The sequence below is a fragment of the Amycolatopsis sp. NPDC059657 genome (assembly GCF_042734395.1).
Lineage (GTDB): Bacteria > Actinomycetota > Actinomycetes > Mycobacteriales > Pseudonocardiaceae > Amycolatopsis.
In genome coordinates, this window is sequence record NZ_JBHWEB010000003.1 from 1 (window position 1) to 56944 (window position 56944).

Genomic DNA, 56944 nt, shown 5'->3' on the forward strand with positions numbered 1-56944 from the left:
CGCGCGCCCCCGTTGGGGGGGTGCGTGGTGGGGGGGTTTTAACGCGCCCCCAACGCTCACGAGCCGTTAACCCACGGGGACCGAGGCGACACCCGGAGCGAGGAACGGCTTGCCGTTGACCTTCTCCGAGACGCCGGCGCGGTCCAGGTACGGCGTGATGCCGCCGAGCCAGAACGGCCAGCCGGCGCCGAGGATCAGGCACAGGTCGATGTCCTGTGCCTCGGCGACCACGCCCTCGTCGAGCATGATCCGGATCTCCTCGGCGATCGCCGCGAGCGCGCGTGCCCGTACCTCGTCCTCAGTGGACGGTGCGTCGCCGCGCTGCCACAACGCGTCGACCTCGGGGTCGACCGTCGCGTTGCCGGCGGCGTCCCACTGCCAGACGCCGGACTTGCCCGCCTTGACGAACCTGGCGAGGTTTTCGCTGACCTTGAAGCGGTCCGGGAACGCCTCGTGCAGTGTCTCGCCGACGTGCAGCGCGATCGCCGGGCCGACCAGCTGCATCAGCACCAGCGGGGTCATCGGCAGGCCGAGCGGCTCCAGCGCCTTGTCGGCGACCTCGAACGGCGTGCCCTCGTCGACGGCGATCAGCACCTCGCCGAGGAAGCGCAGCAGCAGCCGGTTGACGACGAAAGCGCTTGCGTCCTTCACCAATACGCTCGACTTCTTGAGCGACTTGCCCACCGCGAACGCGGTCGCGAGCGTCGCGTCGTCGGTCTTCTCGGCGCGGACGATCTCCAGCAGCGGCATCACGGCGACCGGGTTGAAGAAGTGGAAGCCCACCACCCGCTCCGGGTGCTTCAGCTGCGACGCCATCGCGGTGATCGACAGCGACGAGGTGTTCGTCGCCAGGATCGCCTCCGGCTTGATGTACTGCTCCAAGTCCGCGAAGACCTTCTGCTTGACACCGAGTTCCTCGAACACGGCCTCGATCACGAAGTCGGCGTCGGCGAACGCGGCCTTGTCGAGTGAACCGGAGACGAGCGCCTTCAGCCGGTTCGCGCCATCCTGGGAGACACGCTTCTTGGCCAGCAGCTTGTCGATCTCGCCGTGCACATAGGACACACCCTTGTCCACCCGCGCCTGGTCGACGTCGGTCAGCACGACCGGCACCTTGAGACGGCGGACGAACAGCAGCGCCATCTGGCTCGCCATGAGCCCGGCGCCGACGATGCCGACCTTGTTCACCTTGCGCGCCAGATTCCGGTCCGGTGCGCCCGCCGGCCGCTTGGCCCGCTTGTTGACCAGGTTGAACGAGTACAGCCCGGCACGCAGGACGTCGCTCATCAGCAGTTCGGTGAGCCCGTCGGTCTCGGCAGCGTAGCCGCGGTCGAGGTCGTTCTCCCGCGCCAGCTCCAGCAGCTCGACGGCCTTGGTCGCGCCGGGCGACGCGCCGTGCGTGCGACCGTCCACAATGGCCTTCGCGCGCGCGAGTGCCGCGTCCCACTCCGCGCCGCGGTCGATCTCACGGCGGGCAGGGGTGACCTCGCCACGGACCACTTTGGACAACCAGAGCAGCGACTGCTCCAGGTAGTCGGCCGACCCGAACACGGCGTCGACGATGCCCAGCTCGGCGGCCTGCTTGACGCTCAGCATCTTGTTCTGCGCCAGCGCGTTCTCGATGATCACGGTCACCGCGGCGTCCGGCCCGATCAGGTTCGGCAGCAGCTGCGTGCCACCCCAGCCGGGGAACAGGCCGAGGAACACCTCGGGGAACGCGATCGCCGCTGCGTTCTCCGACAGCGTCCGGTAGTGGCATGACAGCGCGAGTTCGAGCCCGCCGCCCATCACCGCGCCGTTGATGAACCCGAATGTCGGGACCTCGGTCTCGGTGAGCCTGCGGAACACGTCGTGCCCGGTCTGCGCGATCTGGCGGGCGAGCGCCGGGTCGGACACCGACTCCACCCCGGACAGATCCGCGCCGACGGCGAAGATGAACGGCTTGCCGGTGACCGCGATCGCGGCGGGCTCGGCGGCGAACGCCACGTCCAGCGCGGCGTTCAGGCTCACCAGGCCCTGCGGCCCGAAGGTCGACGGCCTGGTGTGGTCGAGCCCGTTGTCCAAGGTGATCAGTGCGACCGGCTTGTCCAGCCCCGGCACCTTCACGAGCCGGGTGACGGCCTTCGTCACGACCTCGTCGGGGAAGGCCTTCTGCGCCTCTTCAGCGGTGAAAGTCATTACTTCTTCCCCTCGAAAGCCGGGTTCTCCCAGATCACGGTGCCGCCCATGCCGATGCCGATGCACATGGTGGTCAGGCCGTAGCGCACGTCGGGGCGCTCGGCGAACTGACGCGAAAGCTGCGTCATCAGCCGGACGCCGGAGGACGCGAGCGGGTGACCGCAAGCGATCGCGCCACCCCACTGGTTCACGCGCGGGTCGTCGTCGGCGATGCCGTAGTGGTCGAGGAACGCGAGCACCTGCACCGCGAACGCCTCGTTGATCTCGAACAGCCCGATGTCCTCAATGGACAGACCGGTCCGCTTGAGCAGCTTCTCCGTGGCCGGCACCGGCCCGATGCCCATCACCTCGGGCTCGACACCGGCGAACGAGTAGCCGACGAGCTTCATGCCGATCGGCAGGCCCAGTTCCAGCGCCGTCGCCTCGTCGGCGAGCAGCGCGGCGGTGGCGCCGTCGTTGAGCCCGGCCGCGTTGCCCGCGGTGATCCGGCCGAACGGGCGGAACGGGGTCTTGAGTCCGGCGAGCTGCTCCAGCGTGGTGCCGGGGCGCGGCGGCTCGTCCTCGGTCGCGAGGCCCCAGCCGAGTTCAGCCGATCGGGTGGCGACGGGCACGAGCTCCGGCCCGATCTTGCCGGTCTTGACGGCCTCGGCGTACTTCTCCTGGCTGCGCGCCGCGTAGGCGTCGGTGCGCGCCTTGGTGAGGTGCGGGAACCGGTCGTGCAGGTTCTCCGCGGTCTGGCCCATCACCAGCGCGGTCGGGTCGACCAGCTTGTCGGCGATGATGCGCGGGTTCGGGTCGACGCCCTCGCCCATCGGGTGGCGGCCCATGTGCTCGACGCCGCCCGCGATCACGATGTCGTACGCGCCGAAGCCGATCCCGGCGGCGGTCGTGGTGACGGCGGTCATCGCGCCGGCGCACATCCGGTCGAGCGCGAAACCCGGCACCGACTTGGGCAGCCCGGCGAGGATCGCGGCGGTCCGGCCGATGGTCAGGCCCTGGTCGCCGATCTGCGTGGTGGCGGCGATGGCCACCTCGTCCACCCGCTCCGGCGGCAGCTCGGGGTGCCTGCGCAGCAGTTCGCGGATGGTGTTGACGACCAGGTCATCGGCTCGGGTGCCGGCATAGATGCCCTTGTCGCCCGCCTTGCCGAACGGGGTCCGTACCCCCTCGACGAAGGCCACGGTGCGCACCGCGCGCGCGTCCGGCGCGAGCGGGGTTCCTGGTGCGGCCACGAATGCTCCTTGCGATTGGGAATTCTGCCGGAACCATAGCCCTTGTTACCGGCGGGTAACCAGGCTTGTGCCCCGGTCGAGTGGGCGAAAGCACACTCGGGGGCCGCACCGAGCGTGCCACGCGCGTTTCCGGCTGTCCCTACTCACGCACCCCTAGTGCCCCCAGACTCGGGTCGTGTGTGCTCGCGAAGGCACCTGGCCTGCGCAGGGTCCGTGGTGACGGTTGCGGGCGAGGGGCTTCCCCTCGTTCAGGCGTGGGCGAGTGGTAACTCTGCTCCGTTGGATGCAGCAGAGTTACCACTCATGACCCAACCAGAGCCCCATCGTGAAGCGAGGGTGCCCCCGAGTGCGTACTACGCACCCAACGGCCCCCACACGCAAGCCGAGTCCACGAGCACGCCACCCTTGCGTTTCCCCTCAATAACCGTCGGGAACACTCACGACCCGACTTTGCCGAGTACGGCCAGCGGAGTGCCCTGCGCGACCTCGGCACCGGGGGAAACGAGGATCTCCAGCACCTCGTACTCGGCGGGCGACGGGATCACGGTCTCGGTCTTCATCGCTTCGAGGGTGACCAGCGCGTCGGCGGCGTTCACGAGGTCACCAGGGCGCGCGTCGACGCGCCACACCGTCGCCGCGAACGGCGCCTCGACGACGTGGCCGCCCGGTGGCGCCTGCACGTTCGCCGGTGCGGCGGCCGAGACCGGCTCCGGCTTCGGGTCGAACTCGCCCGCCGCCGCCCAGGCTTGGCGCTCGGCCTCGAAGGCCGTCGTCTGCCTGGTACGGAAGGCCGCGATGTCGTCGGCGTTGTCGGCCAGGAACCGCTGGTAGTCCGCGAGCGCGAACTCGCCTTCGGTGATGTCGAGCTCGAGCTCGCCGGCCGCGCTGGCGGCACGCAGGTCCAGCAACTCGTCCGCGTCGACCGGGTACCAGGAGATGCGGTCGAAGAAGCGCAGCAGCCACGGCGAACCCGGTTCGAACGAGCCACGCTGCCGCCAGCCGCTCCACACCTGCACGGTCCGCCCGACGAACTGGTAGCCGCCGGGTCCCTCCATGCCGTAGATGCACAGGTAGGAGCCGCCGATGCCGACCGAGTTCTCCGCCGTCCAGGTCCGCGCCGGGTTGTACTTGGTGGTGACCAGCCGGTGGCGCGGGTCGAGCGGGGTGGCCACCGGCGCGCCGAGGTAGACGTCGCCGAGACCCAGCACCATGTACTGGGCGTCGAACACCGTGCGGTACACGTCGTCCACACTGGACAGTCCGTTGACGCGCCTGATGAACTCGATGTTCCACGGGCACCACGGCGCGTCGTCGCGGACACCGGTCATGTAGCGCTCGATCGCCTCGCGTGTCGCCGGATCGTCCCAGGACAGCGGCAGCCGGACGGTCCGGCTGGGCACCACGAGGTCTTTGGTGGCCGGTAGCTCGGTCTCGATCTCCTTGGCCAGCCCGAGGATCTTGTGCACGGGCAGTGTTTCCGGGTCGACGTGCACCTGGAGCGAGCGGATGCCCGGCGTGATGTCGATGATGCCGGGCACGTTCTCGGCCTGGAGCCGCTCGGCGAGCGCGTGCACCCGCATCCGCAGCGCGAAGTCGAGCTGCATCGGGCCGTACTCGACGAGCAGGTTGTCGTCGCCGTTGCGCCGGTACGTGACATCGTCGACCTGCCCGAGGATGCCGCCGTCCCTGATCGGCTTGCGGCTCGCCGGGACCGTCCCGTTAGGACGCAGGCGCAGGCCCGACGCGTGCGAGTCGCTGACCGGGACGAACCGCACGGTGTCGCCGGGACGCAGCTGCCCCAGCTTCCAGCGCTGCGCGGTCGCCACCGTCGCCGGGCAGACGAACCCGCCGAGGCTGGGGCCGTCCGGGCCGAGCAGGATCGGCAGGTCACCGGTGTAGTCGACGGCGCCGACGGAGTACGGCGTGTCGTGGATGTTCGACGGGTGCAGCCCGGCCTCGCCGCCGTCCTCGCGCGCCCAGGCCGGCCGGGGGCCGACCAGCCGGACACCGGTGCGCGCCGAGTTGAAGTGCACGCGCCACGCGGTCCGGTAGAAGGTGTCGATGTCGTCCGGCGTGAAGAACTCGGGCGCCGCGTGCGGGCCTTCGAGCGCGCCGATCTCCCAGTGCTCGGTGAAGACCGGGCGCTCGGCTTCCGGCACCGCGCGCATCAGGTCGCTGACCGGCTCGCCGGGGCGCAGCACATCGCCCGCCTTGAGTGTCCGGCCGCCATGGCCGCCGAACTTGCCCAGTGTGAAAGTCGCTTTGCTGCCAAGGAAATCGGGCACGTCCAGACCGCCGCGTACCAGGATGTAGGTCCTCAGTCCCGCGGCGCTCGGGCCGATGTCCAAGGTGGATCCGGCGGGTATCCTCACCGGGGTCCATTGTGGAACAGACTTGCCGTCCAGGGTGATCTCAGCTGGAGCGCCGGTGACGCAGACCGTTGCCGCTTCGCCGAACCGCAGTTCGGGACCGTCCACAGTGCATTCGAGACCGGCAGCGCCTTCCGGGTTGCCCAGCGCGCGGTTGCCCAGGCGGAACGACAGGTCGTCCATCGGCCCGCTCGGTGGCACGCCGACGTGCCAATACCCGGTCCGGCCCGGCCACTCCTGCACGGTCGTCGACGTGCCCGCCCGGAGCACGTCGATGCGCGGCGCCGGGTCGGCGATGCCGTCGAGCGTGGCGGTGTCGTGGTCCGCGCTGAGGAAACGCTCGTCGGCGAGTGCGGCTGCGACGTGGCTGAGATTGGTCCGCACGCCGTCGATGCGCGTCGCCTCGACGGCGGCGAGCAGCTTGGCGACGGCCTCGTCACGACTCTCGCCGTGACAGATCACCTTGCCCAGCAACGGATCGTAGTTCGTGGTGACCGTCGTGCCGTCTTCCACCCAGGTGTCGACCCTGACGTCCGGCGGGAACGTGACGCCGGTCAGCAGGCCCGCGCTGGGACGGTGCCCGAGCGCGGGATCCTCGGCGTAAATCCGCGCCTCGACGGCATGCCCGCGTGGGACCGGGGGAGTGGTGAACATCCCGCGGTCACCTTGGGCGAGCGTGAGCATCCACGCGACGAGGTCGATCCCGTAGACCGCCTCGGTGACCGGGTGCTCGACCTGAAGCCGGGTGTTGACCTCGAGAAAGGCCGCTTCCTCGCGCACCGGGTCGTAGACGAACTCGACGGTGCCCGCGGAGCGGTAACGCACCGAAGAACACAACCGGACGGCCGCTTCGGACAGTCGCTTGTGGACTTCCTCGGACAAGTCCGGCGCCGGGCATTCCTCGACGACCTTCTGGTTCCGCCGCTGCAGAGTGCAGTCGCGCGTGCCGAGCGCGAGCACTTCACCGTGGCCGTCGCCGAACACCTGAACCTCGACATGTCTGGCCTGGGTCACCAGGCGTTCGAGGAACACCCCCGAGTTCGAGAAGCTTTTGGCCGCGATGCTCTGCACGGACTCCCAAGCCGCCCGCAGTTCGGCTTCCGTGTGACAGGCGCGCATGCCGATGCCGCCACCGCCGCCGGTGGCCTTGAGCATCACCGGGTAGCCGATCTCGTCGGCATTCGCGAGCGCTTCGTCCACATCGGGCAGCAAGCCGGTGCCCGCCAGCAGCGGAACCCCGGCTTCGATGGCCTTCTCGCGCGCGGTGTGCTTGCTGCCGAACACTTCCAGGTGCTCGGGTGCCGGGCCGACGAACGCGATCCCGGCCGCCTCGGCGGCACGGGCGAACGCCGCGTCCTCGGAGAGAAAGCCATATCCGGGATGGATGGCCGTCGCGCCGGTCTTGAGTGCCGCCTCGATGATCAGGTCGCCGCGGAGGTAGCTGTCGCGCGCGATCGCGGGCCCGAGCCGGACGGCCTCGTCCGCGAGACGGACGTGCGCCGAGGTCCGGTCGGCATCGGAATACACCGCCACACAAGGGATTCCGAGTTCATGAGCTGATCTGATGATGCGGACGGCGATCTCGCCGCGGTTGGCGATCAGCAGCTTCATCCGGTGACCACCATGCGGACGGAGGTCGGGTCGAACCCGTTGCAGGGGTTGTTGATCTGCGGGCAGTTCGAGACCAGCACGAGCACGTCGGTCTCCGCGCGCAGCTGGACTTCCAACCCCGGCGAAGAAATCCCGTCCACGATGCCGAGCGTGCCGTCCTTCTCGACCGGGACGTTCATGTACCAGTTGACATTGCTCACCAGGTCACGCTTGCCGAGTCCCCATTTCGCGCCCTCGATGAGGAAGTTCTCGACACAGGCGTGCTGGTGACGGGTGTGCTGGCCATAGCGCAAGGTGTTGGACTCCTTGCTGCACGCGCCCCCGATGGTGTCGTGGCGGCCGCAGGTGTCCTTGACGACCGTCATCAGCGGCTTGCTCTCGGCGGTGCGCAGCACGCTGCCCGTGGTCAGGAAGATGTTGCGCTGCGCGGCGATCGTCGCGGCGGCGCTGTAGCGCTGCGCGGTGTCTTCGGCGTCGTAGACCAGGAAGTCGACGGCCTGGTTGCCGTGCAGGTCGATGATCGCCAGTGTCTGTCCCTTGCGGACAATGGTGGAGAACGGCGCCATGGCGGGCACTTCGGTGTCCAGGATGACGCTCACGCCAGCCCCCTCGCGGTCAGATAGTCGGCGGTGTTCTCGAAGGCGCGCCGGGCCTCCGGCGTCGCGTTCCACTCCGGACTGTCCGGTGTGGAGGGTTTCGCTTTCCAGGCCAGCACTCGCAGATTCGAGACCTGGCCACGGGAATCGAGTGGATGGGCCGAGTTCGCGATGAGCACGACGACGGGAAGCTCGACGCGCAATGTCACCGAACGGCCGGCTTCGGCGGAACCCTCGAATTCCAGGCCGCCGTCATCGTCGACGCGGACGCCTTGGAACAGCGAGAGGCTCGGTGGTAGATCGCGAGGCGTCAAGCCGTGTTTCGCCGCCGCCACCGTGAACGAGGCCAGCGCTTTCGGCGACGGCCCGCACAGCGTGTCGTGGCGCCCGGAGTCGTCCGAGACGATCGTGGCGAGCACCCTGGCCTGGTCGGAGAGCAGTGCGACCGACTTGCCGAGGTAGGCGTTCCACTGCACCTTGACGGTGTCGGCGACGTTCAGACGTTCCCATGGCTGGTCGGCGTGGAAGAGGAGCAGGTGGGCGCAGGCATCGCCGTCGAGGTCGGTCAGCCGGAGTTCGGTGCCGCGCGCGAGCACCTTGTGCGTGTAACCGTCGCCCGCGACCGTTTCGGCCCAGACGAGGTCTTCCTGCTTGACGCCAGGCGGTGGTTCTGGCCAGTTCGTCGCCGGGATCGTCGGCATCGTTTCGACGATCGTGCCGTCCTGGGCTCGGGCGTGGTCGCGGGCTCCGTAAGTGGTCGCGGTGCTCATTTGAAGACCTTTCAGTGGCGCGAAGCGCCTCCGTTGAGGGTGGCGGTGGGCGACGGGAGGGTCTTTCAGGACACTGCGGGGACGGGTTCGAGTGCGGCGTTGCTGGCTGGTTTCAAACGAAGCCAGCATAGCCAACCGATCAGCACCGTGGCTGCCACGAATTCGAGTGGGAAGAGCAACATCCAGGGCGACCCGGTGCCCGCCAGGTCGTAGATCTCGGGGCGGGGCCAGGCGATGTTGACGATCATGGCGAGCCCGTAGAGCACGGCGAGCGCGTTGACCAGCACGCCCCAGCGCCCGAGCGCGAACCAGCCCGGCTGGGCCGCCGGCATCGTGCCGCGCAGGCGCTTGACGAGCAGTGGGCCGGTGACCAGCAGATATGCCAGGTAGACGACCACGACCGAGGTCGCGGTGAGGGTGCTGAACAGCGTCGGGTTGCCGACGTTGAGCAGCAGCAGGCCGATGGCGAGCGACCCCGAGAGGAGCGCGGGCGCGAGCGGCGTGCCGGTGCGGGCGTTGACCTTGGCGAGCCCGCGTGAGCCGGGGAGCGCGCCGTCGCGGGCCATCGCGTAGATCAGCCGGATCGTGCCGGTCTGGATGGTCAGGGTGCAGACGACCACGGCGACCGCGACGTCGGTGAGGAAGAGGGGGCCGAGCGTGTCACCGAAGACGGCCTTGATGACGTACGGCAGGCCCTGGCCGGCGAGTTGCCCGTCGGTCAGGCTCGGCGCGGCCATCAGCGCGAACAGGACGAGCGCCAGGCCGCCGATCCCGGACACGAGCAGCGCGCGCAGCACCGCGCGAGGCGCCGACTTGCGCGCGTTCTTCGTCTCCTCGGCGACCGACGCGGCGGTGTCGAAGCCGTAGAGCACGTACGCGGCCATCAGCGCCGAGGCGAGCACACCGCCGACGCCCGCTTCACCGGTCCCGTGTGTGACGACCTGCGGCCCGCGCACGGCGAACAGTCCCAGTCCGGCCAGCAGCACGACGACGCCGAGCAGTTCGGCCGCCACGCCGATGTCGTTGATCCGCGCCATCACGCGCACGCCCGCCGCGTTGACGGCCGTGGTGAACACGATCAGCAGCGCGCCGAGCAGCACGGCGTTGGTCGCGCCGGTCGGCGACGTCACCGAGGAGTCGCCCCCGACGAGCTGGAAACCGCTCCACACCGATGGAAGCACGACCTGCAGCGCGATCGCGGCCGAGGCCAGCGCGACGACACAGCCGATCAGCATCATCCAGCCGGCGACCCAGCCGCCGAAGCCGCGGCTGAGCTGTTTCGCCCACTGGTACACACTTCCGGCGAGCGGGAAACGCGCGGCGAGTTCGGCGAAGTTGAGCGCGACCATGAGCTGACCGGCGATGACGATCGGCCAGGTCCAGAAGAACAGCGTTCCGCCGAACGAGAAGCCGAACCCGAAGAGCTGGAACACCGTGGTCAGGATCGAGACGAAGGAGAACCCGGCCGCGAAGGCCGAGAATCCCCCGAGTGAGCGTCGAAGCTCTTGTTTGTAGCCGAATTCTGCGAGTTCGGACACCGGCTGCTCCCTGGAAGTGGTTTCGATCGGCTGATCGAAATTAAGCCCGGTCGGGGACGAACCCGTCTCAGCCAGGTTAGCGGTGTGTAAATTGCAGGCTGTTTCACTAACGCGTAGCGGTCCGGGCCGGTAAGCGGGCAAGATCTCGAAGATGAGCACCGGAGTCGGCAGACCAAGAGCGAGTGGAGCGGCAGCGAGCAGACAGGACGCCCGGCAAGCCGTGATGGACGCGGCGGCGGAGCTGTTCACCGGCGCCGGCTACGCGGCGACGACCACCCGAGCCATCGCCGAACGTGCCGGTCTACGCCAGGCCTCGCTCTACTACCACTTCCCGGCCAAGGAAGACCTGCTCGCGGCTTTGCTCGCCCAGACCGTCCGGCCCTCGCTGGATGTCGCCCGCGCGCTGCTGAAGGTCGACGCCCCGGCCCCGACGCGCCTCTGGGCGTTGAGCTACTCGGACATCCACCTGCTCGGCGGCGGCCCGCACAACCTGGGCGCGCTCTACCTCCTGCCCGAGATCAGCGCGCCGGGCCTGGCGGACTTCCGCGCGGAGCGCTCGGAGCTCAAGGACGCCTACCGCGCTTTGATCGAGGGACCGGCGGCACTGACCGACCTGGTCTTCGGCCTGGTCGAAAGCACGGCACTGGTCCGCCGCGACACGCCGACGGTCGACATCGAGGCCCACGCCCGCCACGGCGCCGACGCGGTCTTGCGCATCACGGGCAGCGAGCCGGGCGCCATGCTGCACGCGGCCGCGTTGCGCCTGCTCAAAGACTCGTGAGTGGTACGGCCGGTTCTAACCGGCGAAAACACTCACGACCCTAAGCGCTGGGTGCCTTGGACAGCAGGGTCTTGGCCAGCTCGGGTGCGGTCAGTGCGACCTGCCACGGCCGGGCGCCGCCCTCGCGCAGGGTGTCCGCGATCGAGGCTTCGCTGAGGTCCGCGGGCGGACGCCAGCAGGTGCGCCGGACGAGGTCCGGCAGCAGAAGGTTCTCCACCGGGAGCCGGTGGTGCTCCGCGAGCGCGATCAGCGCCGCACGGGAAGCCGAAAGCCTGGCCGCCGCGTCCGGGTCCTTGTCCGCCCAGCGGTTGGGCGGGGGCGGGCCGTCGTTCGGCTGGGCCGGGTTGGGCAGCTCCGAGGCGGGCAACTGCTTCGCGGCCTGGAGGTGCCGGAGCCAGGAGGCGGTGTACTTCCGCTGGACGCGCCCGCCGAACACGGGCAACGCCTGGAGTTCGGCGACGGTCTTGGGGTCGACGGTGACCGCGTTGATGATCGCGCTGTCCGGCAGCACCCGGCTGGGCGCGCGGTCGCGTTTGCGGGCGAGTTCGTCGCGGGCCTGCCAGAGCGCGCGCACGGCGGCGAGGCCGCGGGCGCTGCGGATCTTGTGGACGCCCGAGGTGCGGCGCCAGGGTTCGGCCTTGGGTGCGGGCGGCGGCGCCGTCCGGACGGCCTCGAATTCCTGCTGGGCCCATTCGAGCTTGCCTTGGGCGTCGAGCTCGGCCTCGAGCTTCTCGCGAAGCTGGACGAGCAGTTCGACGTCGAGTGCTGCGTAGTTCAGCCAGTCGACGGGTAGTGGCCGCTTGGACCAGTCCGCCGCGCTGTGGCCTTTCTCAAGCGTGTAGCCGAGCAGCTTCTCGACCAGCGTGCCGAGAGCGACCCTGTCGTAGCCCGCCAGCCGTCCGGCCAGCTCGGTGTCGAACAGGCTCGCCGGGTGGAGGTCGAGCTCCGCCAGGCATGGCAGATCCTGGGATGCCGCGTGCAGTACCCACTCGAGTCCGTTGAGCACCTCGGCGAGCGGTGCGAGCTCGCCTTCCAGAGCGATGGGATCGACCAGGAAGGTGCCCGCGCCGTCACGCCGGAGCTGCACCAGGTACGCCTTCGGCCAGTAGCGATAGCCGGAGGCGCGCTCGGTGTCGACCGCTATCGCGCCCGTGCCCGCAGCCAGCTTCGAGCAGGCTTCAGCGAGCTGGGTGGAATCGACGATCACCGGCGGAGTGCCGTCGACCGGCTCCTTCAGGAGTATCGGTTCTGGCGGTTCCATGGCGTCGTCGAATCCCTGGTCTGCGGTTTGCACAACTGACGACCCTACGGGACGGGCGTACCGCGCCTGGTCAGCCCGCCCCGTAGAGTTGATGTCTCAGTCAGCGAATAACGCCTGCGCGCATCGCCAACGCCACCATCTGAGCCCTGTCGCCGGTCCCGAGCTTGCGCCCGATGCGGGACAGGTGCGACTTCACCGTGAGAGCGGAGAGGCTGAGTTCCTCACCGATCTCCTTGTTGGACTGGCCGTCGGCGACGAGCTGCAGCACCTCGACCTCGCGCGCGGAAAGCTCGCGCGGGGTGTTGTCGGTGCCGGCAACACGCGTGCCGGTGGCCAGGACCGGAGCCACGCTCGGGTCCGCGTACACGCCGCCCTCGAGCACCCTGCGCACGCCGTCGGTGACAACCACCGGCGACGCGGATTTCAGCAGGTATGCCTGAGCTCCGGCTTGGAACGCCGACCTGACCGCGTACGGGTCGTCGGATGATGCGAGCACTACTACGCGAGGCCAGCCCTGGCTACGGAGTTCCGTAACCAGCTCAATGCCGCTGCCATCGGGTAGGCCCAGGTCAAGGATCGCGAGGTCGCACGGCCCAGTGGCCGTTGCCCTCGCCCTTGCCTCGGCCACCGTGGCGGCCTCGTGAACAGTGCCCGCACCCATTTGTGCGAGTCTTGCGGCTATTGCCTCCCTCAGCAGCGGGTGGTCATCGACCACCAGCACGGAAAAAAGCTCTTCCCGCGGGTGCGGAACCATGCTCGCCGGCAAAGCACCGGCTGGCGTGGATCGGACGGCCTGATTCAAGCCGACGGTAGCCACGTCACTACCTCCCTGGAGTCGGTCGTGCCCCCCGACCGGCACCGGGACCTTCGGCCGTTTAGCCGCGCCAGCTTTAGACCGAAAGTGGTGTCGTCGAAGGCACTGTAGCTGTCTGAGGGGCTTTTCGGGGGGATCGAACGGGTATCTATCTGGAACTAGTAGTTACTCAGCGGGTTCGTTGTCACACGATCGGGCTAGTGAACAGCCCGTGGCTAACGGATCGCCCTGAGAACACGATGAAATCCAATTACCGGTTGCGGAGCGATCGTGCATATGGCCCGTGCAACCGCCTCGGTCGCCTTTCATCCGCATGGAAAACGCCGTTTTTGATGATTTCGGTGCGACACGCCGAGCGACTCGCGGAAGACGGCGTTCGCGCCGTGAACGGTGTTCACCAAAACATGAAGAGAAGTTGATCTTGTTGCGGTGAGTGACACGCCCGGGTTCACGATAGTGAACGCCCGCTGGCAAGCCGCCAGACGGGCGAGCGGCCCTCGGTGAACATCCGTACACCCCCGGGACGTGAAAACCGCTCACATCGGCACTGAGGGCGCGCGAATGGCCCAACGCGGCTTTCGACGGCGTGCGCGCCCCCGCCCCCGGCCGCCTCACCCTCGACTCGCGCCCGCACACCGCTCGCGCCCATGCCCGCCGCCGCTACTTGCGCTCAAGCCCGCGCACCGCTCGCGCCCTCGCTCCCGTGCACACGCCACCGACGCGTTCCGAACGCTCAGCCCCGACGCCTGCCGCGCAGGGGGTGTCGAAGTATTGCCGACGGTTCGATTGGGCGGGAAGGTCAAAGGTGGCGTGCTCGTGCACTCCACGGCTTGAGTGAGGGCCTCCCTTACCCAGCTGCCCTGGGGCACGCCACCTTTGGCCTTCCCCTCAAATAGCCGTCGGGAACGCCCACGACCCTGGCCCGCGGCAGGCCTCGGGCACGCCCAGGCGGCTCGCGCCCAGGCCCGCGAGGTGCCTGAGTGGTCGACACGGGGCGCTCGAGTGGTCGGCACGGCGCCCGGGACATGGAGGTTCCCCGAGGATTTGGGGGTCGTGAGGGGTATGGCCGGTTCTAACCGGCCGAAACACTCACGAGCCTTGGCGCTGGCCGAACATGGTCACGCCGACCGGCGGCAGGCCGACCACGCTCGACATCACCTGGCAGAACGCCTCGCCGTGCGGCCGCAGCTGGGCGTCCGTCGGGGTCCAGGAGGCGCGAAGCTCCAGGTCGTCGGTGCGCGGCGGGCCCGAGATGTCGCCGAAGCGGGCGGACGAGGTCTCCGTCACCGTCCCGCCCAGGGCCGTCCAGGTCGCGCCGGTCGTCTCGAGCGCGTCGGTCAGCCATGACCAGCCGACTGCCGGGAGGAACGGGTCCGTCGCCAGCTCGCGGTCGAGCTCCGCGCGTACATATAGGACAAGCCTGAGCACGCCGTCCCAGCCGTCCTGGCCGTCGGGGTCGTGGAGCAACACCAGCCGCCCGGTGGCGAGAACGTCCGCCGGACCTGTGCTTTCGCAGCTGATCGCGTACGACCACGGCGCCAGGCGCTGGGGTGCGCGCAGCGTTTCGAGCTCGAGTTCGCGGCGGGGCACCACAGAGCGCAGTGCGGCCACGGCTTCACGGAACAGCTCGGGCGCTTGCGTCATCGCGGTCACGAATCCGACTGTAAGGCGGGAGCGGGCCGATGCCGAGGTAGACGCGCCGAGAAGCGGCTGAGCCGAGAGCCATACGATGTAAACGATGTCTCCTACACTCCAGACGCGGCGCCGCGCACTGCCCGACGCCCCCTTCCTCGTGGCGGCGAACGGCGGCAAGCCTTCGCGGCTCCCCGTGTGGTTCATGCGCCAGGCCGGCCGCTCGCTGCCCGAGTACCGCGCGCTCCGTGAGGGCACCGCGATGCTCGACGCCTGCTTCGACCCGGAAATGCTCGCCGAGATCACCCTGCAGCCGATCCGGCGGCACGGGGTGGACGCGGCGATCCTGTTCAGCGACATCGTCGTGCCGCTCAAGGCCGCGGGCGTCGACATCGACATCGTGCCCGGCACCGGCCCGGTGGTCGCGTCGCCGGTTCGCGACAAAGCCGCTGTTCAGGCGCTTCCGGTGCTCGAGGCCGACCAGGTGGCCAAGGTCGCCGAGGGTGTCGGGCTGCTGGTCTCCAAGCTCGGCGAGACGCCGCTGATCGGCTTCGCGGGCGCGCCGTTCACGCTCGCCTCCTACCTCATCGAGGGCGGGCCGAGCCGCAACCACGAGCACACCAAGGCGCTCATGCACTCCGAGCCAGAGGTCTGGCACGCGCTCGCCGACCGGCTCGCCGACGTCGCGCTGACCTTCCTCCGCGCGCAGCTCGACGCCGGTGTCGACGCGATCCAGCTGTTCGACTCCTGGGCGGGCGCGCTGTCGGAGCGGGACTACCGCGAGTTCGTGCTGCCGCATTCGGCCAAGGTGCTGGCCGGGGTCGCCGAGTACGGCGTGCCGAGGATCCACTTCGGCGTCGGCACCGGCGAGCTGCTGGTCGCCATGCGCGACGCGGGCGCGGACGTCGTCGGCGTCGACTGGCGCATCCCGCTCGACGAGGCCGTCCGGCGGCTCGGCGGCGACGCCGTCGTCCAGGGCAACCTCGACCCGGCGCTGCTGCACGCGTCGTGGCCGGTGCTCGAAGCCGAGGTCCGGCGGATCGCCGACGAGGGCCGCGCGGCGACCGGGCACATCTTCAACCTCGGCCACGGGGTGCTGCCCGGTGTCCAGCCCGAGGTGCTGACCAAGGTCGTCGAGCTGGTCCACTCGCTGTGAAGACGGTCGCGGTCGTCGGCGGTGGCATCTCCGGGATGACCGCCGCGTACCGGCTGCGGCAGTCGCTCGGCGACGGGGCCGGGATCGTCGTCTTCGAATCGGCGAAAACGCTCGGCGGCAAACTGCGCACGGTCGAACTCGCCGGCCGGTCTTACGACGTCGGCGCGGAGGCCTTCCTCGCGCGCCGTCCCGAGATGCTCGCGCTCGTCAGCGAGATCGGCTTGGACGGTCAGCTCACGCACCCGACAGGCGCGCGGGCGACCATCCGGGCGGGCGGAACCTCGCGCGGCCTCCCGCCGGGCACGGTCATGGGCGTGCCCGCGTCGGCCGACGCCGTCGCCGGGCTTTTGTCGGAAACCGGCCGGAAAGCCGTCGCCGCCGAGGCGACCATGCCGCTGTCGCTCCCGGCTCAGGACGTGCCGCTCGGCAAGCTGCTCCGTGACCGGTTCGGCGGCGAATTGGTCGATCGGCTGGTCGACCCGCTGCTCGGCGGCGTGTACGCCGGGGGAGCAGACGGCCTCGGCCTGCGGGCGACCATGCCGGGCCTGGCCGCCGCGGTGGCCAATGGCGCCGAGTCGCTGACCGCCGCCGCGGCCGCGCAGTTGCCGAAATCTCGCTCGACCGCACCGGTGTTCGGCACCACGACCGGCGGCCTCAGTGCCGTCATCGATCGGCTCGCCGAGCTGGCCAAGGCCGATATCCGGCTCGGCCTCCCGGTGCGCTCGCTCCAGAAGACCGCCGACGGCTGGCGCCTGGAGATCGGCTCGACGACGTCCACAGAGGTCATGGACTTCGACGCGGTCGTGCTCGCCGTCCCCGCGCCGTCCGCGCGCAAGCTGCTCGACGGGGTCGTGCCCGCCGCGTCGTCGGCGTTCGGCGAGATCGAGCTGGCGTCCATGGCCGTGGTCGCGATGGCGTTGCCGCCCGAAACCGAGCTGCCCGACATTTCCGGCATCCTGATCGGTGCCGGCGAGCGGGACGCGCACGGACAGCCGTACGCGGCGAAGGCGTTCACCTTCTCGACGCGCAAATGGGCCCACTACGGCGGCGGGCCGGTGCTGGTCCGCGGCTCCGTCGGCCGGTTCGGCGAGGAACGGGTCCTGCAGGTCGACGACTCGGACCTCATCGCAGCCGTCCGGCGTGATCTCGCCGAGCTGACCGGCGTCACCGCCGAGCCGGTCGAGACGATCGTCACCCGCTGGGGTGGCGGATTGCCGCAATACGGCGCCGGACATCTGGACCGCGTCGAGCGCATCGAGCGGGCCATCGGCGAAATCCCAGGCCTGGCGGTCGCGGGCGCGACACTGCACGGTGTGGGACTACCCGCTTGTGTGGCCACGGCGACAACAGCGGTCAAGTGGCTTCTGACAAGATGAATGGCATGGCGCGGCTGAACTACAACGAACTCAACGACACGATCCGCTACACCGCTTGGTCGGTCTTCCGGGCCGAGCCCGGCAAACTGGGTGAGGATCGCGGGGACGCCGCGCGGGAGACCGCCGAGTACCTCGACGCGCTCGAGGGCAAGGGCGTGGTCGTGCGCGGGGTGTACGACCTCGCGGGCATGCGTGCCGACGCCGACTTCATGATCTGGTGGCACGCCGAAGAGGTCGAGCAGGTGCAGGCCGCGTACAGCGGGTTCCGCCGCACGCCGCTCGGCCGCGCGTCGACCCCGGTGTGGAGCCAGATGGCGCTGCACCGGCCCGCCGAGTTCAACAAGAGCCACATCCCGGCGTTCCTCGCCGGTGAGGACGCGCGCAAGTACATCTGCGTTTATCCGTTCGTGCGCTCCTACGACTGGTACCTGCTGCCCGACGACGAGCGCCGCAAGATGCTCGCCGACCACGGCAAGGCCGCCCGCGGCTACCCGGACGTCCGGGCGAACACGGTCTCGTCGTTCGCGCTCGGCGACTACGAATGGATCCTCGCCTTCGAGGCCGACGAACTGCACCGCATCGTCGACCTGATGCGTGACCTGCGCGCCACCGAGGCCCGCCGTCACGTCCGGGAAGAGATCCCGTTCTACACCGGCCCGCGCGTGCCGCCCGCCGAGCTCATCGCGAACCTGCCGTAGTGATCACCGGCAGCGAATCGGTTCTGCCCGGCCCGTTCCGGGTCGCGCGCGCGGCCGCGCTGAGCATCGAGGCCGCCACCGACGCCGCGGGCGAACTCCTGCGGCTGCGCGGGATCGCACCGGGTGAGGTCACTGTGGACACTCGCCACGCGGCGGCGGCGTTCCACAGCGAGGCCTACCTGCTCAAGGCGTTCTCGCCCGACGGCGGCGACATCTGGGCGCCGCTTTCGGGCAACTACCAGGCACGCGACGGCTGGGTGCGGCTGCACTGCAACCATCCGCAGCACGCCGACGCCGTCTGCTGGGCACTCGGTGTGCCGCCGACCGTCCAGGCCGTCACGGCCGCGGTCGCGAAACGGTCCGCGCACGACGTGCAGGAAGCGGTGATCGCGGCGGGTGGCGCGGCCGCGCTGATGCGGTCGGCCGAGGAGTGGGCCGCTCATCCGCAAGGCCAAGCGGTCAGCGAACTTCCGTTGACAGGGAACGACGTCATCGGCGACGGGCCGAAGCGCGAGTTGTGGGAGTCGGACCGGCCGCTCGGCGGGATCCGGGTGCTGGACCTGACCCACGTCATCGCGGGCCCCGTCGCGGGCCGGGTGCTCGCCGCGCACGGCGCGAACGTGCTGCACCTCGGCGCCGCGCATCTGCCGGCCGTGGCACCGCTGGTGATGGACACCGGCATGGGCAAGAAGTCCGCCTACTTGAACCTCACCACCGAGGCGGGCCGGGCCAAACTGTGGAAGATGATCGGGCGCGCGGACGTGCTCCTGCAGTCGTTCCGGCCAGGTGCGTTGCCGCGCTTGGGTTTCACGCCGGAGAAGCTGGCCGCGGTCAGGCCAGGCCTGATCATCGCCGACCTCAGCGCGTACGGCTGGACGGGACCGTGGGCCCGCCGCCGCGGGTTCGACAGTCTCGTGCAGCTGGCGACGGGCATCGCGGCCGAGCAGGGGATGGACGAGCCTCGGCCGTTGCCGGTGCAGGCACTCGACCATGCCACGGGCTGGCTCGCCGCCGCAGGGATCATGGAAGCGGTGCGCGCGCAGGTCGCCGAGGGCGGCACGCGGCACGTCAGGGTCGCGCTGGCGCGGACCGCGTCGTGGCTGGACTCGTTGGGCCGCAAGGATCCCGCGGGGGAGATGCCGGACGTGTCCGACCTGCTGGAGAAGGTCGACAGCCAGTTCGGCGAGCTGACCAGGGTCAAGATGCCGGGTGAGCTGCCCGGCGGGAATCCTTTTTGGACACACGCGTCGCACCTACCCGGCAGTGATCCGCTTTCCTGGTAGCCAGCGCCGTTTCGGCTTCTTGAGCTCGCCGCGCTCGATGAGCCACTTCGCGAACCGTTCCGCGTCGTCGCGTGCCCGTGTTCCTTCGAACTTCGGGTACTCGGCGGCGTAGACCTCGAACAGCTCCGCGAACCGCGCGCCGAGTTCCTCGGGAATGTCCGGCCGGAGATAGCCGACGACGCGCCTTCGCTTGTTACGCAGCACGATCACTTCGGCGCGCACGCGGTCATGGTCGAACCCGGCGGGTGGAACGCCGCCCGCGAGCAGTGCGCGCAGTAGCTCCCCCTGCTGCGCCGCAAGCCGCTCGCGGGCGGACGTCATCGGGTGACCGCCTTCCTGATGGCAGCGAGTTCCGACGTGAGTTCGGCGTCGGACGGATAGTCGTCGTCGCGTTCGAGCAGCACGCCAGGAGGGTCCACTCTGGACCGGAGCTCGCCGAGAAGTTCCAGCACCTGCGGGAAAATCGGGTGGGCGTGCGTGTCGTGGTAGATGCCGTCGCGCTCGACGCCGCCCGCCATGTGCACGTACGCCAGCTGCTCCCACGGGATGTCGTCGAGGAAGGCGACCGGGTCGGTGCCCAGGTTGCGGGCGGTCGCGTAGAGGTTCGCGACGTCGATGATCAGCAGGCAGCCGGTGCGTTCGGTCAGTTCGCGCAGGAACCGGGCTTCGGTCAGCTCGGCGTCCGGCCACTCGAAGACGGCGGCGATGTTCTCCATGGCGAAGGGAACGCCCACAATGGACTGAGTCAGTTTGACATTGTCCACCAATACATCCAGGGCGTCACGAGTACGCGGGACCGGGATCAGGTGGCCGGCGTCGAGCCCGCCCGCGCGCACGAAACACACGTGATCGCTGGCCATCGGCGCGCCGAGTTCCTCGGTGACCGCGGCGAGATGCTCGATCCGCGTGGTGTCGACCGGCTCCGCCCCGCCCAGTGAAAGCGAGACCGCGTGCGGGAGGACGGGGAGCCCGAGCCCCGTGAGGGACTCGGGCAGGTGCTCGGTGTGGAGGTTCTCGGCGACGACCTCGACCCAGTCGACACCCGGGATCCGGGCGATCGAGAGGTCGATCTCCGGCCGCCAGCCGATCCCCACTCCGAGCTTCCCCCGTGTGTCAGCCACCGCAGCCCCCGCCGCCACCACAGGAACTGCCACCACCACAAGAACTTCCGCTGCTGCACGAACTCCCGCTGCTGCAGGACGACGAGCCCGAGTAGCTGCTGCCGCCCCAGCCGCCGCCGGACGAGATCGGCGGCATCAGCACCGCGCTGAGCGCCGGGTCCGGGTACATCGTCAGGCCGCCGACGGCGACGAGCCCTGCCGCGCCCGCCAGCACCGCGTTGTGCTGTGCCGTACGGCTTTTCTCCTTGCTGAGCTCGCTCTGCCCCTTGGTGGTCGGCTTGACCTTGACCGGCTTCTTGGCCACCGTGCGGGCGATCAGCGTGGCCACCAGCGCGACGATCACGAGCGCGGTGAGCCAGCCGACCGGGCGGCCCAGCGAAAGCCCGTTCACCCAGCGGGCGAAACCGACGGCCAAAACCGCTAGGTAGAGCCAGAAAACGACCTTCCGGATGGCGCGCGTCTTGGTTCCTGGCACGACCAGCCCGCGCCGTTCGAGGTCGGTGGCGAGTGCCTTGAGCTCGGCGGAACTGCGCATCCGGACCATGATGCTCAAGGTCGACTTGCCGGTCGCCGTCTTGACCACCGCGGCTTCCAGCGGATCGCCGGGAATCGCGCCGGTCGCCCGGATCTTGCGGTCACTGCTGACCCGCAGCAGTCCCCGCTCGACCAGTGCGGCGATGATCGTCTCGATCACGCGGTTTTGGCCGCCTGCCAGGTAAGCGTATTCGTAAACGGTGAGTGGGCGGCCGGTGTCGATCGCGGCCGTCGGCCTGGCGATCTTCGCACCGATGCCCAGGATGACCCGTACCACCAGCGGCGCTAGCAACAGTCCGATGTAGATCTGGATGAACGCCGGTCCCGAGATTCCCCAAGGGTTTTCCATCGCGCTTCCCCTCCCATCCGGGTGTCGGTCCACCGTAATGGCCGAGTGAGGAGAGCGTAGGGCTTGTATCCCGGTTCGAGAACTCGACTTAAGGCAAGCTTGAGGAGCAATTTCACTTCGAGGTGGCTTGCAAGGCCTTGGCCAGCTTCGGGTCGGGGTACCGCCGCAGCCCGCCGACGGCGACCAGGCCGGCGGCGCCGTCGACCGCGGACCGGTCCCCACGTGCTGTTTCGTAGGATTTCAGCCCCGCGAGCGTGGGCCTCGGCTGGGTGCGTTCCTTGGCCAGCAGCGCCGCTCCCGCCATCGCCGCGGCGACCAGCGGCAGCAGTAAAGGCCATTTCCAGCCGGCGATGCCGAGTGCCAGAACAATGGCGTACACGGCGCAGACGGCCCACCACACTCGGCGACGCAGCCGTTCCGGAGTGACCAGTCCGAGTGCTTCGAGTTCGGCGGAAATTGCCCGCATCGGCGCCGAATTCGCCAGTAACAAGCGAATTCCCGCCGCCGTGACACCTTTCGGGGAAACTGTCGCGGCGACTACCGCGTGCTCCAGTGGATGGACCACGGCGACGGGCGTGCAGAACAGCCGTCCGGTATCACTGACCCGGAGCTGTTCGCGTTCGATCATCGCGGCGACGACCGTCTCGGCGACACGGGCCGTGCCGCCGGCGAGATAGGCGAAGTGGTACAGCGTGGGCAGGCGGCAGGCGTGCTTGGCGCCGAGCAGCAGTACACAGCCCGCGCCTGCGAGCGCGGGCAGGATCAGCAACGCCAGATACGTCCACCCCGCCATGTCTCCTCCAGCAAACAGGACGCGGAGGAGCGGCGGGAGGTTCGCTACTCCTTGGGGACCAGTTTCAGCGAGATCGAGTTGATGCAGTAGCGCTGGTCCGTCGGGGTGTCGTAGCCCTCGCCCTCGAAGACGTGCCCGAGGTGGCTGTGGCACGAGTTGCAGAGCACCTCGATGCGCTTCATGCCCATCGTGCGGTCTTCGCGCAGCAGTACCGCGTCGGAGTCCGCGGGGTCGAAGAACGACGGCCAGCCGCAGTGACTCGGGAACTTCGTGTCGCTGCGGAACAGTTCGGCACCGCAGGCGCGGCACTCGTAGGAACCGGTCGTCTCGGTGTCGGTGTACTCGCCGACGTAGGGACGTTCCGTCCCCGCCTGGCGGAGGACCGCGTACTCCTCCGGGGACAGCTGCTCACGCCATTCCTGCTCGGACTTGACCACACGCGGAGTGGCCCCGACCACGGGTTTCATGCCTTTCACGGTTACGACGTTACTCCGCGAGCCACAGCAAAGCCCGCTCGACGATGTCCCAAGCGGCGACTATCACGCCCGCGATGATGAGGGTCGCCAGGAACGCGGCGATCCACCAGCGCAGGCCACCCAGGCGGTTGCTCGAATCGGCGAAGTCGGCGACGCCGTCGATCGACGCCTCGACGGTGAAGTTGGGCCCGCAGCGTTCCATCCGGTCCAGATGCTCGGCGAACGCGCGTGCTTCGGGGTCGTGCGGATCGAGCCCGACCAGATCCTCGTGGAAGCGAGGATGCTGGCCCGGTCCGGTGGGTCCGGTCTCGGCCATACCCCCACGGTATGCCACGGACACCGTTCGACGCACTCATCCGGCGGCGCGTCCCACCGCTACTGCTTGAGCCTGGTGTCCGAGTCGATCTTGGCCGCGCCGCCGAGTGTGACGATCCGCCAGCCGTAGCGGGGCGCGCTGTTGATGTTGATGTTCATGGTCAACGAGCTGTCGGGGTTCGCCTTGCCGGTGTCCGCGTTGACCTTGCCCCAGACACCGATCTTCTGCTCCGGCGCCTTCCAGTACGCCGCGAACTGCTCCTTCGAGCCGTAGACCTTCTGCGCGGCGGGGGTCAGCACGTTCCATGCCGCGTCACTGCCCCGGGTGGCCTCCTCGATGAAGGTCAGCATCGTGGCGGTCGCGGCGTTGAAGTCGACCTTGCCCTCGGACGGGGTGGAGTCCGGGCTGCCCGGCGCCGCCGAGCTCGCCGACGTCTTGGGGCTGCTCTTGCCGGGCTGCTGTGACGAGCTGGAGCCGGGACCGGCGGCCGTGCCGCCCGAGTCGTTGTCCTTACCTCCGGAGTTCAACGCCAGGAAGACGATCACCGCGATGACCACGACCGCCGCACCGGCGCCCGCGAACAGCATGGTCTTGCGCTTCGAGTCGGCGTTCGACGGCTGGGGCGCGCGCATCGGCGCGGCCGCCGACGGTACGGGCCTCGGCGGGGTCTGCGGCGGCATCGCCTGGGTCGGGCGAGGAGGTGTCATCGGCGGCGCGTAGGCCGCCGTCGGGGTACGCGGCGGAGTCGGCGGTCCCTGCGGGGCGTTGCGCTGCCAGGGCGGCGGCGCGCCGTTCTCGGCCGCGACCGGTCTCCGGCCGCCCGCGCCACCACTGGGCAGCGTCGGCGAGACGGTGATGCCGGGAAGCTGTTCGGTGCTCCTCGAGGCGAGCCTGCGGAGCTGGTCGGCGGCCTCGGCCATGCTCGGCCGCTCATCCGGCTCGGGCCGCAGCAGGCTCATCACCAGCGCGGTCGCCGGCCCGGCCTGCTTCGGCGGGACGATGTTGCCGTTCGCCGCCGCGTAGAGCAGCGCGAGCTGGTTGGAGGTGTCGCCGTAGGGCGTCAGCCCCTCCAGCGCCTGGTAGAGCGTCGCGCCGAGCGCGAAGACGTCCGAGCTGGGGACCGGGTCGGCGCCCCTGGCCAGTTCCGGCGCCAGATAGGCGGGCGTGCCGCCGATCAGGCCGGTCTGGGTGAGCGCCATGTCGCCCGCGGCCCGCGAGATGCCGAAGTCGGTGAGCTTGGCGACGCCGTTGCCGTCGATCAGGATGTTGCCCGGTTTGACGTCGCGGTGGACGATCCCGGCCCGGTGCGCGGCCACGAGCGCCGACGCGACCTGCTCGCCGATGCGCGCGACCTGGCCGACCGGCAGCGTCGGGTTCTGCGCCAGCACGGCCGACAGGCTGGGCCCGTCGACGAACTCCATCACCAGGCACGGGTCGCCGCTGTGCTCGGCGATGTCGAACACGACGATGGCGTTCGGATGCTGGAAGCGAGCCGCGTTCTTCGCCTCGCGCATGGCGCGCTGGCGCATGTTGTCGCGCTCGGCCTCGGACACACCCGGCTGGGCGAGGATCTGCTTGACGGCCACGGAGCGTTCGAGGCGCACGTCGATGGCGCGCCAGACGACCCCCATGGCACCGCTGCCGATGTGCTCGACCAGGCGATAGTGCCCTGCGATCAGTTGCCCGGTGTCGATGGCGCCTGCTCCTCGGAAATCTCCGCGATAATGGCTGTTGGTCAGCGCGAACCCCGCCTCGCGCACCCGATCGAGTGTAGCGGGCTGACGTTCGCGATCTGCGTCAGCCAGCCGTAGAACTCGTCACGTACTCCGGCTCGGCGACCGGCGGTACCCGGCGCTTGAAGGTCCTGACCAGGCCGATCGCGCCCACGGCGGCGAATCCGGCATAGCAGGCGAGCAGCGCGGGCGGCGTGTTGCCGGTCAGCGCGTCGCCGAGCACGACCACCGCGATCGTGCCTGGGAGGCTACCCAGCGCTGTACCCAGCAGATATGGCGTCAGCCGGACGGATGAAACGCCACAGCAGTAGCTCATCGGCGCGAACGGGACCACTGGGATCAGCCGCAGCGAGGTGATCGCCAGCACACCGCCGTCGGAGAGGTGCTCATTGACCACGCGCACCGACTTGCGGTGCAGATGCCGGGCCACCAGCTCGCGGCCGAGCAGCCGCGCGAGCCCGAACGACAGCCCGGACGCGATCGTGGTCGCGAGGATGCCGATCAGGATGCCCGCGGTCGCGCCCAGCAGCAGCCCGCCGGCCAGGTTGAAGACCGTTCGCGGGATCGGGGCGACCGTGAGGACCGTGTAGGTGAGGAAGAACAGCCATGGCGTCGCCGGGCCGAGCTCGGCGGCCCAGACGCGCAGTTCGGCGGGAGAGGGGATCGGCAGCAGTAGCGCGGCCGCCACGAGCGTGGCGAGCAGCGCGAGCGCCACGGCCAGTTTGGTTCTCCCCGACATGGCACCCACGGTACCGATCCGGGATTACCGTGGGTGCCATGCCCAAGAACGGCGATCCGATCGAGTACCAGGTAGGCGAGCGCACGGTCAGGGTGACCAGCCCCGACAAGCCGTACTTCCCCGAGCGGGGGTTCACGAAGCGGCAGGTGGTGGAGTACTACATCGCCGTCGGCGAGCCGCTGCTGCGGGCGATCGGCGAGCGGCCGACCACGCTCAAGCGCTACCTCGAAGGCGTCACGGGGGACTGGTTCTACGCCAAACGGGTGCCGAAGGGCGCACCCGAGTGGGTGGAGACCGCCAAGATCACCTTCCCCTCCGGCCGGACCGCCGAGGAGGTCTGCCCGACCGAGCCCGCCGTGTTCGCCTGGGCGGCGAATCTCGGCACCTTCGACTTCCACCCCTGGCCGGTGCGCCGCCCCGACGTCGACCACCCCGACGAGCTCCGCATCGACGTCGACCCGCCGGACAACGCCGGTTTCGAGGACGCGGTCGCCGTCGCGGGCTGCGTGCGCGAGGTGCTGGCCGACGCCGGGCTGACCGGCTACCCGAAGACCTCGGGCGGGCGCGGGGTGCACGTGCTGGTCCGGATCCGGCCGGAGTGGGACTTCATCGACGTCCGGCACGCGGTGATCGCGCTCGGCCGCGAGGTGCAGCGGCGGATGCCGGACAAGGCGACCATCTCGTGGTGGAAGGAGGAGCGCGGCGGCCGCGTGTTCCTCGACTACAACCAGGCCGCGCGCGACCGGACCGTCGCGTCCAGCTGGTCCGTCCGGGGGACGCCGAGGGCGACCGTGTCGACTCCGGTCACCTGGGACGAGCTCACCGAGGTGCACCCGGACGACTTCGACATCTTGTCCGTACCGGTCCGCCTCGCCGAGGTCGGTGATCCGCACGCCGAGCTGGACTCGGTCACGCACGGTATCGAAACGTTGCTCGAGTGGTACGCACGTGATGAACGTGACTTGGGGGTCGCCGAACTGCCTTATCCGCCGGATTACCCGAAAATGCCTGGTGAGCCCAAGCGAGTTCAGCCGAGTAAAGCGCGATCCGATACTTAAGTTGTTTCGGCCGAACGGGTAACGTCGTAGGGCGCAGTCGCGACTATGCGCAATACATGTAGCTCGGCCGAAACCCAGGAGGATTGCCGGCATGGACGATCTGGTCGCCTTCCTCAAGGCCAGGGTGACCGAGCGGCAGTCGTTGATCATGCGCGCCGTCAAGAAGACCAAATCGGGCGAGCGGCTCGACCGCGGCGAGTCGAAGGTCGTGATCGAGAAGCGGATCCGCGCGCTGACCGAACTCGAGCTCGACGTGGTCAACCAGATGGTCCAGGAATCCGAGACGGTGCGCCGGATACTGGCGACGCACCGCACGGCGGTCAACGACCAGGTGCCCGGTTTCCCGCTCTACGGCAGGGACTACTGGTGTGAGACGTGTCATGTCCCCTCGGACGAGGCTGGCTCGAACTGGTGCATGACGCTGCGGCTTCTCGCGCTGCCCTACGCGGACCACAAGGAGTACAACGACGCCTGGAAGCCGTAGCCGGGAATGATCTCCGGCCGGCGGCGTTGCTCTTTGTGTGCTGCCGTCCCGATTTTCCGTGCTGGATCGTTCACCCGTTCGCGCCAACGGGTCGCCGGGCGAGGCCCTGCGTGAGACCGTCGCGTTCGCGCGCGAGATCGAAGCGCTGGGGTTCCACAGGTTCTGGGTTTCCGAGCATCACAGCGTTCCCGGCATCGCGGGCGCGGCTCCGCTGGTGCTCGCCTCGGCCGTGGCGGCGGCGACGTCGACCATCCGCGTCGGCACCGGCGGGGTGATGCTGCCGAACCATCAGCCACTGGTGGTCGCGGAACAGTTCGGGGTGCTGGAATCGCTGTTTCCCGGCCGGATCGACATGGGTTTGGGCCGATCCGTCGGGTTCACCGGCGGAATCCGCCGTGCGCTGGGGCACGGCAAGGACGACGCCGACCGCTTCGGCGAGCAGCTTTCCGAGCTGCTGGGCTATTTCGACGGGACGCAGGATCGGCATCCCGGCGTGCACGCGGTCGCCGCCGAGGGCACGCGGGTGCCCGCCTTCCTCCTCGCGACCGGCGCGGGCGCGGACCTCGCGGCCGAACTCGGGCTGCCACTCGTGATCGCCGCCATTCGCGGGGAAAAGGCGATGATCGACGCGATAGACCGCTATCGAGACAATTTCCGACAATCATCCTTCGGTCCCGCGTATGTGATCGTTTCCACCGCTGTTTCGGTGGCCGGTAATTCTGCGGCCGCCCGGAAACTCCTGCTTCCGGAGGCGTGGTCGACGACCTATTCGCGGACCCGCGGCGAGTTCCCGCCGCTGCTCACACCGGACCAGGTGCTCGCGTTGCCGATCACCGACCGTGAGCGCGCCCGGCTCGAGCAGTCCCTCTCCGGGCAGATCTTCGGCACCGGGCCCGAGGTACTGGACCGTCTCGAAGGACTCGCCGGGCGCGCCGGCGCCGACGAGTTCCTGATCACCACCGCGAGCCACGACCGCGGCGAACTGCTCGAGTCGTATCGCCAACTCGCTGGCCTGGTGAACCGTCAGGTTGCTACTGTCGCCGGGTGACTGCCGGGTCGGCCTTGAGCCATGAGCAGACGGGGTGCCCGGCCAGGGCTTGACCGCCCGTGGCCCGCCGCCTTCCGTGCGTTCCCTGTAGAGGAAACGTGCACGGGAAGGAGGTGAAAAGCATGTCTCCCACACAGATTCCACTGCCGGTCTGGCAGGACTTCGTCGCACGCCACAGCGCTGGCGGGGTGCTCGACGGGCTCGTGACGCAGGTGCTGCCGTTCGGGGCGTTCGTCGAGGTCGCCGACGGCGTCCAAGGCCTGCTGCCGAGGGTCGCCACCGAACGCGGCGCCCGCATCGCGGTGAAGATCGACCGGATCGACGTCGAGAACCGCCGCTTCAGCCTGGTAGAGGCGTAGCGGAGGACGGTGGGGGCCGAGGCGGGCCCCCACCGTGTCACGCCACGCGTTCGAAGACGGCGGCGAGCCCTTGGCCCCCGCCGATGCACATGGTTTCGAGGCCGTAGCGGGCGCCGCGCCGCTGCATCTCGCGCACGAGCGTGGTCAATATTCGGACGCCGGTCGCGCCGACCGGATGACCGAGTGAGATGCCGGAGCCGTTGACGTTCAGCCGCTCGGCGAAGTCCCGCTCGGTCAGCTTCCACTCGCGGGTGCAGGCCAGCACCTGGGCGGCGAACGCCTCGTTCAGCTCGATGAGGTCGATGTCGCCAAGGCTGAGCCCAGCGCGCTCGAGTGCCTTGGCCGTGGCGGGCACCGGGCCGATCCCCATCGTGCGCGGCGGTACTCCGGCGACCGCCCAGGAGACCAGGCGGGCCAGCGGCCGCAACCCCAGTTCGGCGGCTTTGGCGGCGCTGGCGACCACGCACACGGCGGCCCCGTCGTTCTGCCCGCTCGCGTTGCCCGCGGTGACAGTGGCTTCGGGGTCCTGGCGCAGCATGACCGGCTTGAGCGCGGCGAGTGACTCGGCGGTCGTGTCCGCGCGCGGGTGCTCGTCGGTGTCGATGACGACATCCGGTTTGCCACGCTTGCCGGGAATCGTGACGGGCACGATCTCCTCGGCGAAGACCTCGCGTGCCGCGACCGCGCGCTGGTGCGACGTCACCGCGAGGGCGTCCTGCTCTTCACGCGGGATGCGGTACTCGCGCCGGAGGTTCTCGGCCGTTTCGAGCATGCCGCCCGGCACGGGGAAGTTGGCGCCTCCCGCGGTCAGCCGCGCCCGCGCGAGACGGTCGTGCAGCTCGACGCCGGATCCCTTGACGCCCCAGCGCATCGCGTCGCTGTAGAACTCGACCTGGCTCATGCTCTCGGCGCCGCCGGCGAGCACCAGGTCGGCGACCCCGGTCTGCACGCGCATGGCCGCGTCGAGCACGGCCTGGAGCCCGGACCCGCAACGCCGGTCGACCTGCAGGCCGGGCACCTCGACCGGCAGCCCGGCGTCCAGCGCGGCGACCCGGCCGATCGCGGGCGCCTCGCCGTTGGGGTTGCACTGGCCGAAGATCACGTCGTCGACCGCGGTGACCGGGATCCCGGTGCGGCGCAGCACTTCGCGGATGACGGTCGCGGCCAGTTCGGTCACGGGAACGTCCTGGTAGACGCCCCCGAAACGCCCGACGGCGGTGCGGACGGGTTCGCAGATCAGCACTTCTTCGGTCACGCCGTCATAGTGCCACCCGCGGGTTCAGAGCCAGCCGTCGAGCGAGCCCATGAACCCTTCGTGGTCGGCGTAGTGCAACGTGTGATCGGGATGCGCCACCTCTCGCACCTCGAACCCGCGCTCGGCCAGTTCGGCCGCGAAAGCGGTGGACAGCACCCGGCTCGGCTTCGCGAGCTGGATCATCGACGGCACCACGGCTGGCGGCGCGAGATCCCGCCCGGCCAGCCGGTGCAGGAACCCGACCGAGGTGTCGAGGTCCCACGCCGCGATCGTCTCGGCCTCGACCTCCTTCGCCTCGTCGTTCCACTGTGGACGTTCCGCGAACAGCTGCTCGACACTGAGTGCCTTGGTGCGAGCCATATCCCGGGTGATGAACGCCTCCAGCACATCGAGCCGCGGCACCCGGAACAGCGGCTCCGAGTAGATCGCCCGCTCCGGCAGCAGCCGCTCGACGGCCAGCGCCAGCGTCATTCCACCCATCGAGTGACCCAGCGCCAGCGCGGGCTTGGCGGGCACGGTCGCCAGCAACGCTTCGGCGAACTCCGCGGGCTCGGCATCCGGCGCCGGCGCCGAACCGCCATGCCCCGGCAGGTCGACGGCGATCACCCGGTACCCGCGCCCGGCCAGCTCCGGCCCGACCCGCCACCACGCGCGCGAGCTCGCGCCCATCCCGTGCACCAGCACGGCGACCTGGTCGCCGGAACCCCACTCACGCGTGTGCAGCCTCATGCGACCTTTTTACCGAACTCCGGGTCCCTTCTGCCGCCTTGACCAGGGGCGGCCTTCACGATGGTGTCCTGTGCCCACCGTTCGCTGAAGCCCGCGAGGAACGCGAGACCCCAGAAGAACGAACTGGCATCCGCCGTTTGCTCGGGTTTGAAGGGGAGCAGCCCGCCGTGAGCCAGCACGTAGAACGCGAGACCGAACAGCGCGCCGGCGAGCGGCCGGAGCGCACCCGCGAAAACGGTCAGCCGGGGTCGTCGTTCGATGGCCACGTCGAGCCGGTTCCGATGGGTGATCCTGGCCATCACGCTCACCACGGCGCCGATTCCGCCCGCCACGAGGCACCCGGCGAAGAGCGCGGGCACGCTGACGAGTTCGATCAGCCCCCAGACGATGATCCCCGAAGTGGCCGCGCCCGCCATCAGTCCTACCAGGTACCAGGAAAGGGCCGCGTTCTTGGCGGCGTCGATCGCGAATTCCTTCGCATGGCGGACGTCTTCCTCCGCGGCCGCGCTCTCCTTGTTCAGCCGCTCTTCGATTTGTTCGGCTGTCAGATTCTTCTTGGTCCTCGCCTTGGTGACGAGATCCAGGACGCCGAGCAGGTGGACGATCACGGCGTAGATCATCTGAGAGAAAATCTCCTGCGGGCGCCCGCGCAGGAAAGCGGAGAACTTTCGTTCTTCGCGTCGCGCGGATCGTAACGCCAAAGAGAGATTCGGGTTGGCTTCCGTGCTGTTGTAGCAAGTCAGGATGCGATGGAGCCGACCCTTCTTGACCAGTACGACGAGGGCTTCGGCGAACCGGAAGTAATCCTCCTCGACGATCTCGCCACGGTACTTTTCGAATCTTCTTCGGATTTCGTCCAGGTTGCGCTGGCCGTCGCTGAGTATTTCCGCTCGCAGCTGGAGCAGCGACGGTCTTTCCGGCATGCCGGTGGTGTCGGACACGGTGACCCCCCTCGGGTTCGTGCTGAGCCATCCATCATGTCCGAATATTCGCGAGTGGATGTGTCAGGTGACGCAAACGTTTCTACTTCTTCGCCAAGCGGAGTTGCAGTTGCGTCAGGATGCGTTGCGCGGAGTCCGCGAGGTCGATTCCCGAGATCTCCTCGGCGCGCCGGACGCGATACCGGACCGTGTTCGGGTGGATGTTCAACTCGCCGGCGGCTTTGCGCACGTCGCCGAAAGCGTCCAGATACGCCAGCAGCGCGGGCACGAGTATCCCGCCGTGCTCGGCGTCGTGCGTCACCAATTCCGTCAACCGGGGATCGCGAATCCGAGGCTGGTCGCCCAGATATGCGAGCACTTCGGACAACAGGACCTCGGCGCGCACGTCCGCCAGTGAGGCGACGTCGGCATTCCAATGGCCACGCGCCATTGTCGCGAGCACACGGTCCGCGTCGGCACGCGAAAGGACGCTTTCGGCCAGGCGCGGCACCACGCCGCCCAGCGCGGCACGGACGGGGACGTCGAGATGCCGGGCCGCGGCGGCGACGATCTCCTTGGCCAGTGCGAGTACCCGGGTTTCGCCGCGTTCCGGTAAATCCGGCAGCAACGCGTACACGCGGCCGCCGATGACGCTCACCATCGCGCTGCGCCGGTACGCCGCCGTGTGCACCGAGATCAGGTTGACGAGCTCGGCGCGCCGGAGCTGGCGGCCGGTGCTCGCGCCCTCGCGGTGCAGCGCGAAAACGACCACCATCGCCGGGCGCGCGGGGTCCGCGCCGATGTCGTCGGCGACCGACTCTGCGTCGACGCGGCCGTCGAGCAAACTGACCAAAAGGTCTTCGCGCAGGCGGTTTTCGGGGCTCGGCAGGGTCCGGTGCCGGATCAGCTGGGGCGCGAGTGTCCGGCTGGCGCCCAGCAGCGCGGACTCGGCCTGGTCGTTGAGCGGCTGTGAACCTTCCTGCACCCAAATGGTGCCCAATGGCTGCGAGCCCGCGTGGATGCCTGCCGCGATGCGCCTGCGGATGCCGAGATCCGGCCGCTCGTCGATGCGGACGATGCCTTCGCCCGCACGCAGCCGTTGATAAACGCCCCACTCGCGCAGCATCGCGAGATAGCGTTCCGGCCCCTGTCGTCCCAAAATCGACAACCGCCGCAGCTCGTCGACCTCGTCGCCCGCCCGCGAATACGCGAGGACGCGGCTCGCCGTGTCCTCGATGCTGACCAGACCGCCGGTCAAGGTCGCGATCGTTTGCGCCAGCGAGAACAGGTCGCCCAGCACCTCGCCCGTCTCGGCCTCGCCGCCCGCCCGCGCCGCGTCGATGACCGCTCGCGTCAACGCCTCGACCTGCTCCCAGCGGGCCTCCGGCCGGACCTCCAGCAGGGTGACGCCCGCGTCGGCCGCGACGCTCGCCAGTCCCGTCGCGCCCTTGACGGCGACGGCGGCCGCCCCGCTCTTGCCGGCGACACGGATCGCGGGCGCCGCGGACCGGCCGCGGGCGCCGATGACCAGCACGAGGTCGCCGGCGTGTGCCTCCGGCGGGTCCTCGGGGTCGAGGATGACCACGTCGTCGACCCGCACGCCCAGGCCCTGCGGCGCGGTCACGACCTCGACCAGCGGGTCGCCCAGCGTGGCCAGGATATGGCGCAGTGAAGTGCTCAAGATTTCATCCGATCGAACAAACCAGTACTACCTATCTTAGCGAGTCGGACAAACACCTGGCACGCTTCGGGGCATACCGTTTTCGGGTACCCCACGAAGGTGAATGTCGTCAGGAGTGCTGCTGTGGATGCCGTGACCCAGACCCCCGCCCCCAAGAACGAGCCGGTGCTGAACTACGCGCCCGGCAGCGCCGAGCGCGCTGAGCTCGAGGGCGCGCTCAAGCAGCTGGGCGGAGCCGAGCCGATCGACCTGACGCTGACCATCGGCGGCAAGCAGCGTGCCGGTGGCGGCGACAAGATCGACGTCGTCCAGCCGCACAACCACGGCCACGTGCTCGGCACCATCCGCGGCGCCACCGCGCAGGACACCACCGACGCGATCGCCGCCGCCAACGCCGCGGCCCCCGAGTGGCGCGCGCTCAGCTTCGACGACCGCGCCGCGATCATCCTGCGCGCGGCCGACCTGCTGTCCGGCCCGTGGCGCGCCAAGCTCAACGCCGCCACCATGCTCGGCCAGTCGAAGACCGCCATCCAGGCCGAGATCGACTCCGCCTGCGAGCTGGCCGACTTCTGGCGCTTCAACGTCGACTTCGGCCGCCGCATCCTCGCCGAGCAGCCCACCAGCTCGCCGGGCCTGTGGAACCGCATGGAGCAGCGCCCGCTCGAGGGCTTCGTCTACGCGATCACCCCGTTCAACTTCACCGCCATCGCCGGAAACCTGCCGACCGCGCCCGCGCTGATGGGCAACGTCGTGCTGTGGAAGCCGTCGCCGACGCAGAGCTTCGCCGCGCACTTGACCATGCGCCTGCTCGAAGAGGCCGGCATGCCGCCGGGCGTGATCAACCTGCTCCCCGGCCACGGCGCGCCCGTGTCCGAGGTCGCGCTGACCCACCGCGACCTGGCTGGCATCCACTTCACCGGCTCGACCGCGACCTTCCAGCACCTGTGGAGCACCGTCGGCGCGAACATCGCCGGTTACCGCAGCTACCCGCGCCTGGTCGGCGAGACCGGCGGCAAGGACTTCGTGCTCGCGCACCCGTCCGCCGACGTCGACGTCCTGCGCACCGCGCTCGTCCGCGGCGCCTTCGAGTACCAGGGCCAGAAGTGCTCCGCCGCTTCGCGTGCCTACGTCCCGCGCTCGCTGTGGGCCCAGCTCAAGGACGGCCTGGTCGCCGAGACCGAGGCGCTGAAGATCGGTGACGTCACCGACTTCTCCAACTTCGCCGGCGCCGTCATCGACAAGCGCGCGTTCGACAAGCACTCGGCCGTGCTGCAGTCCGCGGCCGCGGACCCGCAGATCGAGGTTCTCGTCGGCGGCACAGCCGACGACTCCGTCGGTTACTTCGTCAAGCCGACGATCCTCGTCTCGGACAACCCGACGCACGAGATCTTCAGCACCGAGTACTTCGGCCCGATCCTGTCGCTGCACGTCTACGAGGACGCCGACTACGACAAGGTCCTCAAGCTGATCGACGAGACCGCCAGCTACGCGCTGACCGGCGCCGTCATCGCCAACGACCGCGCCGCCGCCGCCAAGGCGACCGAGTCGCTGCGCTTCGCCGCTGGCAACTTCTACATCAACGACAAGCCGACCGGCGCCGTCGTCGGGCAGCAGCCCTTCGGTGGCGCGCGGGCGTCGGGCACCAACGACAAGGCCGGTTCGATCCTGAACCTGCTGCGCTGGACCAGCCCGCGCTCGATCAAGGAGACCTTCGTCCCGCCCACCAGCGTCCGCTACCCCCACCAGGGCTGAGCCTTTTCCCGGGGCCTTTCACTAGGAGACTCGTCATGCTGCGTGCACCGTTGCTCGCCGCCGCCAGGTCGCGGCGCATGCGTTCGCTGGTCGAGACCGTGCCCGCCACCCGCTCGGTGGTGCGCCGGTTCGTCGCCGGATCGGACACGGCCGACGCCGTGGGCGTCGTCCGTGAGCTGACCGAAGACGGCTTGCGGATCACCCTCGACCACCTCGGCGAGGACACCACCGACGCGTCGCAGGCCACCGCGACCGTTCGCGCCTACGAGGAGATGCTCGCCGCGCTAGCCGCGGACGGGCTCGCCAAGGGCGCGGACGTCTCGGTCAAGCTTTCGGCCGTCGGCCAGTTCCTGCCCGTGGACGGCGAGAAGATCGCGCTGGAGAACGCGCGCCGGATCTGCGAGGCCGCGGCGGGCGTCGGCGCGACCGTGACGCTGGACATGGAAGACCACACCACCACGGACTCGACGCTCGGCATCCTGCGTGAGCTGCGCGTCGACTTCCCGTGGGTGGGCGCGGTGCTGCAGGCGTATCTGCGCCGCACCGAGCAGGACTGCCGCGAGCTGTCCGGCGAGGGTTCGCGGGTGCGGCTGTGCAAGGGCGCCTACGCCGAGCCCGAGACCGTCGCTTTCCAGGACAAGGCCGAGGTCGACCGGTCCTATGTGCGCTGCCTCAAGGTCCTCATGTCCGGCAAGGGCTACCCGATGGTCGCCTCACACGACCCTCGCATGATCGCCATCGCCGAAAAACTGGCGATGGAGGCCGGGCGCGTGCCGTCCGACCACGAGTTCCAGATGCTCTACGGCATCCGGCCGGAGGAACAGCGCCGGATCGCGGCGGACGGCGAGACCATGCGCGTCTACGTGCCGTACGGCGACGAGTGGTACGGCTACTTCATGCGCCGTCTCGCCGAGCGTCCCGCGAACCTGACGTTCTTCCTGCGGGGCCTCGCTACCCGCGGGTGACCTGCTGATGAAGCCCGCTTCATCCCAGACCGGGATGAAGCGGGCTTTGTCTCGTTTTCAGGCGTTCGGAGTCGCCTCGGCGTGCACCTTGGCCATGTCGAGCTCGCGCGCGGTCTTCAGCAGCTCTTCGAGCCCGGCTTCGCTGAGCGAGCCCGGCTGGGCGTAGACGAGCACCTTTTCCCTGATGATCGCCAGCGTCGGGATCGAGCGGACGTCGAACGCGGCGGCGAGCTGCTGCTCGGCCTCGGTGTCGACCGCGGTGAACAGGATGTCGTCGTGGTTCTCCGACACTTTTTCGTACGTCGGCGCGAACTGGCGGCACGGCATGCACCAGCCCGCCCAGAAATCGATCACCACGAAATCGTGGTTCTCGACGACTTCGTCGAAGGTCGCGGCGGTCAGGTCGATGGTGGCCATGTAACTCATTCTGCCCTCTCGGGGGAGGTGTTTCTTCTCGGAGAGCGCGACAATGGCCTGGGCCTGTGTGGCGAGACCCGTGGAGATGACTGGTATGGACCCCGTTCGCGTGCTGCTGGTCGAGGATCACGACATGGTCGCCGAGGCGCTGGCCCTGGCGCTGGAGGCGTTCCGAGAGGTCGAGCTGATCGAGCGCGCGAACTCGCTGGAGACCGGCGTCGCAGCCGCCGCCAGGTTCGGGCCCGACGTCGTGCTCCTCGATCGCAGGCTCCCGGACGGCGACGCGATCGCGGCCATCGGCCGGTTCGCGCCGGCGCGGGTGCTGGTGCTCACCGGCGACGCGAACAGCAGGATCACGGCCAGGCTGCTCGAAGCGGGCGGCGCGGGTCTGATCCTGAAATCCTGCCTGCTCGAAGATCTCGTCGCCGCGATCAAGTCGGTGGCGGCCGGCGAGATCGTCATCGACCGCCAGCTGCTTCCCGAGGCCGGGCTCACTGCCCGCGAACGAGCCGTGCTGACGCTCATCGCGGCCGGAGCGGGCACCGAACGCATCGCCGGCGAACTGAGCCTGGCCAGGAGCGCCGTGCGTGACCACATCGAACGGATTCTGGCCAAAACCGGCGCGCGGTCGCAGCTGGAAGCCGTCGCCTACGCGCGGCGAACCGGGCTGATCGACTAGGCGGGGGCACGATGACTGACGAGTTCCGGCTGCTCGCGCAAGGCGTCGTCGAGTACGCGATCTTCATGGTCGACGTCGACGGGCGGGTCACCGGCTGGAATCCCGGTGCCGAGCGGATCACCGGCTACCGCGCCGGCGAGATCATCGGCGAGCACATCTCCCGCTTCTATCCAACGGACGTGGCGGCCGACGGCCGTTCGGAAGCCGACCTCGTCGTGGCTTCGGCCGAGGGCCGTCACGTGGTCGAAGGCTGGCGGGTGCGGCGCGGCGGTGAGCGGTTCTGGGCGCATGTGGTCACCACAGCGCTGCGCGACGAGGACGGCGTGCTGCTCGGGTTCGGCAAGGTCGTGCGCGATGTGAGCGCGCAGGCGGACGCCGACGGCGGACATGCCGATCTGCGCCGGACGTTCGCGCACCTGGTGCGCGCGCAGGAGACCGAGCGGCGGCGGATCGCCTGGGACGTGCACGACGACTCGATCCAGTCGATGATCGCGGCCAGCATGCGGCTGCAGGTGCTCATCGCGCAGCAGCCGGAGACCGCCAGGCAGGCGCTGATCGAACTCGACGAGTCGATCCAGGCGGCGGTGCGGCGGCTGCGCGTGCTTGTCGCCTATTTGCGGCCGCCGACGCTCGACGGCCGCGATTTGGTCGCTTCAGTGCGCGGCTATCTCGAAGAGGTGGTGGCCGGCTGGGGATTGGCTTACACCTTGCGGCACGAGCTCACCGCGGAACCGCCGCCGGAAGTGGTGGTGAACGTGTTCCGGATAGCGCAGGAGGCTTTGGTGAACGTCCACAAGCACGCGCGTGCCCGCGGTGTCGAGGTGTCCTTGACCGAACAGCGGAATGGTCTGCTCGTACGGATATCCGATGATGGGATCGGCATCGCCGCGTCGGCGCCCACCGTGCGCGGCGAGCATATCGGCATGATCGCGATGCGCGAGCGGGCCGAAGCCGTGCGCGGCTGGTTGAATGTCGAGAGCCGATCAGGTGAAGGCACCACTGTGGAATTCTGGGTACCTGGGTCGGCATGGGAAAACGACTGACGATTTCCGGTTCACCACGCAATCGTTGAGTAAACGAAACCTGCGAGCGCGGCGCGCGAAGGATAATTTTCCCAGCGTCGGCCGCTGCCCCTGGACAGTCCCGGCGGAGCGCCGTGACCGGAATTCCCACGAGGATTCACGCGACGGCGACTAGGCAGTCCCAGCCCACTCCGGACCCTGGTGGCAGAGGATTCAGGGAGGGCGTCATGCCCGAGGCCGACAATTCCCGCCGTAGTGCCGTCTGGCCGGTGGCCGGGCGTGGGCGTATCGGACGCAACGAGGTCCGCAAGGTCGAGAACGAGACGAAGACCTTCCGCGCGCTGGACTACCGGTACGGCGGCGGCTGGTGCTCGGAGGCCGTGGCGGCACAGCTCTCCTGGGGGTATCGCATGCTGGCGGCCGATTGCAGCGACTCGGTGCGGGAACGGCTGTGCGTCGCACTGGCCGATCTGACCAGTGTCGCGGGCTGGACGTCGTTCGACGCCGGCCAGTCCGATGCCGCGCACGCCAGGTTCGACCGCGCGCTGGATCTCGCCAGGGCCGGCGGCGACGAGGTGCTGGCGTCGAACATCCTGTACCGCAAGGGCCGCGTGTTCCTGCATCACGACGCCGCGCTCGACGCGCTGGAGATGTTCCGGCTCGGTGAGCGGGCCGCCGAGGACGGCGGGTCGATGCTCATGCTGAGCGTGCTGTGCGCGAACGAGGCCTGGGCGTACGCCAAGCTGGGCGACCGCGACCTGGCGCTGGCGTCGCTCGGCAGGGCGAGCGACGCGTTCGAACGGTCCGATGGCGCCGTCGCCCCGGTGTGGGCGCGGTTCTTCGGCGAAACCGACCTCACGGCGATGGCGGGCACCGTGCACACCGAACTCGCCGTGACGCTGGATTCGTCGTACGCGTCGGCGGCCATCACCGAACTGACCAAGGTGGTCAAGAGCTATGGCTGCAGCATGGCGCGCAGCAAGTCGTTCTGTTTGGTCATGCTGGCGACCAGTCATCTGCTCGAAGGCGACGTCGACCAGGCGGCGGCGGTGGCCGATGACGCGCTGGCGAAGGCTTTGACTCTTAAGTCTTCGCGGTTCATGGATCGGCTTACGCCGCTTAAGAAAGCCGCAGACTGCCGTAGCGACAACCCGGACGTGCGTGCGCTGGCCGAGCGCATCAAGGCGTTCCGTTCGGTGGCGGCCTGATGGCGGGAGCGCTCAACGACGAAGGCCTGCAGCGGTTGCTCGAAGGGCTCAAAGCCGTTCGAGACGGCGATTTCAGCACCAGGCTGCCGCAGGTCGACGACCTGCTGATGGACGAGATGGCCGTCGTGTTCAACGGCATGGTCGATCAGCTAGCCCTGTTCACGTCGGAGGTGACGCGGGTCGCGCGCGAGGTCGGCACGGACGGGAAGCTCGGCGGTCAGGCCGCGGTGCCGTCGGTTTCCGGGACCTGGAAGGACCTCACCGATTCGGTCAACGCGATGGCGGGCAACCTGACCGGCCAGGTGCGGGACATCGCCGAAGTGGCGACGGCGGTGGCGCAGGGCGACCTTTCGCAGAAGATCACGGTCGATGTGAAGGGAGAGATGCTGGAGCTGAAGAACACGATCAACACGATGGTCGACCAGCTGTCGTCGTTCGCCGACGAGGTGACGCGCGTGGCGCGCGAGGTCGGCAGTGAAGGGCGCCTTGGCGGGCAGGCGGAAGTGCCGGGCGTGGCTGGGACGTGGCGGGATCTGACGACGTCGGTGAACTTCATGGCCGGAAATCTGACGGATCAGGTCCGGTCCATCGCCGAAGTGACGACCGCGGTGGCGAAAGGCGACCTTTCGCAGAAGATCACGGTCGACGCGCGTGGCGAGATCTTGGAGTTGAAGAACACGATCAACACGATGGTCGATCAGTTGTCGTCGTTCGCCGATGAAGTGACGCGCGTGGCGCGCGAGGTCGGTACGGAAGGCGCGCTCGGCGGGCAGGCGCAGGTGCCGGGCGTGGCTGGGACGTGGCGGGATCTGACGACGTCGGTGAACTTCATGGTCGGAAATCTGACGGCGCAGGTCCGCTCGATCGCGCAGGTCGCCACCGCGGTGGCGAAAGGCGATCTGACCCAGAAGATCACGGTCGACGCGCGTGGCGAGATCTTGGAGTTGAAGAACACGATCAACACGATGGTCGATCAGCTGTCGTCTTTCGCCGACGAAGTGACCAGAGTGGCACGGGAGGTCGGCACCGAGGGGCGGCTTGGTGGTCAGGCGGACGTCAAAGGTGTGTCGGGTACGTGGAAGGGCTTGACCGAGTCGGTGAACGTCATGGCCGACAATCTGACCGATCAGGTCCGTTCCATCGCCCAGGTGACCACGGCTGTCGCACTCGGCGACCTTTCGCAGAAGATCCGGGTCGACGCGCGTGGCGAGATTTTGGAACTGAAAGACACGATCAACACGATGGTCGGCCAGCTGTCGTCGTTCGCCGATGAGGTGACGCGTGTTGCGCGGGAGGTGGGTACCGAGGGGCGGCTTGGTGGTCAGGCGGACGTCAAAGGTGTGTCGGGTACGTGGAAGGGCTTGACCGAGTCGGTCAATGTCATGGCCGACAATCTGACCGATCAGGTCCGTTCCATCGCCCAGGTCGCCACCGCGGTCGCGCGCGGCGATTTGTCGCAAAAGATCACAGTGGAGGCCAAAGGCGAGGTCGCCGCGCTGGCGCAGACGATCAACACGATGGTCGACACGCTGTCGGCGTTCGCCGATGAGGTGACGCGCGTGGCGCGGGAGGTCGGCACCGAGGGCATCCTCGGCGGCCAGGCGCGGGTGCCCAACGTGGCGGGCACGTGGAAGAACCTCACCGACAACGTCAATTCCATGGCCAACAACCTGACCAGCCAGGTCCGGAACATCGCGCAGGTGACCACCGCGGTCGCGCAAGGCGACCTTTCGCGCAAGATCGACGTCGACGCGCGCGGTGAGATCCTCGAGCTGAAGACCACGATCAACACCATGGTCGACCAATTGTCCGCCTTCGCCGCGGAAGTGACGCGCGTGGCGCGCGAGGTCGGCAGCGAGGGACGGCTCGGCGGCCAGGCCGAGGTCGAAGGCGTGTCCGGCACCTGGAAACGGCTCACCGAAAACGTCAACGAACTCGCCGGGAACCTGACCAGGCAGGTCCGCGCGATCGCCGAAGTGACCAGCGCGGTGGCGACGGGTGACCTCACCCGGTCGATTTCCGTCGAAGCGCAGGGCGAGGTCGCCGAGCTCAAGGACAACATCACCGCGATGGTCCAGTCGCTGCGCGAGACCACTCGCGCCAACGAGGAGCAGGACTGGCTCAACACCAACCTCGCGCGGATCTCCCGGCTCATCCAAGGCCACCGAGACCTGCGCGTGGTCGCCGCGCCGATCGTGAACGAACTCGCCCCGCTCGTCGGCGCCCAGCACGGCACCTTCTTCCTCACCGAATCCGGTGAGGTCAGGACGAGACTGCGGCTGATCGCCAGCTACGGGCACAGCGAGGAAGGCGACATCCCGCGCGAGTTCCCACTCGGGCAGTCCCTGGTCGGCCAGGCCGCGCTCACGAAGAAGCCGATCGTCGTCGACCAGACACCGCCCGGCTACGTCAAGATCTCGTCCAGTCTCGGGGCGGCGGCGCCGGTCAACCTCATCGTGCTGCCGACCGTGTTCGAGGACCAGGTGCTCGGCGTCATCGAGCTGGCGTCGTTCACCCGCTTCACCATGGTGCAGCGGGATTTCCTCGAGCAGCTGATGGAGACGATCGGCGTCAACGTCAACACGATCATCGCCAACGCGCGCACCGACGCGCTGCTCGAAGAGTCCCAGCGCCTCGCCGCCGAGCTGCAGGCCAGGTCGGAGGAATTGCAAGCGCAGCAGGCGAAACTCCAGCGGTCGAACGCCGAGCTGGAGGAGAAGGCCGAGTTGCTGGCCAGGCAGAATCGCGACATCGAGGTCAAGAACTCCGAGATCGAGCAGGCCAGGCAGGAGATCGAGGAACGCGCCCAGCAGCTGGCGCTCGCGTCCAAGTACAAGTCCGAGTTCCTGGCCAACATGTCGCACGAACTGCGCACACCGTTGACCAGCCTGCTCATCCTGGCCGGCGTGCTCGCGCAGAATTCGACGCAGAACCTGACGGCGAAGCAGGTCGAGTTCGCCAAGGTCATCCAGTCGGCTGGCACGGACCTGCTGCAGCTGATCAACGACATCCTGGACCTGTCCAAGGTCGAGGCCGGCAAGATGGACATCCACCACGAGCCGTTCCCGCTGCGGCAGCTGCTCGACTACGTGCGCACGACTTTTCGTCCGCTCACCGCCGAAAAGGGCCTCGACTTCCAGGTCAACGTCGGCCGCGATGTGCCCGAGCTGTTGTTCACCGACGAACAACGACTCCGGCAGGTGCTGCGCAACCTGCTGTCCAACGCGGTCAAATTCACCGAGCGGGGGAGTGTGGAGCTCAACGTCGAAATGGTCGGCACGGTCGTCTCGCCGTCAGACCACGAACCCTTGGTCGCGTTCAGTGTCACCGACACCGGCATCGGCATCGCCGAGGAGAATCTCGACTCGATCTTCGGCGCCTTCCAGCAGGCCGACGGCACGACCAGCCGCAAGTACGGCGGCACCGGTCTCGGCCTGTCGATCAGCAGAGAGGTCGCTTACCTGCTGAGTGGCGAAATCCGCGCCGAAAGCCAGCTCGGCCACGGCAGCACGTTCACCCTCTACCTGCCCGTGTCCCGGTTCACCGCCATCCTCGACGACACCGGCCCCGACCGGACCCCGGTCGCGGAGCCCGACGGCGCACGGCGCGTGCTCGTGGTCGAAGGCGAGACGAACAGCCTGCTCACCCTGCTCGCCCGCGGAGTCGCCGCGGATCTGTCCGATACGCACGGCCCGGTCCTGGTCGAGTCCGTTTCGGCGCCCGCGGAAGCCATCGAAGCGCTCGCGGTTCACCCGTTCCGGTGCATCGTGCTCGACACCAGCATGCCGGGCACCACCGCGCTCACCTTCCTCAAGCGCCTCACCGAAGGCGCCGAGCCGATCAGCGTGCCCGTGCTGGCCCACGCCAGCCGTCAGCTCAGCTCGGCACAGGATCGGCTCCTGCAGGCCCACGTGCGTGTTCATCCCGTCGAGCTGTTGTCGTCGCTCGACGCACTCCGCGAGCGCATCATCTTGCATTTGTCCGCCGCCGAGCTGGACGGGATTTTGCCACTCATGCGACAACCGGAGACCGCTCCGGAGCCTGTCGTCCCGGAGAACGCCGAGGCGACGCCCCACCGGCTGCGAGGTCGCAAGGTCCTGCTCGTCGACGACGACGCCCGCAACGTCTTCGCCATCTCCGGGATGCTCGAGCTGAACGGCCTTTCGGTCGTCCACGCGCCGAACGGCCGCAAAGGTATTGAAGCACTGCTGGCCGACAAAACCATCGACCTGATCCTGATGGACGTCATGATGCCGGAAATGGACGGCTACGCGACCACGGCCGCGATCCGCGAGATGCCGCTCTTCGCGGACCTGCCGATCATCGCCGTCACCGCCAAGGCGATGGAAGGCGACCGGGAGAAGAGCCTCGCGGCCGGCGCGAGTGATTACGTGACCAAACCGGTCGATGTGGACGAACTGCTCGCGTGTATGGAGCGCTGGCTAGACGTCTGACGGCTCGCTTAGCCTGCGGATGGCGGCGATGATCTCCGTGTTCGCGATCCCTTTGACCAGATATTCGGTGACCCCGGCCGACGCCATCTGCGCGATCGACCGGGTGTCCCCGTGCGCCGAAAACGCCATCAACCGGATTCCCGGCACCCGCCGCGGCAGCTCACGGGCCATTCGCACCCCGCCACCGCCGGGAATCCGCACGTCCAGGATCGCGATCGCCGGGCTCAGCCGCTCGGCCAGCACGAGCGCCTCGTCCACGTCGGCCGCGACCCCGACCACCTCGATATCGGGCTCGGTCTCCAGCAGCACCCGCAGGGCCGCGCCGATGATCGGATTGTCGTCGGCCACCAGCACCCGCACACGCGCCGGGTTCCCGTTCCCGCCCGCCGCGTGCCCCAGTGAGGACATCGCGCTGCTCAGCACGCTACGTGCCGGGAAATCTGCAGCCGCCGATCCACCAGCGCCTGCGCCACCTCGTCGATCTTCCGGTTGTGATTCCGGCAGAACGCCCGCAGCAGGGCGAACGCCTCATCCACCCCGATCTGATGCCGCTCGGCGAGGATCCCCTTCGCCTGCTCGATCGGCAACCGGCGGTCCAGCGCCCGCTGCAGCTGCTCGGAGCGCCGCCGGTAATGCCGCAGACGAGACCGCAACGTGGCCGTCTCACTCGCGGCGTCCGGCGTGCCAGGCGACGGGGGGCGCGAAGTCATGGCGTGCATGACGTGATCGTGGCAGCACCCTCCGTCGTCGCGAAAGTATCCAACGTCCCAACTTCCAGAGGACTGTGTGCTCTAAACGCACGCTTGCGTTTTCGCGTCGGCTAGGTCGGGCACAGGGTGCCGTTGGCGGGAATTTTCCCGTCGACGAGGAAGGCGCGGGTCGCGTCGGTCACGCAGGGCGAGAACGTGAAGGCGCCGTGGCCGGTGCCCTGCCAGCCGATGCGGACCGAGGTGGGGAACTGGTCGGCCGCCTTCGCCGTGCCGGCCAAGGGCGTGACCGGGTCGTTGGCCGTCGTGATGACCAAGATCGGCGGGACGTTGGGCGTGCCGGCGGGCGGCAGTGGTTCGCGGCGGACCGGCCAAGGGCTGCACCAGGCCAGCTGCTGGGCGACGAGACCGCCGAAGAGCGGGTACTTGGCACGCATCGTCTGGGCGAACTTCTGGATCTGGTCGGTGGGCAAGCGGGTCGCGCTGTCGTTGCATTTGGTCGCGAGCGCGCCGTCGAGACGGGACGGCCGCACGCGCGTGTCGCTCAGCAGTGGCTCGATGAACGCGGTCAGTTTGGACACGTCGCCCGCGTTCGCGGCGCCGAGCGCGTCGGCCAGCTCCGGCCAGCGTGCCCGTTGCGCGAGGCCTGCCGAAATCGCGTGCAGCGCGATACCGGCGCCCGCGTCGGGCGACGGGTTCTTCCGCGATTTGTCCACGACCGACTTCAGCACGGCCGACGCGTCGCCGAGCGCGCACTTGCGAAGCGCGCAGTCCTGCGCGAAACCGTCCACTGTGGACTGCAAGCCTGCCGCGACGGCGTCGAGCGACGCCGAGGTGTCGGGCCCGGGGTCCGGCGCGCCGTCGAACACGAACCGGCCGGTCGTCGACGGAAAACGGACGGCGTAGCCGGTCAGCACCCGCGAGCCCTCGCCGTGGCCGAGCGCGTTCAGCTTGCTCACGCCGAGTTCCTCGCGCAGCTGCTCGAGATCGCCCGCGGCACGCCAGCTGTCGAGTGCGGTCTGGTTCGTGTCGAGCTCGATCGCGCACTGCTGGCCCGCTTTGCGCGCCGCGTCGAGCACGGCTTCGATCCCGGCTTCGGCCGCGGGATCCTGGTCGAGCAGGTCGGTACGCACGTTGCCGGGAATGCACTGCGCCGGCGCCGACTGCCCGCTGCCGCGCCGGTCGACGCCGATCAGCGAAAATTTCGTCAAGAAGTCCGGCGGCACCGACGCGGCCATTTTCGCGGCGAAAAGCGTGCCGGGATCCCCGTCGATGTCGTTGACCACGACCAGCGGGATCGACCCCGTGCCGACCTTGAGCACCGCCATCCGGCTGAGCCCCCGGTTCGGCAGATCGGGCGCGTCGAGCGTCGTCGCGACGCGCGCACAGCTCACCTTGAGGTTGCCCAGAGCCGCCGGCTGGTCGAGCCGGGCGCGGGTCTCCTCGTCGCAGTCGGTCCACTTGATCGTGGGCGACTTGGGCTCCTCCAGCGGAGGCAGCGGGATGGCCGGTTTGTTCCCGGCCGACACCGGAGCGGCAGGCCCATCGTTCGAGATCACTTCCGGCCTGGTCGACGGCCCGGCCGTGCACCCCGCGAGCGTGGCCGTCACCAGCGTCGCCGCCAGTAGTTTTCGCGAAGTTGCCGGGCGGCGCACGGGCACGTTCCTCACTATCTGCCTGCAGGGTGAAGTGAGCTTCGCATGATCGGTGTGGGACCGGGGTTAGCGGGTGCGCTTGACCTCGCCGCCGAACACCGCGTCCAGGTCGTACCGCGCGGGTTCGTCGAGCTGCGTGTACGTGCACGACGACGGCTCGCGGTCCGGCCGCCAGCGCTTGAACTGCGCGGTGTGCCGGAACCTGGACGGATACCCGCCCTCGGTGTGCTCGTAGCCGACTTCGACGACCCGTTCTATCCGCACCGGCACCCAGGCGTGTTCCGTCGCCCGCCAGCGGGTGATACCGCCGGGCAGCCGCTGGTTTTCGACCGTCCCGTCGATCCACGGGTGTTCGGCTTCGGTGATGAGCGGCGACAGCTCTTGGGCCAGTTCGCGACGACGAGTGGCCGGAAAGGAGCCGACGACGCCGACGTGGTGCAGCACCCCGTGCTCGTCGTACAGCCCGAGCAGGAACGATCCGATCGCCTCACCGGGTTCGCCGTCGACGTGCCAGCGCAGGCCGGCGAGCACACAGTCGGCCGTCCGCGAGTGCTTGTACTTGAACATGACGCGCTTGTTCTCCTGGTACGGCGCGTCCAGCGGCTTGCCGATCACCCCGTCCAGCCCAGCGCCCTCGAACAGCTCGAACCAGTGCCGCGCGGTTTCGGCGTCGGTCGTCGCCGGCGTGATGTTCAGCCCTTCGAGCTTCTCCAGCCGTTCGCGCCGCGCCGACGTCGGCTGCTCGATCAACGACTCGTCGCCGAGCGCCAGCAGGTCGAACGCGACGAACGCGGACGGGCTCGTCTCGGCCAGCAGCTTCACCCGGCTGGCCGCGGGGTGCACCCGCTCGGTCAGCGCGTCGAAATCGAGCTTGCCGTCCCTGGCCACCACGAGTTCGCCATCGAGCACGATCCGCTCCGGCAAGATCGCCTTGAGCTGCTCGACCATCTCGGGGAAGTACCGGTTCAGCGGTTTGCCCGCCCGCGACTGCAGCGTCAGCTCGTCGCCGTCGCGGAACACCAGGCAGCGGAAACCGTCCCATTTCGGCTCGAACAGCAGCTCACCCGAGTCGGGGATGGCCTTGGCCGGTTTGGCGAGCATCGGTTTGAACGGCGGGTTCAGCGGCAACGGCATGCGCGCCATTCTGCCTGTTCAGTCCCTGATCCGCCGGTACCGATGCATGGTGAAGCCGTCTTCGAGCAAAACGGACGCGAGCTCCATCCGGCGCGGGACGTCCGACGGCAAGCCCGAGACGATCCGCCCGGCGCCGGAGCCCGCCAGCAGCGGCGCGACCGTCAGGCAGAGCTGGTCCACCAGGTCGTGGGCGATGAGGTCGCCGAACAGGGTCGGCCCGCCCTCGCAGTTGACGCGAAACAGGCCACGTCGTCCCAGTTCGGCCAAAACCTGCCGGACGTCGACGGCCTGCTCACCGCTGACAACGATGTCGGCACCGGCCCGCGCCAGTGCCGCGGTTTTGTCGGCCGGTGCCCGTTCGCTGACGAAGAGGATCGGCGGCACCCGTGTGTCGGTGAACAGGGGAGCGGCCGGGTCGAGGTTCGCGCCTCCGGTGACCACGGCGATGGGCGGCACCGGCGCGAGACCGTGCCTTGCCCGGCGTTCCGCGCGTTCGCCGTTGGCGCGAGCGCCGCGATAGTTTTCGGCGCGAACCGTGCCACCGCCGACCAGCACGACGTCGCACAGGTCGCGCCCGAGTAGGAAGATCCGCTTGTCCGCGGGGTTTGATAAGCCTTCGGAAACGTCGTCGACGGTGACGGCCCCGTCAGCGGAACTGACGAAATTCGCCTGCACCCACGGCCGGTCGAGCCCCTCCGGGTAGCCGTAGAGCGCTTCGAGATCGGCGTCGGTCAGGTCGGTTCGGGGTGGGGTCGGCCACAGACGGTGCACGGTGCTCATCCCAGCACAGGCCGCCTGGCTACGCTTCTCAGCCATGCCACCCGCGCACCTGACCGACCGCCGCCCCGAGCTCGGGGCGGACGAGCTGATCTCGGCGCTGGTGCCGCCGCCACGCTTCGACACCGTGCGGTTCTCCACCTACGTGCCCAATCCCGACGAGCCGAGCCAGGCCGACGCGGTCGTCCGGTGCTCGGCCTTCGCGGACCGCGTCACCGCCGCCGCGGCCAAGAAACCCTCGCGGTTTCGTTCGCTGTTCGGCGGCGAGCGCCAGGACACCGGCCCGATGGGGATGTACCTCGACGGCGGGTTCGGCGTCGGCAAGACGCACCTGCTGGCCTCGACCTGGCATCAGGCGCCGGGCCCGAAGGCATACGGGACGTTCGTCGAGCTGACGCATCTGGTCGGCGCGCTCGGTTTCCCCGAGGCCGTTCGCCGGCTTTCCGAACATCGTGTGCTCGCGATCGACGAATTCGAGCTCGACGACCCCGGCGACACCATGCTCGTGGGGCGGCTGCTGCGCGAGCTGACCTCGGCGGGCGTTTTCGTCGCCGCGACGTCCAACACCCTTCCGGACAAGCTCGGCGAGGGCCGCTTCGCCGCTGAGGACTTCCTGCGCGAGATCCAGTCGCTTTCGCAGCGGTTCGCGGTGGTCAGGGTCGACGGCCCCGACTACCGCCATCGCGGCCTGCCCGACGCGCCGCCGCCGGTGACCGACGACGAGCTGGCCGCGTCGGCCGCGACGGTCGAGGGTTCGGCGCTGGACGATTTCGACGCCTTGTGCGCACATTTGGCCGACCTGCACCCCTCCCGGTACGGGCGGATGCTCGACGGTGTCACCAGGGTTCACCTGCGCGGCCTGCACCCGGCGCCCGACCAGAGCGTCGCACTGCGGCTGGTGGCGTTCGCCGACCGGCTCTACGACCGGGCGATTCCCGTGGTCGTGTCCGGCAGGCCGCTACCCGACCTGTTCACGGACGAGATGGTGAACGGTGGCTATCGGAAGAAGTATCTGCGTGCGGTGAGCCGGTTGACGGCGCTGGCGCGCGACGCCGGCAAACCTGTGCGCTGAGCAGGGCGAACGCGGACGCGAAGAGCACGCCGCCGATGATGTCGGTGGCGTAGTGGTAGTCGAGCCCGATCAACCCGATACCGGCCGCGACGACCAGGACGACGCTGAGCGCGGCGGTCAGCCCGCGCGCGACTCCGGGCCTGGCGATGACGACCAGCACGGTCAGCGTGGAGACCAAACTGACCGTGTGCCCGCTCGGGTAGGCGAGCCAGTCGTCGTAATGGCGACCAAATGCCGGTTTCAGTACCCAGGTGTTGACGGTGATCGCCACCGGTGTCGTCACCGCGACGAACACGACGTCCCGTGGTCGTTTTTCGACGAAACAGAGCAAGGCCGCGAGAAAGAGCAGCGGTATCAGCACATACGGCTGTGTCGAAGCCGCCAGCAAGCGCAGCAGCGGTTCGTCGCCGGCGAGACCACGGTCGATCGCGCCGCGGATCGCCGCGTCGAAGGCGCTGGGCCCGCTGTCACCCGCGAAGGTGACGCCCAGCGCGATCATGGCCACCAGGCATAGCCCGGCGACGAGCACGTTTCGGTTCACGGACCCCTCCTCGGCTGCCGAGCTTACGTGAGGGGAATGGGTAAACCATTCGCCAACGACGGCGTCTTCCGCGAGGATCTCGCGGTGGGTTTCCTCGAAGCCAGTGCGCTGGCATACCGGCTCAACGACGGCCGAGAGCTCTTCGGCGACGTGTCGTTCAAGGTTTCGGCGGGTGACGTCGTCGCGCTGGTCGGGGACAACGGCGCCGGCAAGACGACGCTGCTCCGGATACTGGGCGGAGAGCTGACCCCGTTGAGCGGTTCGTTCAACGTCCAAGGCGGCCTCGCGGTCATGCCGCAGTTCATCGGCTCGGTACGCGACGGCCGGACCGTCCGCGACCTGCTGCTGGATGTCGCGCCCCCGGCGTTGCGTGCCGCCGCGAAGGAACTGGACGACGTCGAACTCGCGCTGATGGAGACCGACGACGAACCGACCCAGATGCGCTACGCCGACGCGCTGACCGCGTGGGGTGAGGCGGGCGGCTACCAGATCGAGGTGCTCTGGGACACGGTCACCGTTGCCGCGCTCGGCGTGCCCTACGACCGCGCCCGGTTCCGCGACGTCGGCACTTTGTCCGGTGGCGAGCAAAAACGCCTGGTGCTGGAGACGCTCCTGCGCGGCCACGAACAGGTGCTCGTCCTCGACGAACCCGACAACTACCTCGACGTCCCCGGCAAGCGCTGGCTGGAGGAACGGCTCGCCGAATGCGACAAGGCGATCCTCTTGGTCAGCCACGACCGGGAGCTGCTCGCGGCCGCCGCGACGCACATCGTGTCGCTGGAAGGCAAAACCTGCTGGGTGCACAGCGGCGGTTTCACCACCTGGCACGACGCCCGCGTGTCCCGTGCCGATCGCATGGCCGAACTTCGGCGCCGCTGGGATGAAAAGCATCAGCAGCTCAAGGAGCTCGTGGTCAACCTGCAGCAGGCCGCCGCGGTCAGCCACGCGCTCGCGTCGCGGTACTCGGCCGCGCAGACCCGGCTCCGGAAATTCGAGGAGGAAGGCGCGCCCCCGTTGCCGCCCAAACCGCAAAAGGTCGCACCGCGGCTGCGGGGCGGCCGGACCGCGATCAGGGCGATCACCTGCGAGAACCTTGAGCTCACCGGCCTGATGAAGCCGTTCTCGACCGAGATCTTCTTCGGCGACCGGGTGTGCGTGCTGGGTTCGAATGGTTCCGGCAAGAGCCATTTCCTCCGCCTGCTCGCGGGTGAGCCGGTCAACCACACCGGCGTCCATCGGCTCGGTTCGCGCGTGCTGCCGGGCCTGTTCGCCCAAACGCATCAGCATCCCGAATGGGTCGGTAGGACACTGCTCGACATCCTCGGCTCCGGCGAAGGCCAGCGAGCCGGCCGTGACCGTGGCGCGGCGACCTCGGTGCTCAGCCGATACGGCCTGGCGGCTTCGGCCGAACAACGCTTCGAGTCGCTCTCCGGTGGCCAGCAGGCCCGTTTCCAGGTGCTGCTGCTCGAACTTTCGGGCGCGACGTTGCTGCTGCTCGACGAGCCGACCGACAACCTCGACCTCATTTCGGCCGAGGCACTGCAGGACGCGCTGGCCGAGTTCACCGGGACGGTCGTCGCCGTCACGCACGACCGCTGGTTCGCCCGCAGCTTCGACCGCTTCCTCGCGTTCGAGCCCGACGGCAAGGTGTCCGAAGTGGACGAGCCGATCTGGTCGCTGCGACGGGTGGCGCGCGCCCGCTAGTCGGAGACCGGTCCGCGTGGTCCCCGGAACGGCAACGTCTGGCTGTAGACGACGTTGGTCGTCGTACTGCCGAACTGCGCCAATTCGTCGATGAGCTTTTCGAGATGCGCCATGGAACCGGCGGCGACCTTGAGTGTGTAGCAGTCGTCGCCGGTCGTGCGCAGGCATTCCAAAATCTCGGATCGCTCCTCGAGCAACCGGTGCAACGGCTGATGCCGGCTACCCGGATACTTCAACCGCACCACGGCGAGCACCGGGAACCCGGCTTTCTCAAGGTTTACCTCGGCGCGATACCCGGTGATGACGCCCGTCGCTTCAAGCCGCTTGAGCCGTTCAGTGGTCGCAGAGGCGCTGAGGCTCACGCGTCGCCCCAGTTCGGTCAGTGCGATCCGGCCGTCTCGCTGGACCTCGGCCAGGATGGCCCAGTCCGTCGCGTCAAGACTCTCGGTCATGAGCCGAACCTACCGTGGTATCCACGGCGAAATCGTCCGAATGCCGTGATCGATCTCTTCAACGCCGGGGTGGTACGTGGATAGCCTTGGTCCATGCGACTTGGCGTGAACGTACCCAACTTCGGACCGGGCACCGACCCCGGCGTGTTGCGCGGCTGGGCGAAAACGGTGGAAGGACTGGATTTCGACCTGCTGATGGTGTCGGACCATGTAGTGGTGACCGACGACGTCGCGGTGGAGTATCCGGCACCGTTCTATGAGCCGTTCACCACGCTGTCCTGGTTCGCCGGGATCACCGACCGGGTCCGGCTGGGCACCACGGTGCTGGTCGTCCCGTATCGGGACCCGCTGCTCGTCGCGCGGATGGCCGCGAACCTCAACGACCTCAGCGGCGGGCGGTTCGTGCTCGGTGTCGGTGTCGGCTGGGCGAAGCAGGAGTTCGCCCAGCTCGGCGTTCCGTTCGAACGCCGTGGTCAGTTGACCGACGAATACCTTGGCCGAATTCGTTCCGCTTGGGCGAAGGCCGACGACTACCGGGCTGGCCACATTCCGATTTGGGTCGGCGGCAACAGCGAAGCGGCCATCCGGCGGACGAAAGCCTTCGGCGACGTGTGGCATCCGTTGCACTGCACCGTCGACTGGCTCGGCTCGGCCGTCGAGCGGACGAAACCTGAGGCCTTGGCTCCCAGGATCGCGTTGCGCCTGACCGAAGAGTCGGTCACCGGGACCGAACGGATCGCGGGCGAAGGCACGATCGATCAGGTCATCGACGATTTGCGTCAGATCAGCTCATTCGGCGCCGAAACCGTATTGCTCGACACCTACACGGGCGACCCCGCCGACACCCGCGACCCCGAAAAGGCTTGGCAGGCCTTGGCTACGGTCGTCGCGAAATGGAAGGAAGCGCAGTGAAACACCTCCACCGGGCCATCGAACTCGCCGCGGCCGCACGTGCGAACGGAAATCCGCCGTTCGGTTCGCTGCTCGTCGGTCCGCAGGGCGACGTGCTCGCCGAAGAGCAGAACACGTCCATCACCGATTCGGACATCACGGCCCACCCCGAGCTGAAGCTCGCCCGCTGGGCCGCCCGCGAACTCGACCCGGAGACCGCGGCCGGCACGGTGATGTACACGAGCTGCCAGCCCTGCGGGATGTGCACCGGCGCGATCGAACGTTCCGGCCTCGGTCGAGTCGTCTTCGCCTTGTCGAATGAGCAGCTCATGGACCTCAAGCCCGGCGGCGGGTTCGCGCCCGTGCCGCAGGAAGGTCCCGCGTTGTTCGACGAGGCGCGGTTGCCGGTCGACGGCTACTACCGCTGACCCGTGCAGAAGGTGGGGGCATGCGTATTTCGGTGGTCGGCGGGGGAGTGATCGGGCTCAGCTGCGCACTGCGGCTGAGCCGGGCGGGGCATGACGTCACCGTCGTCACGGCGGACAAACCCGAGCACACGACGTCGGCGGTCGCTGGCGGGCTCGTCTTCCCGCCCCGCGGCACCGAACCCTTCGCTTTGTGTGCGAAATGGACAAGAGCCACGGTCGGCGAACTAGAGCGATCCGGCGCGCCCGGCGTCCGTTCCCTGCCCGGCAGGCTCATGCTGTCCTCCCGTGACGACGATCCTGGCTGGGCGTCGACGCTGCCCGGCGCCACCTGGAGCGGCGACACTCTCGCGTTTACCACCGCTGTCGTCGACACCCCGGTGTACCTCGGCTGGCTGGCCGCCGCAGTCGCGGCCGCAGGCGTGCGCGCCGAGCACCGGCGTGTTCGGAATCTGGCCGAACTGCAGGCGGACATCGTCGTCAACGCGGCCGGTCTCGGCGGTGGTGTGCTCGCGGGCGACGATTCCGTGTCCCCGATCGGCGGTCAGGTCGTCCATTTCGCCGACCCCGGTCTCACGGAGTGGGCCGTGGACGATCGGTCGCCGGTCACGACATACGCCATTCCACACGGCGGCCATGTGGTCTGTGGTGGCACGAAAGAACCCGGCCGCCGCACGCTCGAGCCCGACCCGGCCGTGGCCCAGGACATCGTCCACCGTGCCCGCCTGCTCGTCCCCGCACTCGGCGGCGCGCGGGTGGTCGGCACCAAAGTCGGCCTGCGCCCCCATCGCCCCGAAGTCAGGCTCGAGCGCGTCGGCGATGTCGTCCATTGCTATGGCCACGGCGGCGCGGGAATCACCCTGTCATGGGGTTGTGCGGACGAAGTGGCACGGTTGGTCACCTGATCGTCCGACACCTTCGGGTAATTGCGGGATTTTCTCCGGTTGCTATGTTGAAAAACGGAGCAAAACCACGTGAGAGGAATTCACGTATTCGTCGAAAGCAATAAATCCGTTCGCCGGGATTCGTTGCCGAAAGGGATCGCCGTGCTCGAAACCGACATAGTGACCTGGAGTCGTACGGTATTCGACGACGCACTCCACGCCGCCGTACGGAGTCTGCCCGAATCGTTCGCCCGCGTCGCCGGCTACCACTTCGGCTGGCTGGACGCCACGGGTTCGCCGGTGGAAGCCAACCAGGGCAAGGCGATCCGCCCCACGCTCGCCTTGCTCTCGGCCGAAGCCGTCCACGGCGCCGCCGATGACGCGATCCCCGCGGCCGTCGCCGTCGAATTGGTGCACAATTTCTCACTCCTGCACGACGATGTGCTCGACGGCGACGAAATGCGACGCCATCGCCCGACCGCGTGGACGGTTTTCGGCACCGGCCCGGCGATTTTGACCGGAGACGCACTACTCACCTTGGCATTCGACGTGCTCGCCACCGGCGGCGGCCCACTGGCGATGCCCGCGATGCGCGAACTCGGCGCCGCGGTCCTCCAGCTGCAAGAAGGCCAGAGCGCGGACGTTTCCTTCGAACGCCGCACCGACGTCGATGTGCACGAATGCGTGAGCATGTCCAACGGGAAGACCGGCGCGCTGCTCGGGTGCGCCTGCGCGATCGGCGCCCAATTCGGCGGCGGAACGCCCGACCAGGTGTCGCATCTGCGGCAGTTCGGCGAGCGACTCGGACTCGCCTTTCAGCTCGTCGACGACATGCTGGGTATCTGGGGCGACCCGGAGACGACCGGCAAACCGGTGTTCTCCGACCTTCTCGCGCACAAGAAGTCCTTGCCTGTCGTGGTCGCCCTGAACTCCGGAACCTCCGCGGGCCGCCAGCTGGCCGAGCTGTATTGCCGCGACGAGTCGCTCTCGGAAGCCGACCTCGCCTTCGCCGCGGACCTGGTCGATCTCGCGGGCGGCCGGACCTGGGCCCGGATCCAAGCCGACCAGCAACTCGCCCGCGCGATGCACCACCTGTCGGCGGCGGCCGCCGAGCCGCACGCGGCCACGGAACTGGCCGCGCTGGCGAGACTCGTCACCTGCCGCGACCGATAGGACCGGGCGGCCGCCGGAACCGAGGCGCAACCGCTCCGAGTGGCTGCCCTTGTCCGTCCGGTCGACGAGAGTGGTCGATCACTCAAGACCGAGCGGCCACCAGTTTCGCGTGATCGGCCTCGGTCTGATCGGCGTACCGGACGGCGAACCGGCCGATCGCTTCATCGAGATCGTCATCGTCGTCGAAATATCCGGCGAGCAGCTGCGGATGCAGCGACCGCGAGTGCGCGCGGGCGAGCAACGCGCCCGCCAGGCGGCCGTAGTCGTCCAAATGGCCCGCGTTGAGTGCCGACGGGTCGATGTCGCCCTTGAGATTCCGGAATTGCCGCACGATGAACGGCCGCCCGTCGATCGTCGTCCAGCCCAGCAGGATGTCCGTCTCCGCCTGCACGAGCCGAGCGCCTTCGACGATCCGCTCGCCTTCGTGCTCGTGCGCGGGAATGTCCAGAAAAGGCGCCAAAGCCGACGGCCGCGCTTCCTTTACCTGCAACACCAGGTCTTCGTCCTCATTGCCGTGCAACAGGACGACGTAGCTGCGCAACCCGACACTGCCGGTGCCGACCACCCGGAAGGCCACATCGGACACCCGGTACCGCGCGATCAGGTTTCGTCGCGAGGAGCGCAACGTGTCCACATAACCGACCAAACCGCCGAACACCGACTCGGCGACGGCATCGTCCACATGCCGCAGCACCGGCGGATCCTCGACGAACCGGTTGCGCTTCATCCCGGTCGTGTGGTCGTCGATGCGCCGTGTCCATTTGGCGGCCACTTTGGCGCTCGTGTTCTTCCGCGCCTTCTCGGCCGCTTCCTCGAAGTCGTCGATCAGGTCATGCGCCTTCACCTTGCTCAGCACGGAGGCGTCCGGCAGCGCGTTCCACGACCGCAGATACGGCAGCTCGGCCAGCCCGCGGATCGTCCGCCGATACGACTTGACCGCGTCTTCGGCGGCCTCGGCGCACCGCGACTCGCCGACCCCGCCCTCGCGGCCCGCCAGCACAAGGCTCGCGGCGAGCCGCTTCAGATCCCATTCCCACGGTCCGGGCACGGTCTCGTCGAAGTCGTTGATGTCCATCACGATCTGGCCGTCCGGCGTGCCGTAGAGACCGAAGTTCGCCGCGTGCGCGTCACCGCACAGCTGCGCGCTCAGTCCGCTCGACGGCGTGCCTGCCAGATCGGCGGCCATCAGCCCGGCCGCGCCGCGGAAGAAGGCGAACGGCGACGCCGCCATCCGCTCCAGGCGCAGGTCGATCAGCTCGGGCAGTCGCCCGGAGTTGCTGGTTTCGACGAAATCCAGCGCATCCGGACGGCCCGAGCCCGCCGCGTCGTGATCATGCGACTTCGCCGGGGTGGCGTCACGCAGCGCCCGCCCCCGGTCGAACAGCTCCTCCGGATCGACACCCTCCGAGCCCAGCAGCGCGCGGCCCGCCCATGTTCCTGGTTCCACGAGATGTCAACGTACGGGAGCTGTCAAAGTTTCATGACGGCTTGATGACCTGCGCGATGGCGTCGATCCCACGGTCCAGTTCGGCCTTGGTGATCACGAGCGGCGGCGCGACACGGAGCGTGGCGTCGTGCGTCTCCTTGCACAGGACTCCCAGCTTGGCCAGCGCCAACGACGCGTCGCGCCCGGTCGGTCCGCCAGGACTGATGTCGATGCCTGCCCACAGCCCACGGCCGCGGACCTCCGCGAGCCCCTTGCCGACCAGCTCGCCGAGCCGTCCGTGCAGGTGGGCGCCCAGTTCCGTGGATCGCTCCTGGAATTCGCCGGTCGCCAGCAGCCGGATGACCGCCCGGCCGACGGCGCAGGCCAGCGGGTTGCCGCCGAACGTCGAGCCGTGCTCGCCGGGCTTCAGCACACCCAGCACGGCCCTGCTGCCGACCACCGCCGAAACCGGCATGATCCCGCCGCCGAGCGCCTTGCCCAGCGTGTACAGATCCGCGCGCACGCCTTCGTGGTCGAGCGCCAGCAGCTTGCCGGTCCGCGCGAGCCCCGACTGGATCTCGTCCGCGATGAGCAGCGCACCCGCTTCGTCACACAGGCGGCGCGCCTCGGCGAAGTACCCGGCAGGCGGCACGATGACGCCGGCTTCGCCCTGGATCGGCTCCAGCAGGACGGCCGCAGTCCGCTCGGTGATCGCG

The 56944-nt window shown here is 68.8% G+C and carries 52 protein-coding genes (1 of these 52 cut by a window edge); 21 read left to right on the forward strand and 31 right to left on the reverse strand.

Annotated features, from left to right (window positions below; all coding sequences use genetic code 11):
• Positions 1–66: 66 nt before the first annotated feature.
• From ACFV15_RS02185 to ACFV15_RS02210, 6 genes are all read right to left on the reverse strand, one after another.
• A complete protein-coding gene (locus ACFV15_RS02185) occupies positions 67–2178 on the reverse strand; it encodes a 3-hydroxyacyl-CoA dehydrogenase NAD-binding domain-containing protein (protein WP_378348291.1) in 2112 nt (703 codons plus the stop codon).
• Entirely contained in the window at positions 2178–3368 is a 1191-nt protein-coding gene (locus ACFV15_RS02190; protein WP_378348444.1) for a thiolase family protein, read from the reverse strand. Before ACFV15_RS02190 ends, ACFV15_RS02185 begins: the two co-directional genes overlap by 1 nt.
• 479 nt (positions 3369–3847) lie before the next feature.
• On the reverse strand, positions 3848–7390 hold the full coding sequence (gene uca / locus ACFV15_RS02195) for an urea carboxylase (protein ID WP_378348292.1): 3543 nt from the start codon (positions 7388–7390) through the stop codon (positions 3848–3850).
• The gene (locus ACFV15_RS02200; protein ID WP_378348293.1) at positions 7387–7989 is read right to left on the reverse strand and encodes an urea amidolyase associated protein UAAP2; all 603 of its coding nucleotides are present in this window, start codon (positions 7987–7989) and stop codon (positions 7387–7389) included. Before ACFV15_RS02200 ends, uca begins: the two co-directional genes overlap by 4 nt.
• Positions 7986–8756, reverse strand: a complete 771-nt coding sequence (locus ACFV15_RS02205) for a DUF1989 domain-containing protein (protein WP_378348294.1) — start codon at positions 8754–8756, stop codon at positions 7986–7988. Before ACFV15_RS02205 ends, ACFV15_RS02200 begins: the two co-directional genes overlap by 4 nt.
• A 65-nt stretch (positions 8757–8821) precedes the next feature.
• Positions 8822–10294 carry an amino acid permease gene (locus ACFV15_RS02210; protein ID WP_378348295.1) on the reverse strand — a complete coding sequence of 491 codons (1473 nt, stop codon included), beginning with the start codon at positions 10292–10294 and terminating at the stop codon, positions 8822–8824.
• Positions 10295–10445: 151 nt separating this feature from the next.
• On the opposite strand from ACFV15_RS02210, the gene ACFV15_RS02215 reads away from it, so the two are divergent.
• Positions 10446–11075 (forward strand): TetR/AcrR family transcriptional regulator, encoded by a 630-nt coding sequence (locus tag ACFV15_RS02215; protein ID WP_378348296.1) that lies wholly within the window; start codon positions 10446–10448, stop codon positions 11073–11075.
• A 40-nt stretch (positions 11076–11115) separates the two neighbouring features.
• On the opposite strand, the gene ACFV15_RS02220 is transcribed toward ACFV15_RS02215, so the two are convergent.
• The 3 genes from ACFV15_RS02220 to ACFV15_RS02230 all read right to left on the reverse strand — a co-directional run bounded on the left by ACFV15_RS02220 (position 11116) and on the right by ACFV15_RS02230 (position 14803).
• Complete coding sequence (locus ACFV15_RS02220) at positions 11116–12336, reverse strand: HRDC domain-containing protein (RefSeq protein WP_378348297.1); 1221 nt, start codon at positions 12334–12336, stop codon at positions 11116–11118.
• Between the two features lie 100 nt (positions 12337–12436).
• A complete protein-coding gene (locus tag ACFV15_RS02225; RefSeq protein WP_091292310.1) occupies positions 12437–13153 on the reverse strand; it encodes a response regulator transcription factor in 717 nt (238 codons plus the stop codon).
• A gap of 1086 nt (positions 13154–14239) precedes the next feature.
• Positions 14240–14803: a DUF3000 domain-containing protein gene (locus tag ACFV15_RS02230; protein WP_378348298.1), complete on the reverse strand. Its 564-nt coding sequence runs from the start codon at positions 14801–14803 to the stop codon at positions 14240–14242.
• 85 nt (positions 14804–14888) lie between these two features.
• Between ACFV15_RS02230 and hemE the strand changes: the two genes are divergently transcribed.
• The 4 genes from hemE to ACFV15_RS02250 are packed head-to-tail and all read left to right on the forward strand — an operon-like array spanning position 14889 to position 19295.
• Positions 14889–15938: a uroporphyrinogen decarboxylase gene (hemE, locus tag ACFV15_RS02235; protein WP_378348299.1), complete on the forward strand. Its 1050-nt coding sequence runs from the start codon at positions 14889–14891 to the stop codon at positions 15936–15938.
• Positions 15935–17314, forward strand: a complete 1380-nt coding sequence (hemG, locus tag ACFV15_RS02240; RefSeq protein ID WP_378348300.1) for a protoporphyrinogen oxidase — start codon at positions 15935–15937, stop codon at positions 17312–17314. The genes hemE and hemG overlap by 4 nt, the downstream gene beginning before the upstream one ends.
• Positions 17315–17319: 5 nt before the next feature.
• Positions 17320–18012 (forward strand): hydrogen peroxide-dependent heme synthase, encoded by a 693-nt coding sequence (hemQ, locus tag ACFV15_RS02245; RefSeq protein ID WP_378348301.1) that lies wholly within the window; start codon positions 17320–17322, stop codon positions 18010–18012.
• Positions 18012–19295 carry a CoA transferase gene (locus ACFV15_RS02250; protein WP_378348302.1) on the forward strand — a complete coding sequence of 428 codons (1284 nt, stop codon included), beginning with the start codon at positions 18012–18014 and terminating at the stop codon, positions 19293–19295. The genes hemQ and ACFV15_RS02250 overlap by 1 nt, the downstream gene beginning before the upstream one ends.
• On the opposite strand, the gene ACFV15_RS02255 is transcribed toward ACFV15_RS02250, so the two are convergent.
• The 8 genes from ACFV15_RS02255 to ACFV15_RS02290 form a co-directional block, all read right to left on the reverse strand.
• Positions 19266–19616 (reverse strand): hypothetical protein, encoded by a 351-nt coding sequence (locus tag ACFV15_RS02255; RefSeq protein ID WP_378348303.1) that lies wholly within the window; start codon positions 19614–19616, stop codon positions 19266–19268. The two genes, ACFV15_RS02250 and ACFV15_RS02255, sit on opposite strands and share 30 nt — an antisense overlap.
• On the reverse strand, positions 19613–20416 hold the full coding sequence (locus ACFV15_RS02260; protein ID WP_378348304.1) for a DUF692 family multinuclear iron-containing protein: 804 nt from the start codon (positions 20414–20416) through the stop codon (positions 19613–19615). Before ACFV15_RS02260 ends, ACFV15_RS02255 begins: the two co-directional genes overlap by 4 nt.
• Positions 20409–21299 carry a TIGR04222 domain-containing membrane protein gene (locus ACFV15_RS02265; RefSeq protein ID WP_378348305.1) on the reverse strand — a complete coding sequence of 297 codons (891 nt, stop codon included), beginning with the start codon at positions 21297–21299 and terminating at the stop codon, positions 20409–20411. The genes ACFV15_RS02260 and ACFV15_RS02265 overlap by 8 nt, the downstream gene beginning before the upstream one ends.
• Positions 21300–21411: 112 nt before the next feature.
• On the reverse strand, positions 21412–22092 hold the full coding sequence (locus ACFV15_RS02270) for a TIGR04222 domain-containing membrane protein (RefSeq protein ID WP_378348306.1): 681 nt from the start codon (positions 22090–22092) through the stop codon (positions 21412–21414).
• Positions 22093–22136: 44 nt separating this feature from the next.
• The gene (gene msrB / locus ACFV15_RS02275; protein WP_378348307.1) at positions 22137–22559 is read right to left on the reverse strand and encodes a peptide-methionine (R)-S-oxide reductase MsrB; all 423 of its coding nucleotides are present in this window, start codon (positions 22557–22559) and stop codon (positions 22137–22139) included.
• 19 nt (positions 22560–22578) lie between these two features.
• A complete protein-coding gene (locus ACFV15_RS02280) occupies positions 22579–22884 on the reverse strand; it encodes a hypothetical protein (protein WP_378348308.1) in 306 nt (101 codons plus the stop codon).
• A gap of 59 nt (positions 22885–22943) precedes the next feature.
• Entirely contained in the window at positions 22944–24515 is a 1572-nt protein-coding gene (locus tag ACFV15_RS02285) for a protein kinase (protein WP_378348445.1), read from the reverse strand.
• A 166-nt stretch (positions 24516–24681) separates the two neighbouring features.
• Positions 24682–25356, reverse strand: coding sequence for a TVP38/TMEM64 family protein (locus tag ACFV15_RS02290; RefSeq protein WP_378348309.1), 675 nt, complete (start codon positions 25354–25356; stop codon positions 24682–24684).
• 38 nt (positions 25357–25394) lie between these two features.
• On the opposite strand from ACFV15_RS02290, the gene ACFV15_RS02295 reads away from it, so the two are divergent.
• The 4 genes from ACFV15_RS02295 (at position 25395) to ACFV15_RS02310 (ending at position 28305) form a co-directional block, all read left to right on the forward strand.
• Complete coding sequence (locus ACFV15_RS02295; protein ID WP_378348310.1) at positions 25395–26414, forward strand: DNA polymerase domain-containing protein; 1020 nt, start codon at positions 25395–25397, stop codon at positions 26412–26414.
• A gap of 91 nt (positions 26415–26505) precedes the next feature.
• The gene (locus tag ACFV15_RS02300) at positions 26506–26898 is read left to right on the forward strand and encodes a DUF6221 family protein (protein WP_378348311.1); all 393 of its coding nucleotides are present in this window, start codon (positions 26506–26508) and stop codon (positions 26896–26898) included.
• A gap of 58 nt (positions 26899–26956) precedes the next feature.
• A complete protein-coding gene (locus ACFV15_RS02305; RefSeq protein ID WP_378348312.1) occupies positions 26957–27946 on the forward strand; it encodes an MsnO8 family LLM class oxidoreductase in 990 nt (329 codons plus the stop codon).
• Positions 27947–28068: 122 nt separating this feature from the next.
• A complete protein-coding gene (locus ACFV15_RS02310; protein ID WP_378348313.1) occupies positions 28069–28305 on the forward strand; it encodes a S1 RNA-binding domain-containing protein in 237 nt (78 codons plus the stop codon).
• Between the two features lie 37 nt (positions 28306–28342).
• Here ACFV15_RS02310 and ACFV15_RS02315 read toward each other — a convergent pair whose 3' ends face one another.
• The 4 genes from ACFV15_RS02315 to ACFV15_RS02330 form a co-directional block, all read right to left on the reverse strand.
• The gene (locus ACFV15_RS02315) at positions 28343–29560 is read right to left on the reverse strand and encodes an acetyl-CoA C-acetyltransferase (protein ID WP_378348314.1); all 1218 of its coding nucleotides are present in this window, start codon (positions 29558–29560) and stop codon (positions 28343–28345) included.
• A gap of 24 nt (positions 29561–29584) precedes the next feature.
• The gene (locus tag ACFV15_RS02320; protein WP_378348315.1) at positions 29585–30289 is read right to left on the reverse strand and encodes an alpha/beta fold hydrolase; all 705 of its coding nucleotides are present in this window, start codon (positions 30287–30289) and stop codon (positions 29585–29587) included.
• The gene (locus tag ACFV15_RS02325) at positions 30286–31230 is read right to left on the reverse strand and encodes a hypothetical protein (protein ID WP_378348316.1); all 945 of its coding nucleotides are present in this window, start codon (positions 31228–31230) and stop codon (positions 30286–30288) included. The genes ACFV15_RS02320 and ACFV15_RS02325 overlap by 4 nt, the downstream gene beginning before the upstream one ends.
• An 82-nt stretch (positions 31231–31312) precedes the next feature.
• Positions 31313–32890 (reverse strand): PucR family transcriptional regulator, encoded by a 1578-nt coding sequence (locus ACFV15_RS02330; protein ID WP_378348317.1) that lies wholly within the window; start codon positions 32888–32890, stop codon positions 31313–31315.
• A gap of 123 nt (positions 32891–33013) precedes the next feature.
• Between ACFV15_RS02330 and pruA the strand changes: the two genes are divergently transcribed.
• Positions 33014–34642: an L-glutamate gamma-semialdehyde dehydrogenase gene (pruA, locus tag ACFV15_RS02335; RefSeq protein WP_378348318.1), complete on the forward strand. Its 1629-nt coding sequence runs from the start codon at positions 33014–33016 to the stop codon at positions 34640–34642.
• 35 nt (positions 34643–34677) lie between these two features.
• A complete protein-coding gene (locus ACFV15_RS02340) occupies positions 34678–35607 on the forward strand; it encodes a proline dehydrogenase family protein (RefSeq protein ID WP_378348319.1) in 930 nt (309 codons plus the stop codon).
• Between the two features lie 57 nt (positions 35608–35664).
• On the opposite strand, the gene ACFV15_RS02345 is transcribed toward ACFV15_RS02340, so the two are convergent.
• The gene (locus tag ACFV15_RS02345; RefSeq protein WP_378348320.1) at positions 35665–36024 is read right to left on the reverse strand and encodes a thioredoxin family protein; all 360 of its coding nucleotides are present in this window, start codon (positions 36022–36024) and stop codon (positions 35665–35667) included.
• A 94-nt stretch (positions 36025–36118) separates the two neighbouring features.
• Between ACFV15_RS02345 and ACFV15_RS02350 the strand changes: the two genes are divergently transcribed.
• From ACFV15_RS02350 to ACFV15_RS02365, 4 genes are all read left to right on the forward strand, one after another.
• Positions 36119–36703, forward strand: coding sequence for a response regulator (locus tag ACFV15_RS02350; protein WP_378348321.1), 585 nt, complete (start codon positions 36119–36121; stop codon positions 36701–36703).
• Between the two features lie 11 nt (positions 36704–36714).
• On the forward strand, positions 36715–37746 hold the full coding sequence (locus tag ACFV15_RS02355) for a PAS domain S-box protein (RefSeq protein ID WP_378348322.1): 1032 nt from the start codon (positions 36715–36717) through the stop codon (positions 37744–37746).
• A 206-nt stretch (positions 37747–37952) separates the two neighbouring features.
• Complete coding sequence (locus ACFV15_RS02360) at positions 37953–38933, forward strand: hypothetical protein (RefSeq protein ID WP_378348323.1); 981 nt, start codon at positions 37953–37955, stop codon at positions 38931–38933.
• Positions 38933–43387 carry a HAMP domain-containing protein gene (locus ACFV15_RS02365; RefSeq protein WP_378348324.1) on the forward strand — a complete coding sequence of 1485 codons (4455 nt, stop codon included), beginning with the start codon at positions 38933–38935 and terminating at the stop codon, positions 43385–43387. The genes ACFV15_RS02360 and ACFV15_RS02365 overlap by 1 nt, the downstream gene beginning before the upstream one ends.
• Here ACFV15_RS02365 and ACFV15_RS02370 read toward each other — a convergent pair.
• From ACFV15_RS02370 to ACFV15_RS02390, 5 genes are all read right to left on the reverse strand, one after another.
• Complete coding sequence (locus ACFV15_RS02370) at positions 43376–43795, reverse strand: response regulator transcription factor (protein WP_378348325.1); 420 nt, start codon at positions 43793–43795, stop codon at positions 43376–43378. The two genes, ACFV15_RS02365 and ACFV15_RS02370, sit on opposite strands and share 12 nt — an antisense overlap.
• An 8-nt stretch (positions 43796–43803) precedes the next feature.
• Positions 43804–44097, reverse strand: a complete 294-nt coding sequence (locus tag ACFV15_RS02375; RefSeq protein ID WP_378348326.1) for an ANTAR domain-containing protein — start codon at positions 44095–44097, stop codon at positions 43804–43806.
• Positions 44098–44207: 110 nt separating this feature from the next.
• A complete protein-coding gene (locus tag ACFV15_RS02380) occupies positions 44208–45749 on the reverse strand; it encodes an alpha/beta hydrolase (protein ID WP_378348327.1) in 1542 nt (513 codons plus the stop codon).
• A 66-nt stretch (positions 45750–45815) separates the two neighbouring features.
• Entirely contained in the window at positions 45816–46883 is a 1068-nt protein-coding gene (locus tag ACFV15_RS02385; protein ID WP_378348328.1) for an ATP-dependent DNA ligase, read from the reverse strand.
• 18 nt (positions 46884–46901) lie between these two features.
• Entirely contained in the window at positions 46902–47663 is a 762-nt protein-coding gene (locus ACFV15_RS02390) for a pyrimidine reductase family protein (protein ID WP_378348446.1), read from the reverse strand.
• Between the two features lie 34 nt (positions 47664–47697).
• Between ACFV15_RS02390 and zapE the strand changes: the two genes are divergently transcribed.
• Positions 47698–48732, forward strand: a complete 1035-nt coding sequence (gene zapE / locus ACFV15_RS02395) for a cell division protein ZapE (RefSeq protein ID WP_378348329.1) — start codon at positions 47698–47700, stop codon at positions 48730–48732.
• Here the strand turns inward: zapE and ACFV15_RS02400 are convergent.
• The gene (locus ACFV15_RS02400) at positions 48632–49273 is read right to left on the reverse strand and encodes a phosphatase PAP2 family protein (RefSeq protein ID WP_378348330.1); all 642 of its coding nucleotides are present in this window, start codon (positions 49271–49273) and stop codon (positions 48632–48634) included. The genes zapE and ACFV15_RS02400 overlap by 101 nt on opposite strands.
• 36 nt (positions 49274–49309) lie before the next feature.
• On the opposite strand from ACFV15_RS02400, the gene ACFV15_RS02405 reads away from it, so the two are divergent.
• Positions 49310–50977 carry an ABC-F family ATP-binding cassette domain-containing protein gene (locus ACFV15_RS02405; RefSeq protein WP_378348331.1) on the forward strand — a complete coding sequence of 556 codons (1668 nt, stop codon included), beginning with the start codon at positions 49310–49312 and terminating at the stop codon, positions 50975–50977.
• Here the strand turns inward: ACFV15_RS02405 and ACFV15_RS02410 are convergent.
• Complete coding sequence (locus tag ACFV15_RS02410) at positions 50974–51429, reverse strand: Lrp/AsnC family transcriptional regulator (RefSeq protein WP_378348332.1); 456 nt, start codon at positions 51427–51429, stop codon at positions 50974–50976. The two genes, ACFV15_RS02405 and ACFV15_RS02410, sit on opposite strands and share 4 nt — an antisense overlap.
• Before the next feature lie 93 nt (positions 51430–51522).
• On the opposite strand from ACFV15_RS02410, the gene ACFV15_RS02415 reads away from it, so the two are divergent.
• The 4 genes from ACFV15_RS02415 to ACFV15_RS02430 all read left to right on the forward strand — a co-directional run bounded on the left by ACFV15_RS02415 (position 51523) and on the right by ACFV15_RS02430 (position 54802).
• The gene (locus ACFV15_RS02415; RefSeq protein ID WP_378348333.1) at positions 51523–52341 is read left to right on the forward strand and encodes an LLM class flavin-dependent oxidoreductase; all 819 of its coding nucleotides are present in this window, start codon (positions 51523–51525) and stop codon (positions 52339–52341) included.
• Entirely contained in the window at positions 52323–52748 is a 426-nt protein-coding gene (locus ACFV15_RS02420; protein WP_378348334.1) for a nucleoside deaminase, read from the forward strand. Before ACFV15_RS02415 ends, ACFV15_RS02420 begins: the two co-directional genes overlap by 19 nt.
• 20 nt (positions 52749–52768) lie before the next feature.
• On the forward strand, positions 52769–53650 hold the full coding sequence (locus ACFV15_RS02425; RefSeq protein WP_378348335.1) for an NAD(P)/FAD-dependent oxidoreductase: 882 nt from the start codon (positions 52769–52771) through the stop codon (positions 53648–53650).
• A 135-nt stretch (positions 53651–53785) separates the two neighbouring features.
• Complete coding sequence (locus ACFV15_RS02430) at positions 53786–54802, forward strand: family 2 encapsulin nanocompartment cargo protein polyprenyl transferase (protein WP_378348447.1); 1017 nt, start codon at positions 53786–53788, stop codon at positions 54800–54802.
• An 82-nt stretch (positions 54803–54884) separates the two neighbouring features.
• On the opposite strand, the gene ACFV15_RS02435 is transcribed toward ACFV15_RS02430, so the two are convergent.
• Positions 54885–56249: a DUF2252 domain-containing protein gene (locus ACFV15_RS02435; RefSeq protein WP_378348336.1), complete on the reverse strand. Its 1365-nt coding sequence runs from the start codon at positions 56247–56249 to the stop codon at positions 54885–54887.
• 31 nt (positions 56250–56280) lie between these two features.
• A protein-coding gene (gene rocD, locus ACFV15_RS02440; protein WP_378348337.1) for an ornithine--oxo-acid transaminase crosses the window boundary here: on the reverse strand, positions 56281–56944 show its 3' portion. The gene runs 560 nt beyond the window's last position; 664 of the gene's 1224 nt are visible here — the last part of the coding sequence; its start codon lies beyond the right edge, outside the window — the gene reads right to left on this strand; it ends in the stop codon at positions 56281–56283.

Coding starts and splice junctions, on each gene's coding strand:
- ACFV15_RS02185 (WP_378348291.1), bottom strand. CDS start 2,178: ATGACTTTCACCGCTGAAGAGGCGCAGAAGGCCTTCCCCGACGAGGTC.
- uca (WP_378348292.1), bottom strand. CDS start 7,390: ATGAAGCTGCTGATCGCCAACCGCGGCGAGATCGCCGTCCGCATCATC.
- ACFV15_RS02205 (WP_378348294.1), bottom strand. CDS start 8,756: ATGAGCACCGCGACCACTTACGGAGCCCGCGACCACGCCCGAGCCCAG.
- ACFV15_RS02215 (WP_378348296.1), top strand. CDS start 10,446: ATGAGCACCGGAGTCGGCAGACCAAGAGCGAGTGGAGCGGCAGCGAGC.
- ACFV15_RS02220 (WP_378348297.1), bottom strand. CDS start 12,336: ATGGAACCGCCAGAACCGATACTCCTGAAGGAGCCGGTCGACGGCACT.
- hemE (WP_378348299.1), top strand. CDS start 14,889: ATGTCTCCTACACTCCAGACGCGGCGCCGCGCACTGCCCGACGCCCCC.
- hemQ (WP_378348301.1), top strand. CDS start 17,320: ATGGCGCGGCTGAACTACAACGAACTCAACGACACGATCCGCTACACC.
- ACFV15_RS02255 (WP_378348303.1), bottom strand. CDS start 19,616: ATGACGTCCGCCCGCGAGCGGCTTGCGGCGCAGCAGGGGGAGCTACTG.
- ACFV15_RS02265 (WP_378348305.1), bottom strand. CDS start 21,299: ATGGAAAACCCTTGGGGAATCTCGGGACCGGCGTTCATCCAGATCTAC.
- ACFV15_RS02270 (WP_378348306.1), bottom strand. CDS start 22,092: ATGGCGGGGTGGACGTATCTGGCGTTGCTGATCCTGCCCGCGCTCGCA.
- msrB (WP_378348307.1), bottom strand. CDS start 22,559: ATGAAACCCGTGGTCGGGGCCACTCCGCGTGTGGTCAAGTCCGAGCAG.
- ACFV15_RS02280 (WP_378348308.1), bottom strand. CDS start 22,884: ATGGCCGAGACCGGACCCACCGGACCGGGCCAGCATCCTCGCTTCCAC.
- ACFV15_RS02285 (WP_378348445.1), bottom strand. CDS start 24,515: ATGGGGGTCGTCTGGCGCGCCATCGACGTGCGCCTCGAACGCTCCGTG.
- ACFV15_RS02290 (WP_378348309.1), bottom strand. CDS start 25,356: ATGTCGGGGAGAACCAAACTGGCCGTGGCGCTCGCGCTGCTCGCCACG.
- ACFV15_RS02295 (WP_378348310.1), top strand. CDS start 25,395: ATGCCCAAGAACGGCGATCCGATCGAGTACCAGGTAGGCGAGCGCACG.
- ACFV15_RS02300 (WP_378348311.1), top strand. CDS start 26,506: ATGGACGATCTGGTCGCCTTCCTCAAGGCCAGGGTGACCGAGCGGCAG.
- ACFV15_RS02310 (WP_378348313.1), top strand. CDS start 28,069: ATGTCTCCCACACAGATTCCACTGCCGGTCTGGCAGGACTTCGTCGCA.
- ACFV15_RS02320 (WP_378348315.1), bottom strand. CDS start 30,289: ATGAGGCTGCACACGCGTGAGTGGGGTTCCGGCGACCAGGTCGCCGTG.
- ACFV15_RS02340 (WP_378348319.1), top strand. CDS start 34,678: ATGCTGCGTGCACCGTTGCTCGCCGCCGCCAGGTCGCGGCGCATGCGT.
- ACFV15_RS02345 (WP_378348320.1), bottom strand. CDS start 36,024: ATGGCCACCATCGACCTGACCGCCGCGACCTTCGACGAAGTCGTCGAG.
- ACFV15_RS02350 (WP_378348321.1), top strand. CDS start 36,119: ATGGACCCCGTTCGCGTGCTGCTGGTCGAGGATCACGACATGGTCGCC.
- ACFV15_RS02355 (WP_378348322.1), top strand. CDS start 36,715: ATGACTGACGAGTTCCGGCTGCTCGCGCAAGGCGTCGTCGAGTACGCG.
- ACFV15_RS02360 (WP_378348323.1), top strand. CDS start 37,953: ATGCCCGAGGCCGACAATTCCCGCCGTAGTGCCGTCTGGCCGGTGGCC.
- ACFV15_RS02365 (WP_378348324.1), top strand. CDS start 38,933: ATGGCGGGAGCGCTCAACGACGAAGGCCTGCAGCGGTTGCTCGAAGGG.
- ACFV15_RS02370 (WP_378348325.1), bottom strand. CDS start 43,795: ATGTCCTCACTGGGGCACGCGGCGGGCGGGAACGGGAACCCGGCGCGT.
- ACFV15_RS02375 (WP_378348326.1), bottom strand. CDS start 44,097: ATGACTTCGCGCCCCCCGTCGCCTGGCACGCCGGACGCCGCGAGTGAG.
- ACFV15_RS02385 (WP_378348328.1), bottom strand. CDS start 46,883: ATGCCGTTGCCGCTGAACCCGCCGTTCAAACCGATGCTCGCCAAACCG.
- ACFV15_RS02390 (WP_378348446.1), bottom strand. CDS start 47,663: ATGAGCACCGTGCACCGTCTGTGGCCGACCCCACCCCGAACCGACCTG.
- zapE (WP_378348329.1), top strand. CDS start 47,698: ATGCCACCCGCGCACCTGACCGACCGCCGCCCCGAGCTCGGGGCGGAC.
- ACFV15_RS02405 (WP_378348331.1), top strand. CDS start 49,310: ATGGGTAAACCATTCGCCAACGACGGCGTCTTCCGCGAGGATCTCGCG.
- ACFV15_RS02410 (WP_378348332.1), bottom strand. CDS start 51,429: ATGACCGAGAGTCTTGACGCGACGGACTGGGCCATCCTGGCCGAGGTC.
- ACFV15_RS02415 (WP_378348333.1), top strand. CDS start 51,523: ATGCGACTTGGCGTGAACGTACCCAACTTCGGACCGGGCACCGACCCC.
- ACFV15_RS02420 (WP_378348334.1), top strand. CDS start 52,323: ATGGAAGGAAGCGCAGTGAAACACCTCCACCGGGCCATCGAACTCGCC.
- ACFV15_RS02425 (WP_378348335.1), top strand. CDS start 52,769: ATGCGTATTTCGGTGGTCGGCGGGGGAGTGATCGGGCTCAGCTGCGCA.